General features: G+C 70.2%; 48 protein-coding genes and 1 riboswitch (1 of these 49 running past the window's edge). Of the genes, 21 read left to right on the top strand and 27 right to left on the bottom strand.

The genetic code is table 11. The annotated features are described in order from the left end of the window. On the bottom strand, window positions 1–28 hold the beginning of the coding sequence (locus tag AB0M70_RS27840) for a hypothetical protein (RefSeq protein WP_365823908.1). 128 nt of this gene lie to the left of the window's left edge; only the first 28 of its 156 coding nucleotides appear in the window; its start codon is at window positions 26–28; its stop codon lies beyond the left edge, outside the window. 129 nt (window positions 29–157) lie between these two features. Between AB0M70_RS27840 and AB0M70_RS27835 the strand changes: the two genes are divergently transcribed. Next, window positions 158–796 carry a TetR family transcriptional regulator gene (locus AB0M70_RS27835; protein WP_365823906.1) on the top strand — a complete coding sequence of 213 codons (639 nt, stop codon included), beginning with the start codon at window positions 158–160 and terminating at the stop codon, window positions 794–796. A 97-nt stretch (window positions 797–893) separates the two neighbouring features. Continuing rightward, on the top strand, window positions 894–1,736 hold the full coding sequence (locus AB0M70_RS27830) for an alpha/beta hydrolase (RefSeq protein ID WP_365823904.1): 843 nt from the start codon (window positions 894–896) through the stop codon (window positions 1,734–1,736). Here AB0M70_RS27830 and AB0M70_RS27825 read toward each other — a convergent pair. Then, window positions 1,696–2,685, bottom strand: coding sequence for a YafY family protein (locus AB0M70_RS27825; RefSeq protein ID WP_365823902.1), 990 nt, complete (start codon window positions 2,683–2,685; stop codon window positions 1,696–1,698). The two genes, AB0M70_RS27830 and AB0M70_RS27825, sit on opposite strands and share 41 nt — an antisense overlap. A gap of 52 nt (window positions 2,686–2,737) precedes the next feature. Between AB0M70_RS27825 and AB0M70_RS27820 the strand changes: the two genes are divergently transcribed. The 3 genes from AB0M70_RS27820 to AB0M70_RS27810 all read left to right on the top strand — a co-directional run bounded on the left by AB0M70_RS27820 (window position 2,738) and on the right by AB0M70_RS27810 (window position 5,372). Continuing rightward, a complete protein-coding gene (locus AB0M70_RS27820) occupies window positions 2,738–3,643 on the top strand; it encodes a LysR substrate-binding domain-containing protein (protein WP_365823900.1) in 906 nt (301 codons plus the stop codon). Window positions 3,644–3,759: 116 nt separating this feature from the next. Next, window positions 3,760–4,329 (top strand): cysteine dioxygenase family protein, encoded by a 570-nt coding sequence (locus AB0M70_RS27815; protein WP_365823898.1) that lies wholly within the window; start codon window positions 3,760–3,762, stop codon window positions 4,327–4,329. Next, the gene (locus AB0M70_RS27810) at window positions 4,329–5,372 is read left to right on the top strand and encodes a putative sulfate exporter family transporter (protein ID WP_365823896.1); all 1,044 of its coding nucleotides are present in this window, start codon (window positions 4,329–4,331) and stop codon (window positions 5,370–5,372) included. The genes AB0M70_RS27815 and AB0M70_RS27810 overlap by 1 nt, the downstream gene beginning before the upstream one ends. Before the next feature lie 232 nt (window positions 5,373–5,604). Here AB0M70_RS27810 and AB0M70_RS27805 read toward each other — a convergent pair whose 3' ends face one another. The 11 genes from AB0M70_RS27805 to AB0M70_RS27755 form a co-directional block, all read right to left on the bottom strand. After that, window positions 5,605–6,474 (bottom strand): thioesterase family protein, encoded by an 870-nt coding sequence (locus tag AB0M70_RS27805; RefSeq protein WP_365823894.1) that lies wholly within the window; start codon window positions 6,472–6,474, stop codon window positions 5,605–5,607. Window positions 6,475–6,569: 95 nt separating this feature from the next. After that, window positions 6,570–7,238: a trimeric intracellular cation channel family protein gene (locus AB0M70_RS27800; protein WP_365823892.1), complete on the bottom strand. Its 669-nt coding sequence runs from the start codon at window positions 7,236–7,238 to the stop codon at window positions 6,570–6,572. 41 nt (window positions 7,239–7,279) lie between these two features. After that, entirely contained in the window at window positions 7,280–8,671 is a 1,392-nt protein-coding gene (locus tag AB0M70_RS27795) for a M1 family metallopeptidase (RefSeq protein ID WP_365823890.1), read from the bottom strand. Between the two features lie 108 nt (window positions 8,672–8,779). Continuing rightward, the gene (locus tag AB0M70_RS27790) at window positions 8,780–10,012 is read right to left on the bottom strand and encodes a dipeptide ABC transporter ATP-binding protein (RefSeq protein ID WP_365824267.1); all 1,233 of its coding nucleotides are present in this window, start codon (window positions 10,010–10,012) and stop codon (window positions 8,780–8,782) included. A 35-nt stretch (window positions 10,013–10,047) separates the two neighbouring features. Continuing rightward, on the bottom strand, window positions 10,048–11,145 hold the full coding sequence (locus tag AB0M70_RS27785; protein ID WP_365823888.1) for an ABC transporter ATP-binding protein: 1,098 nt from the start codon (window positions 11,143–11,145) through the stop codon (window positions 10,048–10,050). Continuing rightward, window positions 11,142–12,143, bottom strand: coding sequence for an ABC transporter permease (locus AB0M70_RS27780; RefSeq protein ID WP_363212659.1), 1,002 nt, complete (start codon window positions 12,141–12,143; stop codon window positions 11,142–11,144). Before AB0M70_RS27780 ends, AB0M70_RS27785 begins: the two co-directional genes overlap by 4 nt. 122 nt (window positions 12,144–12,265) lie before the next feature. Continuing rightward, on the bottom strand, window positions 12,266–14,035 hold the full coding sequence (locus AB0M70_RS27775) for an ABC transporter substrate-binding protein (protein ID WP_365823886.1): 1,770 nt from the start codon (window positions 14,033–14,035) through the stop codon (window positions 12,266–12,268). Window positions 14,036–14,136: 101 nt separating this feature from the next. After that, on the bottom strand, window positions 14,137–15,141 hold the full coding sequence (locus AB0M70_RS27770; protein WP_365823884.1) for an ABC transporter permease: 1,005 nt from the start codon (window positions 15,139–15,141) through the stop codon (window positions 14,137–14,139). Window positions 15,142–15,494: 353 nt separating this feature from the next. After that, a complete protein-coding gene (locus tag AB0M70_RS27765; protein ID WP_363212416.1) occupies window positions 15,495–16,268 on the bottom strand; it encodes an enhanced serine sensitivity protein SseB C-terminal domain-containing protein in 774 nt (257 codons plus the stop codon). Between the two features lie 125 nt (window positions 16,269–16,393). Further along, complete coding sequence (locus tag AB0M70_RS27760) at window positions 16,394–17,197, bottom strand: enhanced serine sensitivity protein SseB (protein ID WP_365823882.1); 804 nt, start codon at window positions 17,195–17,197, stop codon at window positions 16,394–16,396. Window positions 17,198–17,282: 85 nt separating this feature from the next. Continuing rightward, the gene (locus tag AB0M70_RS27755; RefSeq protein WP_365824264.1) at window positions 17,283–17,957 is read right to left on the bottom strand and encodes an AAA family ATPase; all 675 of its coding nucleotides are present in this window, start codon (window positions 17,955–17,957) and stop codon (window positions 17,283–17,285) included. A gap of 153 nt (window positions 17,958–18,110) precedes the next feature. Further along, window positions 18,111–18,216, top strand: a riboswitch (glycine riboswitch). A 147-nt stretch (window positions 18,217–18,363) separates the two neighbouring features. Here AB0M70_RS27755 and gcvT point away from each other — a divergent pair. The 5 genes from gcvT to AB0M70_RS27730 all read left to right on the top strand — a co-directional run bounded on the left by gcvT (window position 18,364) and on the right by AB0M70_RS27730 (window position 23,051). Continuing rightward, window positions 18,364–19,497 (top strand): glycine cleavage system aminomethyltransferase GcvT, encoded by a 1,134-nt coding sequence (gene gcvT, locus AB0M70_RS27750; RefSeq protein ID WP_365823880.1) that lies wholly within the window; start codon window positions 18,364–18,366, stop codon window positions 19,495–19,497. 58 nt (window positions 19,498–19,555) lie between these two features. Next, the gene (gene gcvH / locus AB0M70_RS27745) at window positions 19,556–19,933 is read left to right on the top strand and encodes a glycine cleavage system protein GcvH (protein ID WP_363212412.1); all 378 of its coding nucleotides are present in this window, start codon (window positions 19,556–19,558) and stop codon (window positions 19,931–19,933) included. Window positions 19,934–19,963: 30 nt separating this feature from the next. Further along, window positions 19,964–21,223, top strand: a complete 1,260-nt coding sequence (glyA, locus tag AB0M70_RS27740) for a serine hydroxymethyltransferase (protein ID WP_363212411.1) — start codon at window positions 19,964–19,966, stop codon at window positions 21,221–21,223. Window positions 21,224–21,372: 149 nt separating this feature from the next. Then, window positions 21,373–22,743 carry an L-serine ammonia-lyase gene (locus tag AB0M70_RS27735; protein ID WP_365824262.1) on the top strand — a complete coding sequence of 457 codons (1,371 nt, stop codon included), beginning with the start codon at window positions 21,373–21,375 and terminating at the stop codon, window positions 22,741–22,743. Window positions 22,744–22,835: 92 nt separating this feature from the next. Continuing rightward, window positions 22,836–23,051 carry an EF-hand domain-containing protein gene (locus tag AB0M70_RS27730; RefSeq protein WP_365823877.1) on the top strand — a complete coding sequence of 72 codons (216 nt, stop codon included), beginning with the start codon at window positions 22,836–22,838 and terminating at the stop codon, window positions 23,049–23,051. A 123-nt stretch (window positions 23,052–23,174) separates the two neighbouring features. On the opposite strand, the gene AB0M70_RS27725 is transcribed toward AB0M70_RS27730, so the two are convergent. Both AB0M70_RS27725 and AB0M70_RS27720 read right to left on the bottom strand, forming a co-directional pair. Further along, the gene (locus tag AB0M70_RS27725) at window positions 23,175–24,335 is read right to left on the bottom strand and encodes a CU044_5270 family protein (RefSeq protein WP_365823875.1); all 1,161 of its coding nucleotides are present in this window, start codon (window positions 24,333–24,335) and stop codon (window positions 23,175–23,177) included. Continuing rightward, window positions 24,332–24,973: an RNA polymerase sigma factor gene (locus tag AB0M70_RS27720; protein WP_365824260.1), complete on the bottom strand. Its 642-nt coding sequence runs from the start codon at window positions 24,971–24,973 to the stop codon at window positions 24,332–24,334. The genes AB0M70_RS27725 and AB0M70_RS27720 overlap by 4 nt, the downstream gene beginning before the upstream one ends. 222 nt (window positions 24,974–25,195) lie before the next feature. On the opposite strand from AB0M70_RS27720, the gene AB0M70_RS27715 reads away from it, so the two are divergent. Continuing rightward, window positions 25,196–25,855 carry an NAD(P)-binding domain-containing protein gene (locus AB0M70_RS27715; protein WP_365823873.1) on the top strand — a complete coding sequence of 220 codons (660 nt, stop codon included), beginning with the start codon at window positions 25,196–25,198 and terminating at the stop codon, window positions 25,853–25,855. 27 nt (window positions 25,856–25,882) lie between these two features. Here the strand turns inward: AB0M70_RS27715 and AB0M70_RS27710 are convergent, their stop codons facing one another. The 7 genes from AB0M70_RS27710 to AB0M70_RS27680 all read right to left on the bottom strand — a co-directional run bounded on the left by AB0M70_RS27710 (window position 25,883) and on the right by AB0M70_RS27680 (window position 33,132). Then, on the bottom strand, window positions 25,883–26,434 hold the full coding sequence (locus tag AB0M70_RS27710) for a glycoside hydrolase family 25 protein (protein WP_365823871.1): 552 nt from the start codon (window positions 26,432–26,434) through the stop codon (window positions 25,883–25,885). 99 nt (window positions 26,435–26,533) lie between these two features. Further along, window positions 26,534–27,727, bottom strand: coding sequence for a hypothetical protein (locus AB0M70_RS27705; protein ID WP_365823869.1), 1,194 nt, complete (start codon window positions 27,725–27,727; stop codon window positions 26,534–26,536). After that, a complete protein-coding gene (locus tag AB0M70_RS27700; protein WP_365823867.1) occupies window positions 27,727–28,524 on the bottom strand; it encodes a polysaccharide deacetylase family protein in 798 nt (265 codons plus the stop codon). Before AB0M70_RS27700 ends, AB0M70_RS27705 begins: the two co-directional genes overlap by 1 nt. A gap of 393 nt (window positions 28,525–28,917) precedes the next feature. Further along, window positions 28,918–29,421, bottom strand: a complete 504-nt coding sequence (locus AB0M70_RS27695) for an ATP-binding protein (protein WP_365823865.1) — start codon at window positions 29,419–29,421, stop codon at window positions 28,918–28,920. Window positions 29,422–29,717: 296 nt separating this feature from the next. Next, window positions 29,718–30,488, bottom strand: a complete 771-nt coding sequence (locus tag AB0M70_RS27690) for an enoyl-CoA hydratase-related protein (protein WP_365823863.1) — start codon at window positions 30,486–30,488, stop codon at window positions 29,718–29,720. 42 nt (window positions 30,489–30,530) lie between these two features. Then, window positions 30,531–31,775, bottom strand: a complete 1,245-nt coding sequence (locus tag AB0M70_RS27685; RefSeq protein WP_365823861.1) for an Ig-like domain-containing protein — start codon at window positions 31,773–31,775, stop codon at window positions 30,531–30,533. 157 nt (window positions 31,776–31,932) lie between these two features. Continuing rightward, window positions 31,933–33,132, bottom strand: a complete 1,200-nt coding sequence (locus AB0M70_RS27680; RefSeq protein ID WP_365824258.1) for an Ig-like domain-containing protein — start codon at window positions 33,130–33,132, stop codon at window positions 31,933–31,935. 221 nt (window positions 33,133–33,353) lie between these two features. Here AB0M70_RS27680 and glgX point away from each other — a divergent pair, with 221 nt between their 5' ends. The 3 genes from glgX to AB0M70_RS27665 all read left to right on the top strand — a co-directional run bounded on the left by glgX (window position 33,354) and on the right by AB0M70_RS27665 (window position 38,168). Further along, entirely contained in the window at window positions 33,354–35,690 is a 2,337-nt protein-coding gene (gene glgX, locus AB0M70_RS27675; protein WP_365823859.1) for a glycogen debranching protein GlgX, read from the top strand. 68 nt (window positions 35,691–35,758) lie between these two features. Further along, window positions 35,759–36,724 carry a LysR family transcriptional regulator gene (locus tag AB0M70_RS27670; protein WP_365823857.1) on the top strand — a complete coding sequence of 322 codons (966 nt, stop codon included), beginning with the start codon at window positions 35,759–35,761 and terminating at the stop codon, window positions 36,722–36,724. 73 nt (window positions 36,725–36,797) lie between these two features. Continuing rightward, on the top strand, window positions 36,798–38,168 hold the full coding sequence (locus AB0M70_RS27665) for a carbohydrate-binding protein (RefSeq protein ID WP_365823855.1): 1,371 nt from the start codon (window positions 36,798–36,800) through the stop codon (window positions 38,166–38,168). Window positions 38,169–38,177: 9 nt separating this feature from the next. Here AB0M70_RS27665 and AB0M70_RS27660 read toward each other — a convergent pair whose 3' ends face one another. Genes AB0M70_RS27660 through AB0M70_RS27645 form a run of 4 tightly spaced genes read right to left on the bottom strand, consistent with a single transcriptional unit; the run spans window position 38,178 to window position 41,785 of the window. After that, window positions 38,178–38,807, bottom strand: coding sequence for a response regulator transcription factor (locus AB0M70_RS27660; protein ID WP_365823853.1), 630 nt, complete (start codon window positions 38,805–38,807; stop codon window positions 38,178–38,180). Then, entirely contained in the window at window positions 38,800–40,065 is a 1,266-nt protein-coding gene (locus AB0M70_RS27655) for a sensor histidine kinase (protein ID WP_365823851.1), read from the bottom strand. The genes AB0M70_RS27660 and AB0M70_RS27655 overlap by 8 nt, the downstream gene beginning before the upstream one ends. 26 nt (window positions 40,066–40,091) lie before the next feature. Further along, window positions 40,092–40,886, bottom strand: a complete 795-nt coding sequence (locus AB0M70_RS27650) for an ABC transporter permease (RefSeq protein WP_365823849.1) — start codon at window positions 40,884–40,886, stop codon at window positions 40,092–40,094. Further along, window positions 40,883–41,785, bottom strand: a complete 903-nt coding sequence (locus AB0M70_RS27645) for an ABC transporter ATP-binding protein (protein ID WP_365823847.1) — start codon at window positions 41,783–41,785, stop codon at window positions 40,883–40,885. The genes AB0M70_RS27650 and AB0M70_RS27645 overlap by 4 nt, the downstream gene beginning before the upstream one ends. 228 nt (window positions 41,786–42,013) lie before the next feature. On the opposite strand from AB0M70_RS27645, the gene AB0M70_RS27640 reads away from it, so the two are divergent. The 4 genes from AB0M70_RS27640 (at window position 42,014) to AB0M70_RS27625 (ending at window position 50,268) form a co-directional block, all read left to right on the top strand. Further along, on the top strand, window positions 42,014–44,017 hold the full coding sequence (locus AB0M70_RS27640) for an ABC transporter ATP-binding protein (RefSeq protein ID WP_365823845.1): 2,004 nt from the start codon (window positions 42,014–42,016) through the stop codon (window positions 44,015–44,017). Beyond that, a complete protein-coding gene (locus tag AB0M70_RS27635; protein WP_365823843.1) occupies window positions 44,014–45,918 on the top strand; it encodes an ABC transporter ATP-binding protein in 1,905 nt (634 codons plus the stop codon). The genes AB0M70_RS27640 and AB0M70_RS27635 overlap by 4 nt, the downstream gene beginning before the upstream one ends. Window positions 45,919–46,280: 362 nt before the next feature. Continuing rightward, window positions 46,281–48,335: a M4 family metallopeptidase gene (locus AB0M70_RS27630; RefSeq protein ID WP_365823841.1), complete on the top strand. Its 2,055-nt coding sequence runs from the start codon at window positions 46,281–46,283 to the stop codon at window positions 48,333–48,335. 298 nt (window positions 48,336–48,633) lie between these two features. After that, a complete protein-coding gene (locus tag AB0M70_RS27625) occupies window positions 48,634–50,268 on the top strand; it encodes a M4 family metallopeptidase (RefSeq protein WP_365823839.1) in 1,635 nt (544 codons plus the stop codon). A gap of 54 nt (window positions 50,269–50,322) precedes the next feature. On the opposite strand, the gene glgP is transcribed toward AB0M70_RS27625, so the two are convergent. After that, the gene (glgP, locus tag AB0M70_RS27620; RefSeq protein WP_365823837.1) at window positions 50,323–52,953 is read right to left on the bottom strand and encodes an alpha-glucan family phosphorylase; all 2,631 of its coding nucleotides are present in this window, start codon (window positions 52,951–52,953) and stop codon (window positions 50,323–50,325) included. A gap of 348 nt (window positions 52,954–53,301) precedes the next feature. Here glgP and AB0M70_RS27615 point away from each other — a divergent pair, with 348 nt between their 5' ends. The 3 genes from AB0M70_RS27615 to AB0M70_RS27605 form a co-directional block, all read left to right on the top strand. Then, window positions 53,302–54,516, top strand: coding sequence for a S8 family peptidase (locus AB0M70_RS27615; protein ID WP_365823835.1), 1,215 nt, complete (start codon window positions 53,302–53,304; stop codon window positions 54,514–54,516). 415 nt (window positions 54,517–54,931) lie between these two features. Then, window positions 54,932–57,064: an alpha-1,4-glucan--maltose-1-phosphate maltosyltransferase gene (locus AB0M70_RS27610; protein ID WP_365823833.1), complete on the top strand. Its 2,133-nt coding sequence runs from the start codon at window positions 54,932–54,934 to the stop codon at window positions 57,062–57,064. After that, window positions 57,061–57,671: alpha-amylase family glycosyl hydrolase (locus AB0M70_RS27605; protein ID WP_365823831.1), on the top strand; the 611-nt coding region annotated here is incomplete at its 3' end. The genes AB0M70_RS27610 and AB0M70_RS27605, both read left to right, overlap by 4 nt.

Below are 57,671 nucleotides of genomic sequence, written 5' to 3'. Positions count from 1 at the left end.
GCAGGAGGGCGGCTACGAGGAACAGCATGGGATGCCTCTCGTGTGAGGTATCGGCTGGAGCTTTCGGTGAACGGTTGTGGTGACAACTGTTCACTGAGTTAGAGAGTACCTCGCCTCCGGCTTTCCAATCCCGGAGAACAGTTGTTAACTGCATGGCATGAGTCACACTCTCGGCATCCGGCAGGCCCAGAAGCAGAAAACCCGGCAGGCACTCCTCGACGCGGCGCTCCAGCTGCTCGAGGAGCAGAGCCTGAGCAGCCTGGGACTGCGCGAGGTCACCCGTGCCGTGGGCGTGGCGCCCACCGCCTTCTACCGGCACTTCCGCGACATGGCCGACCTGGGCGTGGCACTGGTCGAGGAGGCGCTGAGCAGCCTGCACACCACGCTCGTCTCGCTCCTCGCGGCGACCGGCGACAGCGCGGACAGCGACGGCGAGGAACGCATCGCGGCCACGGTCGAGTTGATCGTCGCCTATGTGCGCACGCACCCCGCGCACGTGCGCTTCATCGCGCGCGAGCAGCACGGCGGCGTGCAGGCCGTGCGGTCCGCGATAGGTGATCAACTCACCCTGTTCGCCCAGGAGGTGAAGGCCCAGTTCGCCCGGGAGCCCGAGTCCGCGGGCTGGGACGACGACGACCTCCTGATGCTCGCCAGAATGTACGTCGACCACATGGTGATGACCGCGTCCGCACTCCTGGAGGCGGCGCCGGACGCCGAGGAACGAGTGGCGGCCAGTGCGCGCCGACAGCTGCGTCTGGTGTCGCTCGGGCGGCGCCACTGGCTGGACGGGCAGTGACCTGAGCACCCGACACGGCCGTCGGCCGGGGGCCTCGACACCATGCCTCGACACCTATGTCTCGACACCTATGTAAGGAGCTACTAGCCTTACGGTCATGACGACCGATCGCGACTGGACACTCGACCAGACCTTCGCGGGACCGACCGGCGCCGTCCGCTGGACCGCCATCGGCCCCGCGGACGCACCGCCCGTCGTCCTGGTCCACGGCACCCCTTTCTCCTCGTACGTCTGGCGGGGCGTGGCCCGCGCACTCTCCCGCGAGCACCGCGTGTACGCAGGGGACCTGCCGGGCTACGGCGCCTCCGAGATGCGCTTCGGACAGGACGTGTCCCTGGCCGCGCAGGCCCGCGTCCTCACCGAGCTCCTCGCCCACTGGGGCCTGGACGAACCGGCGGTCGTGGCCCACGACTTCGGCGGCTGCGTCGCCCTGCGCGCCCACCTCCTGCACGGCGCCCGCTACGCACGTCTCGCGGTCGTCGACCCGGTGGCCCTCGCCCCCTGGGGCTCCCCCACCTACCGCCTGCTCGGTGCGCACGCCGACGTCTTCGCCCAGCTGCCGCCCGCCCTGCACGAGGCACTCGTGCGCGAGTACGTCGGTTCGGCGAGCCACCGCGGCCTGCACCCCGCGGTGCTCGACCGCCTGGTCGAGCCCTGGTGCACCGAGGAGGGCAGGCCCGCGTTCTACCGGCAGATCGAGCAGAACGACCAGCGGTACACCGATGAGATCCAGGACCGCTACGGGGAGTTGGACCTGCCCGTCCTCATCTGCTGGGGCACGGACGACACCTGGATCCCGGTGGAGCGCGGCCACGAACTCGCCAAGCTGATCCCCGGCGCCGAGCTGCGGCTCATCGAGGGCGCGGGACATCTCGTGCAGGAGGACGCGCCCGCCGAGCTCACCGGCGAGCTCGGCCGGTTTCTGCGTACAGGCCGCTGACGGCGGCGGCGGCGCCCGCAAGCTCGGCGCGGACCTCGGGCGGCGAAAGGACCTCCACACTGGCGGCGAACGGCAGCAGCGTGCGGGCGTCGCCGACGTCGCCGAACCCCAGCCGGACGGTGATCCACTCGCTCTCCCCGTCGTCCTCCGGTGGCGCGCTCAGGAACTGCCCCTTGAGGCGCACGAACTGGGCGTAGCGGTCCCGCGCGACGCGTGCCGTCACGTCGACGCCGACCGGCCGGTCCTCGACCTGGCGCTTCAACACCGCCCAGACATCGGCGAGTTCCACGCCTGGTCTGCGCTGCACGGGCTGGTCCGTGAGGGTCGCCGCCTGCACGCGGTCGGCACGGAAGAGCCGCGGGGAGCCGCGCCGGTCAGCGACCAGATACCAGACACCCGCCTTGGAGACGAGGCCGTACGGATCCACCGTGTAGGCGCTCGGCCCCGCGTCGCCGCTGTGCCGGTAGCGCAGCCGCAGCCGCCGGTCACTGAAGACGGCGTCCTGCAGTACGTCGAGATCGACGGCGACCGGATCCGATCCGCGGGGCCCCGGCATCCAGCGTGCCGAGTCGACGAGGATGCGCCGGCTCGTCAGCTCGGCGGCGGGGCGGTGCGATGCGGGCAGCGCCGCCATGACCTTGCGCAGCGCCGAGCCGAGCGCCTCGTCGAGCCCGAGCGCGGCGTGCGCGCCCTGCGCGGCCAGGATGAACAGCGCGCGTGACTCGTCCGCCGTGAGCCCCGTGACGTCCGTACGGAAGCCGGGCAGGAGCGCGATGCCGCCGTGCCGCCCGCGCTCCGCGTAGACCGGGACGCCCGAGGCGGAAAGCGCCTCGATGTCGCGGTAGATGGTGCGTACGGAGACTTCGAGGCGGTCGGCGAGTTCATGGGCGGGGACCTGCCCGCGGGTCTGGAGCAGCAGCAGGATCGAGAGCAGCCGGTCGGATTTCACGCGGTCAAGGATGGCCTGTCGGCCCTCCGCCGATCATGCTTATGATGCAGGCGTGTTCGATTCCCGGCACATCAGGTCATTCCATGAAGTGGTCCGGACCGGCTCCTACTCCGCCGCCGCCCGCTCGCTCGGCTATACGCAGCCCGCGATCACCCAGCAGATGAAGGCGCTCGAACGGTCCGTCGGCACGGTCCTGTTCACCCGCGTCGGCCGCAGGATGCGGCTGACCGAGGCGGGCGAGGCACTGTCCCGGCACGCGGGGATCATCCTCGGCAACATCAATGCCGCCCAGCAGCAGATGAACGCCATCACGGGCCTGCGCACCGGCCGCGTCCGCATCTGCGCCTTCCCCAGCGCCAACGCCACCCTCCTCCCCGAGGCGCTGTCCCGGCTCGCGGTGAGCCACCCCGGCGTGCGCGTCGAACTCCAGGAGAACGAGCCGCCCGAGTCCCTCCAGCGCCTGGTGGACGGCGACTGCGACATCACCCTGGCCTTCCACTACCCCGGCCTGCACGAGGACGTGCCGGACGAGGTGATGGAGATCCCGCTGATGGAGGACCAGTTGACGGTCCTCATGCCCTCCCGGCACCCGCTGGCCAGGCGCCGTTCCGTCCGGCTCGTCGACCTGGCCGGCGAGCGCTGGATCGCGGGCTGCCTGCGCTGCCGCGCCAACTTCCTGCACGAGTGCGCCGAGCAGGGCTTCACGCCCGACATCGCCTTCACCACGGACGACAACCTCGTCATCCAGAGCCTGGTCGCCGAGGGACTGGGCATCGCGATGATGCCGGGGCTGGTCCTCGACTTCCTGCGCCACCGTCAGGTGACGGGCCGGGCCCTCGACCCGGCGTCACGGCGGCAGGTCGCCGCGTACGCGCTGCGGGAGCATCTGCGGATTCCGGCGACGGCGCTGGTGCTCGACGAACTGAAGGCGGTCGCGGCGAACCGCGTGGGCTGCTGAGGCGACGTACCCCTCCGCCCCTTCCTGCTCCCCCCTCTCCATCCATAAGCAGAAGTTGGGAAGTGGCTTAGAAACTGTCGTTGGACGTGATGGAAGGACGGCAGGACGCTGCCCCTATGAGTGCCTCCACCACCGCGTACCGAGCGGCCCGCACCACCGGGCGTCTTGACGCCCTCGTCTCCGGCATACGTAAGGCCGTCGGCCGGGGGCTTCCGCCGGATCTGACGGCGTACCTGGTCGAAGAACTGCTCGCGCCTCATCTGGGCGCCGCCGAACTGCTCACCGACGAGCAACTCTCCGGTGACCCCGAGCGCTACCGGCAGCATCTGCTGCACGCCGAGCACGACGGCAGCTTCTCGGTCGTCGGCATCGTCTGGCTGCCGGGTCAGCGCACGCCGGTCCACGACCACGTCTCGTGGTGCGTCTCCGGCGTCCACGAGGGTGCGGAACACGAGCGTCGCTACCGCCTCGTCCCGGCGTCGGCCGACACCCCTGCTCGGCTCGTCGCCACCGAGGACCTGGTCAACCGGCAGGGCACGGTGTGCGGTTTCGCGCCGCCCGGTGACATCCACCGGGTCTGGAACGGCGGCACGGAGCGGGCGGTCTCGCTCCACGTGTACGGCGCGGACATCTCCCGCCTGGGCACCAGCGTGCGCCGGGTGTACGACCTGCCGGCCGACCGCTGATGGCGCTCCTGGGGCAGCGTCAGCAGATCTCCGCGGTCGCGCCTCCCGGGCGGCCCCGTCCGCTGCCGGGGCTCGCCCTCGCCGCGCTCGGCGTGACGGTGGCCTCGGTGACGCATGCCCTGATCCCGGCCGTGCCGATGCTGACGGCGGCGGTGGTGCTCGGCCTCGTGGCAGCACATGTGCCGGGTGTGCGCGCGGTCGTACGAGGCCCCGGCAAGGCGGGGCTCTCCCTCGCGGGCAAGCGGCTGATGCGGCTCGGCATCGTGCTGCTCGGCCTGAAACTGAGTTTGGACGATGTCCTCGGCCTCGGCTGGGCGACGGTGCTGATGGTGCTCGGGGTGGTGGCGGCGACGTTCTTCGGGACGTGGTGGCTCGGCCGGCGGATGGGGCTGCCCGGCGACCAGCCGCTCCTGATCGCCACCGGGTACGCGATCTGCGGGGCGTCCGCTATCGGCGCGGTCAGCGAGGCGACCGAGAGCGAGGAGCGGGACGCGGCGGTCTCCGTGGCGCTCGTGACGCTGTGCGGGACGCTGGCCATCGCCGTACTGCCGCTGATGCAGGGGCCGTTGGGGCTGAGCGACGCGGAGTTCGGCCGGTGGGTCGGGGCCGGTGTGCACGACGTGGGCCAGGTGGTGGCCACGGCGCAGACCGCTGGGCCTGGTGCGCTGGGGGACGCGGTTCTGGTGAAGCTGATGCGGGTGGCGATGCTTGCGCCGCTGGTGGCGGGGGTTGCGTTCGCCTTGCGGGCGCGGGCCGCTGCTCCGGGCGGGGCGGCCGGCCGTCGTCCGCCTCTGCTGCCGCTGTTCGTGGCGGGGTTCGTGGGGATGGTGGCGGTGCGGAGTACGGGGTGGGTGCCGGGGTCCGTACTGGACCTGGCGGGCCACGCCCAGGAACTCCTGCTGGCGGCCGCCTTGTTCGGCCTCGGCTCGGTGGTGGACCTGCCGTCGCTGATCCGAACGGGCGGGCGGGTGGCGGCGCTTGGGGTGTGTGCGTGGGTGGTGGTGGCGGGGGTTTCGTATGGGGGCGTGCGGCTGGTGGGGTAGGGATTTTCCCCAACCCCACCCCTTCCCGAAAACTCGCTCGGCGCGAGGGCCTGCGTTCCTTCATCACCGGCTCCGCCGAGTTCGTCCTCAAACGCCGGACGGGCTGAAAGATTCCCGCCGGTCCGGACATAGTTTTCAGCCCCTCCGGCGTTTGAGGAGCGGGGTCTGGGGCGGAGCCCCAGGTTCGGGAAGGGGTGGGATTGGGGAAAGCCCCGCAGGGACCGCTCCGGCCTCAGCCCAACCGCACCCGCGCCAGCTGTCGCGACTGGGCCACCAGGCGGTCCGCCGCGTCCCAGACCTCCGCGTCCTCCTCCAGGAAGCCCCCGGCAAGGTTGCGCGTGGTGATCGAGACCCGGAGAGGACCCGGCGCCGGCCTCGCGCGGACGTGGACCGTCAGTTCCACCGTCGGCACCCAGCCGGAGATGCCCAGCTCGAAGGCGGTCGGCGGCAACGCGTCCACCGCGAGCAGCAGCGACAGCGGATCCGCGTCTCGCCCGTCCGCGAGGCCGAACCAGGCGCGCATCTCCCCCTTGCCGGAGGGCTGGCCGAGGGCCCACCCCAGGGTGGAGGGGTCCAGCTTCAGGAACAGCCGGTCACTGATCGCGGAGCTGCCGGGCACCGGCCGGTGGTCCGGGGCGTCCTGGGGGCCGAAGCACTGCTCGAGCGGCGGCAGCTCCGGCGGCTTGGCCGTCGTACGGACGTCGTCGGGAAGGCCCGCCAGGTCTCCGTACGAGGCGAGGACACGGATTCGTTCGACCTCGCGCCCCTCCTCGTCGTACTGGAAGAGCGAGGCCTGTCCGGTCGACAGGGTCCGCCCGGCCCGCGCCGTGTCCGTGCGGATCACGGCGGGCCCGGGGTGGGACGCCGTCAGGTAGTGCGCGGAGACGGTGAAGGGGTCCGAGTGCGGCAGGGCGTCGGCCAGCGCGCGGCCGAGGACCGCGAGGAGATAGCCGCCGTTGACGGCGTTGATGATCGTCCAGCCCGCGGAGAGATCGATGTCGTAGACCCCGGGCTCCCGCCGGGTGACCGCGGTGTCGCGGTCGAACTCGCTGTCGCCGATGCTCGCGGGCACCGCTGCCGGTATGGATGCTGCCTCTGCCATGGCAGCAACGTACAACATCTCATTACTGAGCGGTAGCTTTTTGTGCCGGGCCGCTCCCCTCACTACCCCGCTCCCCGCACTGCCCCGCTCCCCCGCTAGCCCGCTTCCTCCACCTCGACCGCGGTGGACCGCCGGTGCCACGCCCGGGGCGCCCGCCAGTGGTAGCGCAGCGCGAGCAGCCGCAGGACGAAGGTCGTGATCACGGCGAGGGTGCTGGTGAAGGCGTTCACCATGTCGTAGTTGATGCAGAGCGCGACCGTCGCGGATCCGACGATGGCGGGCACGGCGTACAGGTCACGGTCCCAGCGCACCAGGGACGGCACCTCGTTGGCGATGATGTCGCGCAGCACGCCGCCGCCCACCGCGGTGGCGAGCCCCAGGGCCGCCGAGGCGGTGAGGCCGAGGCCGTAGTCGTACGCCTTGGTCGTGCCGGTGACACAGAAGAGGCCCAGGCCCGCCGCGTCGAAGACGTTCACCGCGAGCTGGGTGCGCTCCACCTCCGGGTGGAGGAAGAACACCAGGGCGGCCGCGAACAGCGGCGTGATGAAGTAGCCGAGGTCGACGAAGGCGGCGGGTGGCACCGCCCCGATGACCACGTCACGGAAGATCCCTCCGCCCAGGGCGGTGACCTCGGCGAGCACGACGATCCCGAAGACGTCGAAGTTCTTGCGTACGGCGAGCAGCGCGCCGGAGATCGCGAAGACGAAGATTCCGACGATGTCGAGCGCGTGCTGGACGGAGGGACTGAACAGATCCTGGATCACGCGACATTCTTACCTGCCCACCGCCCAGCCCCACGCACCCCCTACAGGGCGGGCTTGCCCTTCGTGAACAGCCACGTCTCGAAGAGTGAGTCGAGCTGCTTGCCCGAGATCTTCTCGGCGAGCCGGATGAACTCGGCGGTCGTGGCGTTGCTGTAGCGCTGCTGCGCGGCCCAGGCCGGGAGCAGCTTGAAGAACGCCTTGTCGCCGATGCGCTCACGCAGGACCTGGAGCGTCATGGCGCCGCGCTGGTAGACGGCGGAGGCGAACATCGTGTCGCGCTGCGGGTCACCGACGACTGTCTGCCAGAAGGGCGCGTCGGCGGGGCGTGCGTTGTAGCCGGCGAGGAAGGCCTCGCGGGCGGTCTGGGTGCCCTTGTGCTCGCTCCACAGCCACTGGGAGTAGGTCGCGAAGCCTTCGTTGAGCCAGATGTCGTTCCACTTCTCGGGGGTGACGGAGTCGCCGAACCACTGGTGGGCGAGTTCGTGGGCGATGGTCGACTCGCTGCGGATCGCGGAGTAGACCGGCTTGGTCTGCGTCTCCAGGGAGAAGCCCGCCTGCGGCATGTCGTCGACGATCGCGCCGGTCTCCTCGAAGGGGTAGGGGCCGAAGACCTTCGACCAGTAGTCGGTGACCTCGGCGGTGACGCCGTACACGTCGACGTTGTTGCTGTTCTCCAGGACGGGGTCGATGGCCACGTAGATCGGGGTGCCGCCCGGGGTCCTGCCCTGCTTCACGTCGAACTTGCCGATGGTGGCGGTCGCGAGATACGTCGCCATGGGCTTGGTCTCGCGCCAGTGGGCGACGGTCTGCCCGCCCTTGGTGTACGTGTCGACGAGCCGGCCGTTGGAGACGCCGGTCAGGCCCTTGGGGGCCTTGATGCGGATGTCGAAGGCGGCCTTGTCCGAGGGGTGGTCGCTGGACGGGAACCAGGTCGAGGCGGCATTGGGCTCGCAGGCGACGAAGACGCCGTCGGTGGTCTTCATCCAGCCGTAGTCGGAGCCGAAGACGATGGGACCGCTCAGCGGCTCGGGCACGCCGCCGTAGCTGACGGTCACGGTGAACGACTTGTTCTTGCGCAGGTGGTCGCGGGGGCTGATGCGGATCTCGTCGCCGTCGCGGGTGAACTTCGCGCGTCTGCCGTCCACCTCGATCTTCGTCACCTCCAGCTTCTGGAGGTCGAGGTCGAAGGAGGAGAGGTTCTGGGTGGCGCGCGCGGTGATCGTGGTGCGGCCGTCGAGGCGGTCGGTGTCGGGGTTGTACGCCAGGTCGAGGCCGTAGTGGCGTACGTCGAACCCGCCGTTGCCGAGCAGCGGGAAGTACGGGTCGCCGACGCCGGGCGAGCCGGGGTGCGGTGCGGGTGCGGCGGCGATCAAGCAGAAGGAGGCGGCGGCGGTGGCCAGTGCCCCCAGACGTGCCGAACGGGAGAGTGCCATGAGTCATCCCTTCGCGCGTGTTCCGGTGAGACGGACACGCAGACTCTGCACTCTCCCGTATGGGCGTGTACATGACCTGGTGACTGATTTTTACCAAGTCATCAGGCGCTACTTGTCAGTTGACCCCTGACCCTTGGACTCCGCTTCCGGGGCGTCCTTCGCGACGGCCGCGGCGGTGTCCTCCGGGGCGGTCACGGCGGTGTCCTGCGTGACGGTCTTCTTCGGGGCCGCGGCCTCCTCGGCCGTCTCCTCCGCCTTGCTCACCACCGACACCACCTCGATCGCCTCCGTGGCGACCTGCAGCAGCTTGGTGTCGCCCGGCTGCTGGTCCTCGGCGTTCTCCGGGTGGTGGCACGCCACCTGGTGACCGGAGGCGAGGGGGATCAGCGGCGGCTCGGTCTTCGCGCAGATCTCCGTGGCCTTCCAGCAGCGCGTGTGGAAACGGCAGCCGGTGGGCGGGTCGATCGGCGAGGGGACGTCACCGCGCAGCAGGATGCGCTCGCTCTTGACGCCGCGCCGCTTGGGGTCGGGCACGGGCACCGCGGAGAGCAGCGCCTTGGTGTACGGGTGCATCGGCGTGGAGTAGAGGTCCTTGCGGTCCGCCAGCTCCACGATCTTGCCGAGGTACATCACCGCGATGCGGTCCGAGACGTGCCGGATGACCGAGAGGTCGTGCGCGATGATCACGTACGTGAGACCGAGCTCGTCCTGGAGGTCGTCCAGGAGGTTGACCACCTGCGCCTGGATGGAGACGTCCAGGGCGGAGACGGGCTCGTCGGCCACGACCAGCTTCGGCCGCAGGGCGAGCGCACGCGCGATGCCGATGCGCTGGCGCTGGCCGCCGGAGAACTCGTGCGGGTAGCGGTTGTAGTGCTCGGGGCTGAGCCCCACCCGCTCCAGCATCTCCTGCACGTGCTTCTTCAGGCCGCCCTCGGGCTTGACGCCCTGCAGCTTGAACGGCGCACCGACGATCGTGCCGATGGTGTGCCGCGGGTTCAGCGACGAGTACGGGTCCTGGAAGATCATCTGCACGTCGCGGCGCAGCGGCCGCATCTTGCCGGTGCCCAGGTGCGTGATGTCCACGCCCTCGAACTCCACGCGGCCCGCGGTCGGTTCGAGCAGACGGGTGATCAGGCGGCCCATCGTCGACTTGCCGCAGCCCGACTCGCCCACGACGCCGAGCGTCTCACCGGGACGCACGTCGAAGCTGAGCCCGTCGACGGCCTGGACGGCCGCCACCTGGCGCTTCAGCAGCCCCTTCTTGATGGGGAAGTGCTTCACCAGGCCGTCGACCTTGAGCAGCGGCTCGACCGAGCTCTTCGCCTGCGCCGGGATCGTCATCTCCTGGCCCTTCGCCTGGTCTTTCGTGTCGTCTTTCACAGCTTCGGCGCAATCTCTTCGGTCCAGATCCGGGTGCGCTCGTCCTGCGACATGTGGCACGCGGTGAAGTGTCCGGGCGCGACCTCACGCAGGTCGGGGCGCTCACGGCGGGTGATCTGGTCCTTGGGGATGTCTGCGTACGGGCAGCGCGGGTTGAAGGCGCAGCCCGTAGGCAGGTTGATCAGGCTGGGCGGGGAGCCCTTGACCGGCACGAGACGGTCCATCTCCTCGCGGTCGATGCGCGGCATCGACCCCAACAGGCCCCAGGTGTAGGGGTGCTGGGGCTCGTAGAAGACCTTCTCCGCGGTGCCGCGTTCGACGCAGCGCCCGCCGTACATCACGAGCAGCTCGTCCGCCATCTCGGCGACCACGCCCAGGTCGTGCGTGATCATGATGACCGCGGAGCCGAACTCCTTCTGCAGGTCGCGGATGAGGTCGAGGATCTGCGCCTGGACGGTGACGTCGAGGGCGGTCGTCGGCTCGTCCGCGATGAGCAGCTCGGGGTTGTTCACCAGGGCCATCGCGATCATGGCGCGCTGGCGCATGCCGCCGGAGAACTCGTGCGGGTAGCTGTCGACCCGCTTGTCCGGCTGGGGGATGCCCACCCGGTCGAGCATCTCGATGGCGCGCTTGCGGGCGACCTTCTTGTCCACCTTGTGGTGGACGCGGTACGCCTCGGTGATCTGCTGCCCGATGGAGTAGTACGGGTGCAGCGCGGACAGCGGATCCTGGAAGATCATCGCCATCTCGCGGCCACGCAGCTTGCGCACCTCGTTCGGGTCCGCGCCGAGCAGCTCCGTGCCGTTCAGCCAGATCTCGCCGGACAGCTGCGGCTTGCGGCTGCCGTACTGGCCCGCGGTGTGCAGGCCGAGGATGCCCAGCGAGGTGACCGACTTGCCGGATCCTGACTCGCCGACGATGCCGAGGGTCTTGCCCTTCTCCAGCTTGAAGCTGAGCCCGTCGACGGACTTGACCAGGCCGTCGTCGGTCGGGAAGTGCACCTTGAGGTCGCGCACCTCGAGGAAGGCGGTGGGAGCGACCGAATCGGCGACGGGTTCTCCGACCGCCGCTCCGGTCTTGTGCAGTTCGGTCATCCCAGCCTCACTCGCGGGTCGATGACGGCGTACAGAAGGTCGACGACGAGGTTGGCGAGGGCGATCGCGAGCGATGCGCACAAGGTGACGCCGAGGATCACCGGCAGGTCCTTGTTGCTGATGGCCTTGACCGCCTCGAGGCCGAGCCCCGGCAGGTTGAAGGTGGACTCGGTGAGTACGGCGCCGCCGAGGAGCACACCGAGGTCGAGGCCGAAGACGGTGAGGATCGGCGTCATGGCGGAGCGCAGCGCGTGCCGCCTGATGACGACGGACTCGCCGAGCCCCTTGGCGCGCGCGGTGCGGATGTAGTCCTCACCGAGCACTTCCAGCATGGTGGCGCGGGTGAGTCGCGCGTACATGGCGGCGTTCAGGAACGCGAGCACGATCCACGGAAGGATCAGCGTCTCAAACCAGATGTTGATCGGGTCTTCCGTGGTGAGGGTGTCCTCGATCTCCACCCAGCCGAGGGTGTGGACGAAGAGCCCCATCGCGATCATGCCGGTGAAGAAGATCGGCAGCGAGACGCCGGCGAGGGCGGTGATCATCGCCGTGCGGTCCCAGATGGTGCCGCGCTTGAGCGCGGAGAGCACACCGGTGGCGACACCGGCGACCAGCCACAGCACACACGCGCCGGCGGCGAGCGCGGCGGTGACGGGCAGGGCGTCCTTGAGGGTCTCCCAGACGGGCGCCTCGGTACGGAAGGAGTACCCGAAGCAGGGGGCGGGACAGTGCGTCACGTCGGCCCCGTTGGCGTAGTCACGCCCCATCGGGATGCCCTTGACGAAGTCCCAGAACTGGACGAGCAGAGGGTCGTCGAGACCCAGTTTGATCCGGATGCCCGCGAGCTGCTCGGCACCGGACGACTTCCCGGCGAAGAGGACGGCGATGTCCTGTCCCGCCCACTTGGGCAGCATGAAGAAGACGGTGAAGGTCGCGAGCAGTACGACCAGCACCATGACGACGACGGCGATCAGGCGCCGGATGAGATAAGCAAGCACTGTGCGCGGCCCGGCGGTGGCCGGGGCCCCCTTGTGAGGGGCCCCGGCCACCGCCCGAGGCCATCACCTGCCCTTCGGACTGGCGGGATTCGGCGGTGGGTCTGCCTTGTTGCGGGCGGGGACTACTTCTTGTCGTTCACACCGATCGACACGTAGTCGTAGCGACCGCTGTACGCGGCGGACGAGTAGACGTTGGTCGCCCGCGAGGAACGCCAGCTGATGTTCTTCTCGTAGATGAAGGGCATCCAGTAGGCCTTGTCGACGATCTCGTGGGCCAGGTCGGTGTAGATCTGACCGGCCTTGTCGGGGTCGACGGTGCCGATCGCGTCGTCGAAGAACTTGTCGATCTTCGGCTCGTCGATCTGCGACTCGTTGTAGTTGCCGTTCTCGTTGATGAAACGGCTGTCGAACAGCGGCTGGGCGTAGCCCTGGCCGGTCGGGAAGTCAGGACCCCAGCCCGCCATCGTCATGCCGATGCCGCGCTTCTTCACGACCGAGGGGGAACCGGTGATGCTGGAGGAGTCGGCGCCGTCGATCTGGTCGACATCGGCGTTGATGTTGACCTTCTTCAGCTGCTCCTGGAGCGCCGTGGCGGCGTCCACCTCACCCGGCTGGTTGGTGCGGGCCGAGATCTTGGTCGAGAAGCCGTTCGGCTTGCCGCACTCCTTGAGCTGCGCCTTCGCCTTGGTGACGTCCGGCTTGCCCTTGCGCTCCTTGATGCCGTACGGGTCGTAGTCGTCGTGACCCTTGATCGACTTCGGGAAGACGCTGGTGGCGATCTCACCGGCGGCGATCGGGCCACCACGGGTCTTCTGCAGGCTCGCGAAGTCCGTGGCGTAGAAGACGGCCTTGCGGCAGGCCTCGTTGTCGAACGGCTTCGTCTTGGTCACCAGGGCGACGTAACGGACGAAGTCCGTCTGCATGTTGTCGACGTTGCCCTTGTGGTCCTGCATGGCGGTGGTACGACCCGACTGGGTCATGCCGGTGCCATTCATGTCGATGTCGTAGTCGCCTTCCATCAGGCGCTTGTCGTTCTCTTCGAGGTTCGCCGAGATGGTGACCTGGATCTTGTCCGGCAGCGCGGGACGGACCGGGTCGGACGACTTCTTCCAGTTCTTGTTGCGGACGAGCGTGATGCTCTTGCCCGCGCTGTAGTTCTGGAACTTGTACGGGCCGGAGGAGAACGGGCGCTGGGTGTACTTGGCGCCGGTGTCCTCGGACTGCTTCACCGGGGTGCCCGACGGCATCGCGAGCATCTGCTCGAAGTCGCCGTTCTTCTTGGGCAGCTTGAAGATGATGGTGTTGTCGTCCGGCGTCTCGATCGCCTTCAGACCGAGCTTGTCCTTCGACTTGTCCTCGTAGGGGCCCTTGTACTCGCCCTTGGGGTCAAGCGTGGACTTCAGGTAACCGGGGCCACCGGTGATGACCTTGGTGGCCCAGATGCGCTCGATGCCGTACTTGATGTCCTTGGAGGTCAGCTTCGAGCCGTCCTCCCAGGTGAGGCCGTCACGCAGCTTGTACGTGTAGGTCTTGCCGTCGTCGCTGATCTTCGCCGTGTCCTCGGCGAGGTCGGGGACGAGCTTGTTGGACGCGGCACCCGGCTTGGTGTCGTACGTGATCAGCGTGCGGGTGTAGAACCGCATGAAGTCCCACGTCATGCCGTAGTAGGCACGCTGCGGGTCGGCCGAGTCCAGGTCCTGCTTGGCGATGAACTTGAGCGTTCCGCCCTTCTTCGCCGACGCGTTCGCGACCTTGCCGATCGCCGCGTTGTAGCCGGCGCCCTTGCTGTCGTCGTCGTCGCTGCCGCCGCCGCACGCCGTGGTGGTCACCAGCGCCGCCACGACGAGGGCCGCGCCTGCGGTCAACCGTCGTTTAGAGGAACCTGTGGGCATTTCTCGCATCCTCCGAGATTCGCGGTCCTTGGCTTTGACTGCCTTGGAACCATGGGAAGAGCCACCTGACGCTGCGGCAGGGGCAAGCCATTTGGAGCTGTTCAACGAGTTCCCTTGGGGTCCAGGGCGTCGCGCAGCCCGTCACCGAAGAGGTTGAAGGCAAGCACGGTCACGAAGATCGCCAGGCCGGGGAAGACCATGAACATCGGATCGTGCTCGTACGTCGCCAGGGCGTCCCGGAGCATGCCGCCCCAGGAGGCGGTCGGCGGACGCACACCTGCGCCGAGGAAGCTGAGGGCCGCTTCGGTGAGGATGTTGGTGGGGATCATGAGCGTCGCGTACACGGTGATCGGCGCGATCAGGTTCGGCAGCAACTCACGGAAGAGGATGTGCCGTTGGCCGCCGCCGAGGCTGCGGGCCGCTTCCACGTACTCGCGTTCGCGCAGGCTGAGGGTCTGCCCTCGGACGATGCGCCCGACGTAGGGCCAGCCGAAGAAGCCGATCACCAGGATCAGCACGGCGATGCGGACACCGCTGCCGGTGAGACCGAGCAGGTCGTCGGGGAGGACCGAGACCAGGGAGATCACGAAGAGCAGCTGCGGGAAGGCGAGCAGCACGTCCATGACCCGGCTGATCAGCGCGTCGACCCAGCCGCCGAAGTAACCGGCGATGATGCCGAAGAAGGTGCCGAGCACCACGGCCACCACGGCGGCGAGGAAGGCCACCAGGAGCGAGATGCGGGCTCCGTAGACGATGCGGCTGAAGACGTCGCGGCCCTTGTTGGGCTCCACCCCGAAGAGGAAGTCCCAACTCATGCCGCCGAACGCGCCCTTGGGCAGGTTCGTCAGGTCTTCCAGCTCTTCCTGATGGAACTCGTTGGGCGGGTGGCCCAGCAGGGAGACGATCAGGGGGGCGAAGACGGCGACAACGACCAGGACGAGCACGGTGATGCCGCCGGCCAGAGCGACCCTGTCCCGCTTGAGGCGGTTCCAGGCGATCTGCTTGAGGGACCGCCCCTCGACCTTCCTCACCCCTGCATCAGCTGCGGGAGCGACGTCCGCTGTCGGGTCCGCGTCCGCAGGTGTGTCATGCAATGGTGCCGTCATCGTGGCAGGGACCCCTCTCAACCGGTGGTGACCGGCCCGCACTTGCCGCTGTAGCGACGTGATCAGTCCGTCGTACACAGGGGCGAAGCGCCCCACTTGCGGGAGTCTTCATCGGGGTTGCGATCTGTTACCAGCCTTGACGGGGAAAGGATGCTCAACCGTGATGCTGTTCGAGGTGTTCCGTTATCCGGACGCACGTGAACGAGGGGCGAACACGGGGCAGTTGGGTCGCAAGGCGCCACGGGGGCCCATAGACCCCCTCCGCCATCAGAACGGACATCCTGACGGTCGAGGCAGGTATACGAGCCGCGGTGGCCGGTTCCCGGCCCCCACCGGAGGGGCTCGGTGAGGCTTCAGTACTGCGCGGGGTAGCCGTAACCGCCCGCGGGCGCCGGTGCCGGCTGGGCCTCGCGGTCGTAGAACGGGCGGGCGTTGGCGCGCAGCCACATGGCCACCGGGTCGTATCCGTCGGACATCGCGACCGTCGACACGGGCAGGCCGTCGGGGACCGCGGCGATCGACTGCTGCATCATCGTGCGCACCCCGTCGACCGACGCCGGCGCGGTGTCGTACACATCGAGGCCGATGGCCAGGTACGGGGCGCCGAGCGCGGGCTGCACCCAGGCGCGGCGCAGCGAGCGGACCGCGGGGGTGCGGTGGGCGTTCTGCGTGAGCAGGGCGTAGAACTGGGGGATCTCGATGGCCGGCTCGGTGAGCCTGAGCGGGCCCGCGGGCAGCAGGTCGAGGCCCGACGCGATGCGCCGCAGGTCGAGCCAGGGGATGCCGACGCCGCCGCCGGGCGCGTGCGGGTTGAGCCAGAGGCCGTAGTGGTCGGGGAAGAGGGTGCGGGAGATGTCGAGACCGCCGACCACCTCGTACGAGCGGTTCCAGCCACTGGCGGAGAGCTCCTGGGCCGAGGTCACGCACGGCGCGTAACCGAGGCCCTCGACCTCCATGTTCCCGTACTGCGCGTCGGGGGATCCGGCCTGGCCGTGCCAGAGCAGCATCCACACCTGGTCGGCGGCGAGCGCCCGCAGGAGCGCCTCGTAGGCGTCATAGCGCCCCGGCGTCACCTGGCGCAGCATGTGCTCGACCTGCCCGGCCGCAGCCGTGCCCGACGCACTCACCCTTAACCGCCCCTTCGCGATGACCCGCTGACCCGGTGGAACTCCGGGTCATGAAACCAGCTTAAGCGGCGATCCTGACACCGACTTGACGTACGGCACCCTCACACACGTACCTGCACATGTCCTTACACATGTCCGTGCTCGTGTCCCGGAGTGCGACCGAAGAAGGTCCTGACCCGCTCGCGCATCCAGTCGGCGACCGGGTCCTGGGCCACGTCGAGCAGCACCAGGTTCACCGGCCAGGCCACCGGGGCCTGCCCCAGGGCCCGGCCCAGGGCCTCCATCGGGAGCTCGCGCGCGTTGCCCTCCCAGGAGGTCAGTTCGACGCCGACGAACAGCGAGGGGTCCTCGCCCTCGACGCTGGCCAGGCAGCGGCGGGCGCTCAGGACGACACCGGTGGCCTCGAACTCGCGGGCGGCGGCGGACAGGAAGTCCACCGGGTCCTCCTGCCAGTCCGGTTCGAAGAGGCGTACGCGGCCGCCGGTCGCGGGGCCGTCCAGCGGGGTGCGCCCGGCCCGGCAGAGCTCGGCGACGGCGGGCGGCGGCAGCGGCACACCGACCGTGCCGTCCGGGTTGACCGCGATGCCCAGCTGCGGGGGCAGGCCGCGGGCGAACTCCACGGCGGGCGCCACGGTGCAGCCCATGCGGCCGCCGGTGGCCTGCCGGAACTGCTGCTCGGAGCTGAAGACGGGGACATAGGCCTGGCCGTCGATCTCCAGCGTGGGCAGGTCGAGGGTGCCGCTGTCCGGGGCCCCGCCGTTCGGCAGCGGGACCCAGACGTGGCTGCGGCCGAGCACCTCGACGATGCGGGCCCCCGCGGACGCCCGGGGCGCGCCGGGGGTGCCCAGGGATGCCGCGAGCACCTCTTCGAGTTCGTTGCCCGGCCATCCTCCGTAGGGATGGGCGTGCGCCTGCGCCGGAAAGTCCATCTCTTCTCACCCCTGCTCGGTCCCGCTCTGCCTGCGGCACGACCCTAACGCGGCGGGCGGCTCGGTTTCCGAAGCGGCGGGCGGCTCAGTCCCCGAAGCCGATCCCCCGCAGCACCCCGGCCGCCGTCCGGTCCAGGAGCACCGCCGAGCCGCAGCCGCGCGGCAGGTCGCCGCGCTCGGCGGCGCCGACGAGCCGGCCGACCGTCCTGCGGTGGCGCGCGAAGGCGTACCGCGACACGCCGCGCCCGCGCGCGAGCTGCCCCTCTATGGCGGTGTCCGGCGGCACGTCGAGCAGCAGCAGGTGCAGCGTCGTGCCGCGCCGCGCGGCCTCGCGGGCCAGCCAGCGGCGCACCCAGGCCTGGGTGCCGCAGTCGTGCACCACGACGCCCTCGCCGGAGCGCAGGGCTCTGCGCAGGCCCGCGTAGTGCGCGATGCGGACCAGCGGGCGGTACACCGCGTACGGCAGGAGGTCCGGCATGCGCCGGGCCCAGCGGTCGCGGGTGTCCTGCGAGTCGATGCGCGGGCCCGCGACGGCCCTGCGCATCAGCGTGGACTTGCCGCTGCCCGGCAACCCGGAGACGACGATGAGGTCGCCCTCGCCGAACGTGAGCCGGTGCGGGCTGTGTCCTGTCCGCTGCCGCAGGTCGCGGACGACGGCCGCCGGCAGGGGGCCGCAGCTCTCCCTGGTCGGGGCGGCGGCCTGTTTGGGCAGGGCCACCCCTGTGTTGGTCGCGTAGACGCTCGTCCTGCGCACCGTGATCGGCCTCCCCTTAGCGGTCACGTACCTGCTTCCCGCAGCTTCCCCGGCAAGTGTAAAGAGAAGGTAATGCGGCACAACAGCATTACTGGACTGGCACTGCCCTGTGACGCAGGCGCGTGCAATGATGTGCGCGCAAACTCCATACAGGCCGTTTGAATCCGCGCGGGAGAGTTCCCGGTGGCCGTCACAGGACGCACCGGGGCGCCGAAGGAGCAAGTCCCTCCCTTGAATCTCTCAGGCCCCGTACCGCGCGGGCGAGGCACATCTGAAAAGCGGGCCGCCTGCGCGGCTCCACCCAAGGTGCAAGTCATGACCCCCCTGCGTACGGGTCGTGGTGAACCTCTCAGGTTCCGATGACAGATGGGGAGGATCGACCTCGCCCGTCATGCCCCTGGGAGTTCCACGAATGAGTAATGCCCCCCGTCTGACCGCACTCGATGCCGTGCATCGTGCGCTCGGCGCGACCATGACCGACTTCGCGGGCTGGGACATGCCGCTGCGGTACGCGAGCGAGCGCGACGAGCACAACGCCGTGCGCACCAAGGCCGGTCTCTTCGACCTCTCCCACATGGGCGAGATCACGGTCTCCGGGCCCGAGGCCGTGGACCTCCTGAACTTCGCGCTCGTCGGCAACATCGGCTCCATCGGTGTCGGCCGCGCCCGCTACACGATGATCTGTGCCGAGGACGGCGGCATCCTGGACGACCTGATCGTCTACCGGCTCGGCGAGCCCGAGACCCCCGAGTACATGGTGGTCGCCAACGCCTCGAACGCACAGGTCGTGCTCGACGCGCTGACCGCCCGCGCCGACGGATTCGACGCCGAGGTCCGCGACGACCGCGACGCGTACGCGCTGCTCGCCGTCCAGGGCCCCGAGTCCCCCGGCATCCTGAAGTCAGTCACGGACGCCGACCTGGACGGCCTGAAGTACTACGCGGGCCTCCCGGGCACGGTGGCGGGCGTCCCCGCGCTGATCGCCCGCACGGGCTACACCGGCGAGGACGGCTTCGAGCTCTTCGTCGCGCCCGGCGACGCCGAGAAGCTGTGGAACGCGCTCATGGAGGCCGGCGAGCCCGCGGGCCTGGTCCCCGCCGGGCTCTCCTGCCGCGACACGCTGCGCCTGGAGGCGGGCATGCCGCTGTACGGGCATGAGCTGACCGCGGAGCTGACGCCCTTCGACGCGGGCCTCGGCCGGGTCGTCAAGTTCGAGAAGACCTCGCAGTCCGACACCTTCGTGGGGCGCGCGGCGCTCGCGGCCGCCGCCGAGCGCGCCGAAGCCGCTCCCCCGCGCAAGCTGGTCGGTCTGGTCGCCGCAGGCCGCCGCGTCCCGCGCGCGGGCTTCTCGGTGGTCGCCGACGGCAAGGTCATCGGCGAGGTCACCTCGGGCGCCCCGTCCCCGACCCTTGGCAAGCCGATCGCCATCGCGTACGTCGACGCGGCGCACGCCACCCCCGGCAGCGAGGGTGTCGGCGTGGACATCCGGGGCACGCACGAGCCGTACGAGGTCGTGGCGCTGCCGTTCTACAAGCGCCAGAAGTGACACCCCGCACAACAGCCTCGTCCATCAGCACTCCCCCGCGTACAGGAGAATTCAGGTCATGAGCAACCCCCAGCAGCTGCGTTACAGCAAGGAGCACGAGTGGCTCTCGGCCCCCGTGGACGGTGTGGCGACGGTCGGCATCACCGAGCACGCGGCCAACGCGCTCGGTGACGTCGTCTACGCCGACCTGCCCGAGGCCGGTGCCGCGGTGACCGCGGGCGAGACGTGCGGCGAGCTCGAGTCGACCAAGTCGGTCAGCGACCTGTACTCGCCGGTGACCGGCGAGGTCGTCGAGTCGAACCAGGACGTCGTGGATGACCCGTCGCTGGTCAACTCCGCCCCGTTCGAGGGTGGTTGGCTCTTCAAGGTACGGATCACGGAGGAGCCGAAGGACCTGCTCTCCGCGGACGAGTACACCGAGTTCTCCGGCAGCTGAAGCCCCCCGAAGACCCTTAGGGACCACCTGATGTCGCTTCTCAACACCCCTCTCCACGAGCTGGACCCGGACGTCGCCGCCGCCGTCGACGCCGAGCTCCACCGTCAGCAGTCCACCCTGGAAATGATCGCCTCGGAGAACTTCGCTCCGGTCGCCGTCATGGAGGCCCAGGGCACGGTCCTCACCAACAAGTACGCCGAGGGCTACCCCGGCCGCCGCTACTACGGCGGCTGCGAGCACGTCGACGTCACCGAGCAGATCGCGATCGACCGGATCAAGGACCTGTTCGGCGCCGAGTACGCCAACGTCCAGCCGCACTCCGGCGCCTCCGCCAACCAGGCCGCCCTCTTCGCGATCGCCAAGCCCGGCGACACGATCCTCGGCCTGGACCTGGCGCACGGCGGCCACCTCACCCACGGCATGCGCCTGAACTTCTCCGGCAAGCAGTTCAACGTGGTCGCGTACCACGTGGACGAGGCCGGTCTGGTCGACATGGCCGAGGTCGAGCGCCTGGCCAAGGAGAACAGCCCCAAGGTGATCATCGCGGGCTGGTCCGCCTACCCGCGTCAGCTGGACTTCGCGGAGTTCCGCCGCATCGCCGACGAGGTCGGCGCGAAGCTGTGGGTCGACATGGCGCACTTCGCCGGGCTCGTCGCCGCCGGTCTGCACCCGAACCCGGTGCCGTACGCGGACGTGGTCACCTCCACCACGCACAAGACCCTCGGCGGCCCGCGTGGCGGCGTCATCCTGGCGCGCGACAAGGAGTTCGCGAAGAAGCTGAACTCCGCGGTCTTCCCCGGTTTCCAGGGCGGCCCCCTCGAGCACGTGATCGCGGCCAAGGCCGTCTCCTTCAAGGTCGCGGCCTCCGAGGAGTTCAAGGAGCGCCAGCAGCGCACCCTGGACGGCGCCCGCATCCTGGCCGAGCGCCTGGTGCAGGACGACGCGAAGGCCGTCGGCGTCGACGTCCTGTCCGGCGGCACGGACGTGCACCTGGTCCTGGTGGACCTGCGCAACTCCGAGCTCGACGGCCAGCAGGCCGAGGACCGCCTCCACGAGGTCGGCATCACGGTCAACCGCAACGCGATCCCGAACGACCCGCGCCCCCCGATGGTCACCTCGGGCCTGCGGATCGGTACGCCCGCGCTCGCGACCCGTGGCTTCCAGGAGGACGACTTCCGTGAGGTCGCCGACATCATCGCCGAGGCGCTGAAGCCGGGCTTCGACGCGGAATCCCTGAAGGCCCGCGTCTCCGCCTTGGCGGAAAAGCACCCGCTGTACCCCAACCTGTAGCATTTTCGTACGCTTTCTTTCGTACGGACCTTCGGGGCACCGCGCACACTGGACAGTGAGGACAGTGAGTGCGGTGCCCCGGTCCATGCCCCGCTTTCTGCACCACCCCGGCAGACAACGGCGTCTACCAACCACCATTGGAGTTTCTCGTGGCCCTCTCGGTCTTCGACCTGTTCTCGATCGGCATCGGCCCGTCCAGCTCCCACACGGTCGGTCCCATGCGCGCCGCCCGCATCTTCGCGAGCCGCCTCAAGAACGAGGGCCTGATGGCCCACACCACCGCCATACGGGCCGAGCTCTACGGCTCGCTCGGCGCGACGGGCCACGGCCACGGCACCCCGAAGGCGGTGCTGCTCGGCCTGGAGGGCGAGTCGCCGCGCTCGGTGGACGTGGAGTCGGCGGACGACCGCGTCGAGCAGATCAAGGCGAGCGGCCGCATCAACGTCCTCGGCATGCACGAGATCGACTTCGACTTCGACGAGGACCTGGTCCTGCACCGCCGCAAGGCCCTGCCGTACCACGCCAACGGCATGACGATCTTCGCGTACGACCGTGACGGCGGGCTCGTCCTGGAGAAGACGTACTACTCCGTGGGCGGCGGCTTCGTGGTCGACGACGACGCGGTGGCCGGCGAGAACCCGATCGTGCCGGACGACACGGTCCTCAAGCACCCCTTCCGCACCGGCGACGAGCTGCTCCGCCTCGCCAAGGAGACCGGCCTGTCCATCTCCGCGCTGATGCTGGAGAACGAGAAGGCCTGGCGCACGGAGGAGGAGATCCGCTCGGGTCTGCTCGACATCTGGGGCGTCATGCAGTCCTGCGTCTCGCGCGGCATGTCCCGCGAGGGCATCCTGCCGGGCGGCCTCAAGGTCCGCCGCCGCGCCGCCAACTCGGCACGCCAGCTCCGGGCCGAGGGCGACCCGCAGGCCCGCGCCATGGAGTGGATCACCCTCTACGCGATGGCCGTGAACGAGGAGAACGCCGCGGGCGGCCGCGTCGTGACCGCCCCGACGAACGGCGCCGCGGGCATCATCCCGGCCGTCCTGCACTACTACATGAACTTCATCCCCGGCGCCGACGAGGACGGCGTGGTCCGCTTCCTCCTCGCGGCCGGCGCGATCGGCATGCTCTTCAAGGAGAACGCCTCGATCTCCGGCGCCGAGGTCGGCTGCCAGGGCGAGGTCGGCTCCGCCTGCTCGATGGCGGCGGGCGCCCTCGCCGAGGTGCTCGGCGGCAGCCCCGAGAAGGTCGAGAACGCCGCGGAGATCGGCATGGAGCACAACCTCGGCCTGACCTGCGACCCGGTCGGCGGCCTCGTCCAGATCCCGTGCATCGAGCGCAACGGCATGGCGGCGGTGAAGGCCGTGACCGCGGCGAAGATGGCGATGCGTGGCGACGGCAGCCACAAGGTGTCCCTCGACAAGGTCATCAAGACCATGAAGGACACGGGCGCCGACATGAGCGTCAAGTACAAGGAGACGGCGCGCGGCGGCCTCGCGGTGAACATCATCGAGTGCTGACCTGATGGAGGGCTGAGCCCGCGTCCCGGGCGTCACCCGGACGGCGGATACCCTGAGCACCGTCAGCAGTGCACGAAGAAGGGGTGGATCCGGTGGCGGACATCGAGGAAGCGCGTAAGACGTTCGAGCAGTTCGACGCGGACGGCGACGGCTTCATCACAGCGGCGGAGTGGAAGTCGGCCATGGCCAAGATGGGGGACTTCTACGTCACCGAGACGGTGGCCGAGGCCGTGATCGGCACGAAGGACACCGACAAGGACAAGCGCCTCTCCTTCGACGAGTTCTGGGCAAGCCTGAACAAGAAGTAGCGGCCGTACGCGGGAGGGGCCCGGCACGCGAGAGCGCCGGGCCCCTCCGGTGTGTTCAGCGGGCGCGCCGCGCAGCCCGCAGGGAGCTCCTGGTCACCTGGCAGGCGCTGCACGGCCGGCCGCTCAGCCGCGGCCGCTGGAGGAGCCGGAGGACTCGGTCGGCTTCATGCCGCGTTGATCGACCACCGCTCGCTCCAGGATCGCGTCGCTGCCGTACAGGACCTCCGGGTTCCCGGTCTTGCCCGGCTTGCCGCCCGGCTTGTGGTTCTTCGTCATGTAGCCGCGTGAACCGAGGTAGGCGAAGGTCTTCTTGTCGAAGATCCATTCCGAGCGCGTCGCGAACGCCGACTCCTCGATGGTGATGCCTATCCCGTGGCGGCCCGCCGCGTCCACCGCGTCCGGCACCTGCACCACGCCGGGGAGCTTGGCGACCGCCTTGTAGAGGGCGGCGGAGTTCTCCGGCGGCATGACCGTCCCGCCGACCAGTTCGCCGATCCGGTCGAAGACGGCCTGCGCCTTCGTCTCCCGCTCGCCGGTCACCTTCGTCTCGGCGTACAGCTTCTTCAGGAGGGCGTCGGGATCGGTGGGCAGCGAGGCCAGCCAGTCGTACGTCGGGCGGTCGGGCCCCTCCGGTATGGCACCGGAGTCATCGGAGCCGTCCACGGCGGACGCCTCGATGGGCACGTCCTGACCGGCCATCGGAGCGCCCTTCCCGGTCACACGGCTCATGCCGATGTCCGTGACGGGGGCCGGGTTCTGGTTCAGCCAGATCTCCTCCGTGTACGGGTCGCCGAGCTTCACCGGGCCGTCGAGCTCGCCGTCGTTGCTCTGGACGAGGCTGCGGGTGTAGACGAACTGGCTGTCCTTCACCGATGGCGTCCCGGACTTGAGGGAGGCGCTCGCGATCCGGTCGAGCGTGACCGTTGCGCCGGGCGTTGCACCCCGGCCGGCGCCCATGTCGCGTACGCCGTCGGCGCCGCCGCCGCCGGAGGAGAGCGTGCCGGTCAGAATCCCGGCCACCGCAAGCGCGGCCGCGGCGGGCATCAGCACCCCGGGCCGCAGCAGGCGGCGGCGGAGAGCGGCGGGGCCGGACTCCCCGCGGTCCACGTCAGTCGCGCCGGCCGTGTCGGCGGCTTTGTCGCGGTCGATCTGCTGCATCAGGACGTCCTTGTGGTGGAGGTGACGCCCCGGCGGAAGATCCCATTCGTCCTCGCCCGACTCCGGGAGCAGGCGGGCCAGTTCGGCGGCCTCGTCCTCTCCACGGGACGGGGTGGCGGCGTTCATCGGAATTCCTCCCGCAGGGGCAGGGCCGCGAACGCGGCCTCACTCTCTACCTCTCCGCGACCACGAAGAGGTTCCGTCACGTTCTCCACTTTCGGCACAACAGTCACATCCGCCCCGTCCTCGCTCAGCCGCCGCAGCCGCGCGCGGGCCCGCGAGAGCCGCGAGCGCACCGTGCCGACCGGAACGCCGAGCGCCTCCGCCGCCTGCGCGTAGTCAAGGCCGGACCACACGCACAGCACGAGCACCTCCCGCTCCGGGCGACGCAGCCCGCGCAGCGCTCCGTGCACCGCCGCGAGCCGCCGCGCGTCGTCCATCCGGCCCGCCGACTCCTCAGCGAAGTCCGCCACTTCGGGCGGCGGGGGCTGACGGGACAGAAAGGCGAGCCGTCTGCGCAGGCCGCGGTTGGCGTTCTGCGCCTTGTGCGTCGCGATGCCGAGCAGCCACGGCTTGAGCGAACCGCCGTCCGGCTCAAGGCGGTCGCGGGTGCGCCAGGCCGCGAGGAAGGTCTCGGACATGACCTCCTCGGCGGTCGACCAGTCGCCGGTCAGCCGCAGGGCGTGGTTGTAGACCGCCCGCGCGTACGCCTCGTACAACTCACCGAACGCCTCCCGCTCCCCCGCCCGGATGCGCGCATGGATGCCGTCTCCTGGTTCTTCCGGTTCAGTACGCCTCACACCACGTACCTCTCCGCACCCTCCGCGGGGTTCCTGTGCCGCTCGTCACACCGTCCCCTGGAGTTCCCCCACGACCTTGCCGAAGTAAGTGTCGGACGCCGCCTCCCGGCAGGAATACATCCCCCGTTCCGGAGGTTGGCTCCGTTACGTTACGACACCGGCGAACCACCCCCGGAAGGGTCAGTCATGAAGATCGGCATCATCGGCGCGGGCAACATCGGCGGCAACCTCACCCGTCGCCTCACGGCCCTCGGCCACGACGTGTCCGTCGCGAACTCCCGTGGCCCGCACACCCTCACCGACCTCGCCAAGGAGACCGGCGCCACGGCCGTTCCGGTCGAGGAAGCCGCGCGCGGCGCCCAGGTCGTCGTCGTGACGATCCCCCTGAAGGCCGTCCCGAACCTGCCGTCCGGCTTCCTCGACGGCGCCGCCGAGAACGTCGCCGTCATCGACACCGGCAACTACTACCCCCAGCAGCGTGACGGGAAGATCGCCGAGATCGAGGAGGGCCTGACCGAGAGCCGCTGGACCGAGCGCCAGATCGGCCACCCGGTCATCAAGGCCTTCAACGGCACGTACGCCCAGGACATCCTCGACAAGCCCCAGCCCAAGGGCACCCCCGGCCGCGTAGCCCTCCCAGTCTCCGGCGACGACGAGGCGGCAAAGAAGGTCGTACGCGACCTCATCGACGAGATCGGCTTCGACACCGTCGACAACGGCGGCCAGGACAACTCCTGGCGCCAACAGCCCGGCACCCCGGTCTACGGCCTGGCCAAGGACGCGGAAGCAATCACCAAGGCCCTGTCCGAGGCTTCCCCGGAGCGCACGGCGGAGTGGCGCGCCTGACGGCCACCGGTCGCGCTGCGGGAGCGGCTACGGCTTGGCCCACTCCCGCAGCGCGTCCTCGCTCGCGAAGTCCGCGACGTTCTTGTCCAGGGGCGTCGACGTGTACTGGTGGATGCGCCACTTCGCCTTGATGCGCGGCTTGCCCGCTGACACGTAGTCGGCGATCCAGAGGGCGTCGCCCGCGTACGACGTGCTGTCGTGGTTGAGCCAGAAATCCCGATTGCAATACAAGATGACCCGGTGATGGGGCCTGAGCTCCTTCACCTCGCGAATGAACCGGTCCTTCTCCGCATTGCTCGCCCGGGTGTGTTCTCCCGTCCATTCCCAGTCCACCGCCAGCAAGTCCCCTGCCTTTTCCGGGGCCTTGCTGACGAAATACTCCGCCTGGGCCTTGATGTTCCCCGGCCACAGGAAGTGGTAGAAGCCGACCACGCAGCCGCCGTCCCTCGCCCGCTTCGTCTGCGCCGTCAGGCGTGGGTTCACGTACGAGCGGCCTTCCGTCGCTTTTATGATGACGAAGGAGATGCCGTCCGTGTCGAACGTGGACTGGTACGAGCTGACGTCGATGCCTTTGAGCACGGGCAGCCTCCTGGCAGGCAGAGGGGAGGTCGGCTGGATCTACCCTTGTGGTGCCCGGTGGCCGTGATGGTCAACCGTTGTAATATTCAGGTGTATTGCTCAGCGGAAGATCCCCGTATGTCCGAGCGAGTAGCGGCCCGGTTGCGGATAGACCGCGAGGCCGTGCGGGCCGCCGCCCACCGGGATGCGGGCGGTCTGGACTCCTGTGCGGGTGTCGATGGCGTAGACCTCGGAGTCGTAACGGCCCGACAACCAGAGGGTGTTGCCGTCCGCCGAGACGCCGCCCATGTCGGGGCTGCCGCCCTGGGGCAGCTTCCACTTCTTGGTGAGCTTGTTCTTGGGGAAGTCGAAGACGGAGACAGTGCCCTCGCCGCGGTTGGACACGTACATCTCGCGTGAGTCCCGGCTGACGTACAGGCCGTGGGTGCCCTTGCCGGTCGGCAGCAGCTTCGGCCTGTCGAACTTGTCGCCGCTCAGGACCCACATGCCGTCGGCCATCATGTCGGCCACGTAAAAGGTCTTGCCGTCGGGCGAGATCTTCACGTCCTGCGGCATGGCGCCCTTGAAGGGCAGCTTCTGCTGGCCGATCACCTTCATCTTCTCCGTGTCGACCTTCAGGAGTTCGCCCGAGAACTCGCAGGAGACGATGAAGTAGCGGCCGTCGGCGGAGAAGTCGGCGTGGTTGACGCCGTAGCAGCTGACCGGTTCGGTCTTGACCTTCTTCATGGTGTGCGGGTCACGGAAGACGAGCTCCCGGTCCATGGAGGCCATCACGATGGCGTGCTTGCCGTTGGGCGTGAAGTAGAGGTTGTACGGGTCGTGCACGTCGACGGGCTTTCCCGCCTTGCCGGTCTTGGGGTCGATGGGCGTGAGCGTGTGGCCGCGGTTGTTGTTGACCCAGAGCGTCTTCATGTCCCAGGAGGGGACGACGTGCTGGGGCTGGACCCCGACGTCGATCGTGTCGATCACTTCGTACGACTTGGGGTCGATGACCGAGACGGTGTTGGAGTTGGTGTTGGGGACGTAGATCCGGGAGGGGAAGTCCTTGACGACCGGGGAGAGTTTGTTCGGGCGGTCCGCCGCGTAGACGTCCTTCGGGTCGAGGACGGGCGGCATCCCCGGAAGGCCCGGCGCGGCCTTGGGTCTGGGTGTGGCGGTCTTCGGGATGCCCTTGGTGCCGAGGGCTTCGTCCTCGCGGGGCTCGCCGCCGCATCCGGCGAGTGCCGCGGCGACGACGGCACCGGCGGCGATGACCGCTCCGGTGCGCCGGGTGAGGTTCAGGTGCAGGGTCATCAGGTCAGCAACTCCGTGGTCGTCACCGCGCGCAGGTTGCGGCGGTCCAGTTCTTCCAGGACGGCGGGGAGCGCGGCGACCGTGTCCGCGTACCCGAAGTGCAGGCTCACGACGGAGCCCGCGCGTACCTCCGAGGTGATCTTGCGGGTGACGGCCCCGGCTCCCGGCGAGGTGAAGTCGAGGGAGTCGACGTCGTACGAGAGGACGTGCGGGTAACCGGCGCGGCGGGCGAGACGGGCGACGAGGGGGGTCGCCCTGTCGGCGCGTGAGGGACGGAACCACGTGCCGATGGAGCCGGTGAGGCGGCGCAGGCGGTCGGCGCAGCCGGTGATCTCCGCGTAGGCGTCGGCCTCGGGCAGCTCGTTGATCGTGACGTGGTGGTGGGTGTGGTTGCCCAGGTCGTGGCCGCCGTCGAGGATGCGGCGGGCGAGGTCGGGGTGTTCGTCGAGCCAGCTGCCGACGGCGAGGACGGTGATCCTGGCGTCCGCCTTCTCGGCGATGGCGAGGATGGACCGTGCGGTGGCCTGGTCGCCCTGGCCGTGGAAGGTGAGGGCGACCTGGGGCCGGCCGCGGGGGCTGTGCGCGATCTGGTCGGGGAGGCCGGGGACGTGTCGGGGTGCGGGGGCGGCGCGGGGTGTTCTGGCGGCGGGGTGCCGGGTGGCGGGCGCGGCCCGGTGGTCGGCGGGGGCGGCCTTGAGGGCGGAGCAGCCTGCGGTGAGGGTGCCCGTGGTGAGCGCGCCCGCGACGGCAAGGCCGGCGCCCGCGCGCAGGGCTCCACGGCGGTCGGTCTCGGTCACCCGACCATTTAATGGGTAAAGAGGGCAAAAGACGCTTATTGCCCGTGCGTGAGAGCCGCGGGTCGGGCGCGGGAGGCGGGCGGCCGTCTCGACACACCTTGCGGAACACCTGTCACAGCCGGAACTTAACCAGCGTTTACCAGGCAGGTGTCCCAGCTCACCAAGGATTCACCTTTGAAGTGTCCGGATTTCCCACTCTTTGCCCGGAATGGAGCTTTTGGATCGTCGGCCCCCGTCTGCCATAGTCGGGAGCACGACCCCCATTGACCCGGGCTCAGGTCGTCATCGGCGTCCGTGGACCACACCCCTTTGTCCGCGGCGCCCCGCGTAGCCCCCGCAACGCCACAACCGGCGACCGGGGGCTTCCGCGTATCAGCGACAGGGGCGGACGCCTCAGCGGTCGGCGACCCGCATCTCGAACCACGTCGTCTTGCCGCGCGGCAGCAGATCCACGCCCCAGCGGTCGGAGAGCTTGTCGACCAGGAAGAGGCCGCGGCCACTGAGGTCCATTTCCTGGACGGGCATCAGGCAGGGCAGTCCGCGCGAGGGGTCACGCACCTCGACCCGGATCCAGCCGCGCCGCCGCATCATCCGCAGCCCGAAGACGCGGGCGCCGGTGTGCCGCACGGCGTTGCCGACGAGCTCGGAGGTGAGGAGCACCGCGTCCTCGGTGAGCTTCGGGGAGAGTCCCCAGTGCCGGAGCACCACGACCTGGGCGAGCCGGCGCGCGATGGCGGCGGACTCCGGGCGCGACGGCAGCGGAACCTCCGCGTCCGTCGGATTGCCGAACAACTCGAGCGCCTTGAGCGCGTGTTCGTCCTCGACCGCCGGCGACCAGCGCGCCGCGGTCGCACTCCCGTGTCGCCGCGGCTGTTCGATACCCTCCAGCCCCGCCATGCCCCCCATCATGGCCGCACACAGCGCGTTCCGGGGCCGTTCCGACGGAATAAGCCCCCCGGAACCATCCATTCCGGGGGGCTGGGTAGGCATATGCCACTGGCAGTCAGAGCCCTACGACACCCCCACTGACCTGCGGTGACTACCTGCTTACGTATGATCACTTACGGCCTCGGAGCACCCAGGCTTAAGGTTCTCTTAAGCCGCGCATAATCCGCTCCTTCGGGGGACACTTTGGCTGACGCGGCCTCAACTGATCGCGTCCAGGCGGAAATTCAGAGGATCACAGAGGAAGTTCAGAGGAACTTCGCCTTGCCGGGACCCTCCTCGACGAAGCTGCGCATGCCACGCTCACGGTCCTCGGTGGCGAACAGTCCGGCGAACCAGGTGCGTTCAATCGCGAGCCCGGTGTCGATGTCCGTCTCCAGACCCGCGTCCACGGCCTCCTTGGCGGCACGCAGCGCGAGCGCGGGCCCCTGCGCGAGCCGTGCGGCCCACTGGTGTGCCTGCTCGTACACCTCGGCGGCGGGCACGACCCGGTCCACCAGACCCATGGTGAGCGCCTCGTCGGCCTTGACCATGCGGCCGGTGAAGATGAGGTCCTTGGCCTTGGACGGGCCGACCAGGCGGGACAGCCGCTGGGTGCCGCCCGCGCCGGGGATCAGGCCGAGCAGGATCTCCGGCTGGCCGAGCTTGGCGTTGTCGGCGGCGATGCGGAAGTCGGCGCAGAGGGCCAGCTCGCAGCCGCCGCCGAGCGCGTAGCCGGTGACGGCGGCGACGACGGGCTTGGGGATGCGGGCGACCGCGGTGAAGGAGTCCTGCAGCGCCTTGGACCGCACGACCATCGCCGTGTGGTCCATGGCCTGCATCTCCTTGATGTCCGCGCCCGCCGCGAACACCTTCTCGCCGCCGTAGATGATCACGGCGCGTACGTCGTCGCGCCGGGTCGCCTCTTCGGCCAGCTCCTTGAGCCGGTCCTGCAGGGCGATGTCGAGCGCGTTCATCGGGGGGCGGTCGAGGCGGATCGTGCCGACGCCTTCGGCGACTTCGAGATGCACAGATGTCATGCGGGGCACGTTAGCCGTGCCCCGCACGGGAGTGGCGACCGGTCAGGCCTTCCACTTCTCCCAGGACATGTTCCAGCCGTTGTAGCCGTTCTCGGGCTGGATGGTCTTGTCCGCGGAGTTCTTCACGACCACGACGTCCCCGATGAGGGAGTTGGCGAAGAACCATCCGGCGGGCGTCTTCTTGCTGTAGCCGCCGCGCACGTCGCTCAGGCCGATGCAGCCGTGGCTGGCGTTGGTGTTGCCGAAGGCGCCGCCCGACCAGTAGTTGCCGTGGATGAACGTGCCCGAGGTGGACAGGCGCATCGCGTGCGGGACGTCCTTGATGTCGTACTCGCCGCCGAAGCCGACCGTCTCGCCGTTCATACGCGTGACCGCGAGCTTCTCGCTGATGACCATCTGGCCGTTGTACGTCGTCGTGCCGGGGGCGCCCGCGGTGATCGGGATCTTCTTGATCTGCTTGCCGTCCCGGACGACCTTCATCTGGTGCGACTTGGCGTCGACGGTGGAGACCTGGCTGCGGCCGATGGTGAACTTCAGGGTCTTGGCCTGCTCGCCGTAGACCCCGGGCCGGCCCTCGACACCGTCGAGGTTGAGGTTGACGGTGACCTTCGTCCCCGCCTTCCAGTACTTCTCGGGGCGGAAGTCGATGCGGTCGTTGCCGAACCAGTGGGGCTCGACGTCCACGGCCGGCTCGGTCTTGATCTGGATGGCCTTCTCGACGTCCTCGGGCTCGGTGATGCCCCGGTTGAAGTGGACGGAGAACGGCATTCCCACGCCGACCTTCGAGCCGTCCTCCGGCGTGAACTGGCCGATGAAGGTGTTCTTCGGCGTCAGCGTCGTAAACGACGTGTCCTTGGCCGATTCACGTCCCTCGGAGTCCTTGGCTATCGCGTGGACCTTGTACTTCGTGGAGGCGGCCAGGTGATGCGCCGGGGTCCAGGTGGCGCCGCCCGAGGTGATCTTGCCCGGGACCGGATTGCCCTTGCTGTCCTCGACCTTGACCTGCGAGAGCTTGCCCTTGTCGGCGGCTATCTTCAGTGCCCCGCTGGTGGCCACCGATTCGGCGCCGTCCTTCGGGGCTATGGTCACCACCGCCGTCGACGGAGCGTTCCTGTCCGCCGCCTTGTCCTTGCCGTCGCCGCCCGCGTCCGAGCCGCCGCCCCCGCCGCACGCCGTGACCAACAGCAGCGTCACACCCGATGCCACCGCAAAGAGGCCCTTGGTCCCCCGTCGTCGTGCACGCCCCCGCGCACCAACCGACGTCCCCGATATCGGTCGCCCGTTCAAGATGTGTCTCCCCTCGCACGGCCTGGTCAGGCCCGCACCCCAGTGCCTCAGCGCGCACAGACACGCGCCTGCGCTAGATAACCACACGGCCCTGACCGATGACTCCCCGCCAATGTCACTGTTCAGTCCCAACTGCGCATGGGGTGCGGGTCCTGCCTCAGCGCCGGTCCGTGGGCCCGGCCTTCGGCTCCGGTCCGGGCTGCGCCGTCCAGTCCTTCCACTCCATGTTCCAGCCACCGAGGCCGTTGTCAGGAGCGACTTTCTTGTCATCGCTGTTGACGACTTCCACCACATCACCGATCAGGGTGCGGTCGAAGAACCACCCCGCCGGGGTCCGTGAGCTGCCGCCCTTCACGTCGCGCAGGCCGACGCAGCCGTGGCTGACATTCGTGTTGCCGGGGGCGTCCGGCGCCCAGTAGTTGCCGTGCAGGAAGGTGCCGGACGTCGTCAGACGGATCGCGTGCGGGACGTCGGGGATGTTGTACTCGCCGCCGAAGCCGACGGTGCGGCTGTTCATCCGCGTCACCTCCAGCATCTCCGTGACCACCATTTTCCCGTTGTACGTCGTGGTCTTGGGGGCGCCCGCGGTGATCGGGACGGTGGAGAGGAGCTCGCCGTCGCGGCGTACCTCCATGGTGTGCTCGGCGGCGTCGACCAGGGAGGTCTGGCTGCGGCCGACCGTGAACGAGAAGCTCTTGTCCTGGAGGCCGTAGACGCCGGGGGCGGCCTCGACGTCACGCAGGCGCAGGCCGACGGTGACCTTCGTGCCGGGCTTCCAGTACTTCTCGGGGCGGAAGTCCACGCGAGTCTTGCCGAACCAGTGCGGCCGTACGTCCACGGCGGGCTTCGCGGTGACGCTGATGGCGCGCTGGACGGCCTCCAGGTTCTCGATCTCCTCGTTGAACTCCAGGGAGACGATCATGCCAGTGCCGACGGTGGAACGGTCCTCCGGCGAGACGTAGGCGATGAAGCGCTCGTCGGGAACGGCGGTCGTGAACGTCGTGTGCCGGGCCGAGCGGCGGCCGTGGCCGTCGAGGGCGACGGCGTCCACCGAGTACTTCGCGGCGAGCGCGAGGCCGCTCTCGTCCAGCGGCCGCCAGGTCATGCCGTCCTCGTCGATGCGGCCGGGCACGGGCTGCTCCCGCGCGTCCTGCACCCGGACGACCTTCACCGATTCGAGGCGCCCGTCGGGGACCTCGACCTGGAGCCTCTCGTCTCCCTTGACCCCCTTGCTGCCGTCGTCGGGCGTCACCCGGATCGCGTCGGCGGGCGACCGTGGCTTGCCCATCAGCCTGTCGATGCCGTCGCCGTCGCCGCTGCATCCCGCGGCCCCGGCCAGCAGTCCTGCCCATGTCACCACGGCGGCCAGCGCGGCCCCTGCGCGCCGAGCGCGCCTCGCTACCTGTCTCACGTCCGTCCCAACGACCGTCCCCCTCCTGGGGAAACGTGAGTGCGACGCACACGCTGGGCAGAACAGTGGGGAGGACGGCACGGATCCGCGGGTCCGCACGTGCCGTCCGGTCGGGTACGCCACCGCCGCCGGGACGCGGCAGGGGTCGAGCCGCAGGAGGCGAACGGGTGTCCAGCGCAGCCGAACAGGAAGCACTCCGGGGTGGGCGGCGCGGGACCGGCGCGGCCGCCGTGAACGGGGAGGCCGTTGTCGTGAACGGGGCGCCCACGCAGTCGCGCGCCGCGCCACGGGCCGCCTCGGTCGTGCCCGCGGTGCCCGTGTGGCCGGGGGCGCCGACGCCGCTCGGGGCGCGGTTCAGAGTGGGGCCCGACGGTGTCGCGGGGACCAACTTCGCGCTGTGGGCGGGGGGCGCCGAAGCCGTCGAGCTCTGCCTCTTCGACGACCGGGGCGTCGAGACCCGCGCGCCGCTGACCGAATTGACGCACGAGATATGGCACGGCTTCGTGCCGGGCGTCCGGCCGGGCCGGCGCTACGGCTACCGCGTGCACGGCCGCTGGGACCCGTGGACGGGCGCGCGCTGGAACCCGGCGAAGCTGCTCCTGGACCCGTACGCGCGCGCGGTGGACGGCGACTTCGCGACGCACGGGCTGCCGCCCGAGGTGTACGGGCATGTGCGGGACTGGCCGCAGCAGCACGTGGCCGACACCGTGCGGGACGACCGGGACTCGGCGCCGTACGTCCCCAAGGGCGTGGTGGTGCACGACGACGCGCCGGACGACGAGTGGGCGGACGACCGGCGCCCGAAGACGCCGTGGGCGGACTCGGTCATCTACGAGGTCCACGTACGGGGCTTCACCAAGCTGCACCCGGGGATTCCGGAGGAACTGCGGGGGACGTACGCGGGGCTCGCGCATCCGGCGGCGATCGACCATCTGGTGCGGCTCGGCGTGACGGCGGTGGAGCTGCTGCCCGTCCACCAGTTCGCCCATGAGGACCATCTCCTGCAGCGGGGCCTGCGCAACTACTGGGGCTACAACTCGATCGGCTACTTCGCCCCGCACGCGGCGTACGCGGCGTCGGGGACCAGGGGTGAGCAGGTCGGGGAGTTCCGGCGGATGGTGCGGGCGCTGCACGAGGCCGGGATCGAGGTGATCCTTGACGTGGTCTACAACCACACGGCGGAGGCGGGCGAGCTGGGCCCGATGTTCTCGCTCAAGGGCATCGACAACCGCGGCTACTACCGGCTGCAGTCGAGCGACGCGCGTCGTTACGCCGACTACACGGGCTGCGGGAACACGCTCCAGGTGGTGCAGCCGCACGTCCTTCGCCTGATCACGGACTCCTTGCGCTACTGGGTGACCGAGATGGGGGTGGACGGTTTCCGCTTCGATCTCGCGGCGGCCCTCGCGCGCTCGTTCCACGACGTCGACATGCTGTCGCCCTTCCTCGCGGTGATCGCGCAGGACCCGGTGCTCCGGCGGGTGAAGCTGATCGCCGAGCCGTGGGACGTGGGTTCCGGCGGCTATCAGGTGGGGGCCTTCCCTCCGCTGTGGACGGAGTGGAACGACCGCTACCGGGGTGCGGTGCGGGACTTCTGGCGGGGTGCGCTGCCCGATGTACGGGATCTGGGCTACCGGCTCTCCGGGTCGAGCGATCTGTACGCGTGGGGCGGGCGCCGTCCGTACGCGTCGGTGAACTTCGTGACGGCGCACGACGGGTTCACGCTGCGGGACCTGGTGTCGTACGAACGCAAACACAACGAGGCGAACGGGGAGGGGAACAGGGACGGGTCGGACGACAACCGGTCCTGGAACTGCGGCGCCGAGGGCGAGAGCGCGGACGAGCGGGTGGCGGAGCTGCGGCGGCGCCAGCTGCGCAATCTCCTGACGACGCTGCTGCTCTCCACGGGGGTGCCGATGCTCGTCGCCGGGGACGAGATGGGGCGTACGCAGGGGGGCAGCAACAACGCGTACTGCCAGGACAACGAGGTCAGCTGGGTGGACTGGGGGCTCCTCGACGAGCCGGGGTGGGCGGCGCTCTTCGACCTGACGTCCCGGTTGATCTCCCTGCGGCACCGGCATCCCGTGCTGCGGCGGCGCGCCTTCTTCTCCGGGCGTGCGCATTCGGCGGACGGGCTGCGCGATTTGGCGTGGTTCACGGCGCGCGGGACGGAGATGACGGAGGGCGACTGGTACGCGCCGACCGCGACGCTCGGCATGTATCTGTCCGGCCGGGACATCCCGGGGCGCGACTCCCGGGGCGAGCCGGTCGTCGACGACAGCTTCCTCGCGATCCTGCACGCGGCGGACCGTGCCGGGAGTTTCGTGCTGCCGGGGGCGCCGTGGGCACAGGCGTACGAGGTGGTGGTGGACACGTCCCTGGAGGAGCAGGGGGCGGCGCCCGGCACCCTCCTGCACGCCGACACGGCGGTCACGGTGGCCGGGCGGTCGGTGCTGTTGCTGCGGGTGCGGGAGGGGGCCGCGGAGGCGAGTGCGGGCGGCTGACGTCGGGCGAGGGCATTGGTCCGTACCTGCCCATTGCCGCGGTCAGGCGCACCGGTCAAGCTCGGCGCATGGACCTGGAGTTGCGGCACCTGAAGACGATCCGGGCGATCGCCGACGCGGGCAGCCTCACCAAGGCCGCCACCGTGCTGGGGCTGGCGCAGCCCGCCCTGAGCGCGCAGCTGAAGCGGATCGAGCGCGCCTTGGGAGGGGAGCTCTTCGAGCGGGGGCGGCACGGGGTGCGGGCCACCGCGCTCGGGGAGTTCGTGCTGGCCCGCGCCCGAGTGGTGCTGCCCGCGGTGAGCGGACTGCGGGAGGAGGCGCTGCGGTTCGCCACGGCCTGGGACGGCGGCACGGGGTTCCGGCTCGGCGCGACGCACGGGCCGTTGCTGGGCGCCCTGGTGGACCGGCTCGCCGCCGCGCACCCGGGGGTGCCGGTGACGACCCACATCTCCTGGTCGGAGCGGGAGATCGCCTCCCGTACGGCCGACGGGCGCCTCGACTTCGCACTGGTGGGAGCGTGCGGGGCGAGCGCGCCGCCCCGGAGCGAGCTCCTGGTGTGGCGGGAGGTGGCCCGTGACCCGGTCTTCGTCATGCTGCCCACGGACCACCCGCTGGCCGGCCGCCGGGAGATCGACCTGGCGCTGCTCGCCGACGAGGCGTGGACGGACGTGCCGGGCGACGGCTGCTTCGCGGACTGCTTCACGGCGGCGTGCGCCCGCGCGGGTTTCACGCCGTCCTCCGTGTACGAGACGGACGTGGCGTCCTGCGTCCACCTGGTCCAGGTCGGGCGGGCGGTGGGGCTCTGCCGCGCGACGTTCCCGCCGACGCCGGGCGTGGTGACCCGGCCCCTCTCGGGATCGCCGCTGTACTGGCGCCACCTCCTGGGCTGGCACCCGGCGACCGGCGCCGACGCCACGGCCCCCACCGTGTACGCCCACACCCGCGCGGCCCACGCGGAGGCGACGGCCCGCAGCGAGAGCTACACGGCCTGGCTGGCGGCGCCTTCCATAACGTCGGGGCCAGGGGTCAGCTGACAGCTATTGGCGGGCAGTTGAGGCTTCTACGGTGTGGGCGATCCGCTCGCCCTCGACACCGAGGAGATCCCCCGTGCTCCCCATCCATCGCAGACGTGCCGCGGCCGCGGCGCTCGCCGCCGCCGGTGCCCTGGTCCTGGCCGGACTGCCCGGCACCGCGCACGCCCAGGCCGATCCCGGCACGTCCTCTTCGCCCTCCCCCGCCGAGACCGCCGCCGTCGACAGGACATCGCCCGAGGTCCTGCAGGCCATGCGGCGGGATCTCGGCCTCACGTCGGCGCAGGCCGAGGCCCGTCTGGTCAACGAGGCCGAGGCCGGCGCCGTCGCGGGAGCCCTGCGGGCCGCGCTCGGCCGTGACTTCGCGGGCGCCTGGGTGCACGGAGCGACCTCGGCGCGGCTCACCGTGGCCACCACCGACGCCTCCGACGTCCCCGCGATCGAGGCCCGCGGCGCACGGGCCGAGGTCGTGCCGCACTCCGTCGGCCAACTGGACGCCGCCAAGGCCAAGTTGGACCGGGCCGCCAAAAAGGCGGCCACGCGCGACGCTCCCGTCTGGTACGTCGACGTACGGTCCAACGCGGTCGTGGTGCGTGCCGTGCACGCCCCCGCCGCGAGGTCCCTCGTCGCCGCCGCGGGGGTCGACTCCTCCCTCGTGCGCGTCGAGAAGGCCAAGGAACGGCCGCGTCCGCTGTACGACCTCGTGGGCGGGGAGGCGTACTACATGGGCGGCCGGTGTTCCATCGGCTTCCCGATCACCAAGGGCACGCAGCAGGGCTTCGCCACGGCGGGTCACTGCGGGCGGGCCGGCACCGCGACCAGCGGCTACAACCAGGTGGCGCAGGGCACGTTCCAGGCGTCCGTCTTCCCCGGCAGGGACATGGCCTGGGTCGCCACCAACTCCCAGTGGACCGCCACCCCGTACGTGAAGGGCCAGGGCGGGCAACGGGTCGGCGTCGGGGGCTCCACGCAGTCCCCGGTGGGTGCGTCGATCTGCCGTTCCGGCTCCACTACGGGGTGGCACTGCGGCACGATCCAGCAGCACAACACCAGCGTCACCTACCCCGAGGGCACCATCAGCGGCGTGACGCGCACGACGGTCTGCGCGGAGCCCGGCGACTCCGGCGGCTCCTACATATCCGGCAGCCAGGCGCAGGGCGTCACCTCGGGCGGCTCGGGAGACTGCCGCAGCGGCGGCACCACCTTCCATCAGCCGATCAACCCGCTGCTCCAGCAGTTCGGCCTGACGCTGAAGACCACGGGCGGCGGCGACCCGGGCCCCGGCCCCGGTGACCCCGAGCCCGGCGGCACGTGGGCCGCGGGCAAGGTCTACGCGGCCGGTGACACCGTCACGTACGGCGGTGCGACCTACCGCTGCCTCCAGGGCCACCAGGCGCAGACCGGCTGGGAGCCGCCGAACACTCCGGCGCTCTGGCAGCGGGCCTGACCTGCGGGGTCAGCTCAGAATGCCGCGGCCGTACGCCGTCGCGACGGCCGCGGCCCGGTCGTTGACGCCCAACTTGCCGTAGATGTGCGTGAGATGCGTCTTGACCGTGGCCTCACTGATGAAGAGTTCCGCGGCGATCGCACGGTTCGACGTGCCCTTGGCGACGAGCGCGAGCACCTCCCGTTCCCGGGTGCTCAGCGCTTCGTTGCCGGGGGCACGCACGCGGGAGACGAGCCGGGAGGCGACCGCGGGCGACAGGACGGTGCGGCCCTGCGCCGCCGCGCGGACCGCGGTGAACAGGTCGTCGCGGGGCGCGTCCTTGAGGAGGTAGCCCGTCGCGCCCGCCTCGATCGCGGGCAGGGTGTCCGAGTCCGTGTCGTACGTGGTGAGGACCAGGACCCGCGCGCGGGAACCGCGCCGCTGGAGCTCGGTGATCGCGTCGACGCCGTTGCCGCCGGGCATGCGCAGGTCCATCAGGACGACGTCCGGGTCCAGGCGCTCCGCCAGGGCGACGGCCTCGACACCGTCGGCGGCCTCGCCGAGCACCTCGAAGCAGGGGTCCGAGCGGAACATGCCGCGCAGACCGTCCCGTACGACGGGATGGTCGTCGACGATGAGCAGAGTGATCGGGTCAGCCATGGCGGACCAACGGTACGCGAGCCGACAGCGCGGTCCCGTGCCCCGGCTCCGATTCGACGGTGAACGAGCCCGCGACCCTTTCGGCGCGCACCCGCATGCCGTCGAGGCCGAAGCCGCCGGAACCGGTGCGCTGGACCAGGGCGAGCGGGTCGAAGCCGCGGCCGTCGTCCCGTACGTCCAGGGCGACTTCGTCGTCCATGTACGAGAGGGTGACGCCAAGGCGGGTGGCCGCCGCGTGCCGGGATGCGTTGGACAGGGCCTCCTGGACGATCCGCAGGAGCGTCGCCTCGATCTCCTCGTGCAACGGCTCCGCGGTGCCGGTGACCGTGAGCTCGGCCCGGACGCCGGTACGTTCGGACCACTCCACGACCGTCTTCTTCAGCGCCTCGGGGAGCACGTCGTGCTCCAGGGCCGTCGGGGAGAGGTTGTGGACGGAGCGGCGGGCCTCGCCGAGGCTGTGCCGGGCCAACTGCGCCGCACGGTCCAGGTGTTCGCGGGCCAGGGCCTCGTCGGACGCGGTCGCGACGACCTGGAGCTGGGCGATGATGCCGGTCAGTCCCTGCGCGATGGTGTCGTGGATCTCCGCGGCGAGCCTGCGCCGCTCGTCCGCGACGCCTGCTTCCCGCGCCTGGACCAGGAGTTGGGCGTGCAGGGCGGCGTTCTCGTCCATGGCCTGCTGGAGAGCGTTGTTGGTGTGTTCCAGTTCGTCGATGGTGGCGGCCGCGTCGCGGGCCCGCTGGTCCTCCTGCGTCGCGAAGTGGGCGAAGACGGCGAGCAGCGCGACGTTCACCGCGAGCAGCCCGCCGAAGACGCCCCAGCCGAGCTCGCCGTCCGGCGGGAGGCCACCGGACTGGGAGCCCGACATGGTGACGGCGGTGAGGAACAGGCCGGGCTTGACCAGGCGCGCGGGGAGCAGCCGCTCGGAGTCGAAGTACGCGACGACGGCGTAGAACGCGAAGAACGGGTTGATCCAGGTGAGGACGAAGGCGATCGCCCAGCGCAGGGCGTAGTAGCCGATGCCCGCGGGTGAGGGGCCGGGGCGGGCGGCGGCCAGCGCGCCCCATCCGAGCTGGAGCGCGAGGCCGGCGCCGACCAGGGCCCCGGCCGTGTACCAGTCGCCGCGCGTCATGCCGACGACGCCGCTCGTGCAGAGGGACATGACCACGCCGAAGCCCAACAGGGCATAGGGGCCCCAGCGGTGGAACAAGCCCCACCGCTGCTCGATCCTCCGCGTGGCGTCCGCCGTGCTCGTGCTCACCGCCCCAGTGTCCTCGACAACTCCCCTCACTCCCACCGGAACCAGCGTGAGGCACCGGCCGTCAGGGCCACCGTCCACAGCGCGAGGACGCCCAGGTGGACCCAGCCGGGCCAGTCGCCAGCGGCGGCCTCGCCGAGCGCCTGGGATGCGGCGCCGAGCGGGGTGATCTCCACGATGCGGGCGAGCGCGTCCGGCATGGCCTGCACCGGCAGCCAGACGCCCGCGCTGAACATCATCGGGAAGAAGACGGCGGAGCCGATCGCGGTCGCCGCCTTCGTCGTACGGGAGATCGCGGAGACCATGGCGCCGAGCGCGAGCCCGCACAGGACGGCGAGGAGCAGCGCGACCACGTAACCGAAGGCCTGGCCCGGCAGGGCCACGTCGAAGGCCAGGCGGCCCACGGCCAGGGAGAGCAGGGCCGAGACGAGCGCGGCGGCACCGTGGATGCCCATCTGCGCGCCGAGCACGGCGGAAGGGCGGACCGGCGTCGCCGACATGCGGCGCAGGATGCCGCGTTCGCGGTAGCCGGTGAGGAGCGGCGGCATGGCCTGCAGGCCCGCCATGATCAGCGAGAGCAGCACCGTCACGGGGACGTACACGTCGATCGTCCGGAGCCCGCCGAGGGAGTCCGTCGCTTCCCGGAAGGAGGGGATCGAGCCGAGGATCAGCAGGAGGACCGTGGGGAAGGCCATGATCCAGAAGAGGGAGCCGGGCTCGCGGCGGAAGATCCTGAACTCGGCCTTGAGCACGGCGGCCGAAGCCCTGTTCTTGTCCGTGCCCCGGTTCGCGGGGGCCCGGGGTGCGGTGACGGCGGTGCTCATGCCGATGCTCCCGTGAGGTCGAGGAACGCGTCATCCAATGTGGCGTCGGCGACCCGGAGTTGGTGGGCGGTGATGTGGTGCCTGGCGAGCAGCGTGATGGCGGCGTCGACGGTCGCGTCGGTGCCGTTGAGGGTGTAGCGGCCGTCGCGCTGGCCGACGGAGACCACCTGGGGCAGCGCGGCGAGCTCCCGCTCGTCGAGCGGCGCGGACGGCGTGAAGGACATGACGGTGGACCCCGCGGCCCGGCTGATGAGGCCCGCGGGGCTGTCGAGCGCGGCGATCCGCCCCTGGTCGATGACCGCGATGCGGTCGCAGAGGCGCTGGGCCTCCTCCATGAAGTGGGTGACGAGCAGGACGGTGACACCGCTGTCGCGCACCTCCTCGATGAGCTGCCAGGTGTCGCGGCGGGCACGCGGATCGAGGCCGGTGGTCAGCTCGTCGAGCACGACGACCCTCGGGTTCCCGATCAGGGCGAGCGCGATGAACAGGCGCTGCTTCTGGCCGCCGGAGAGCTTGCCGAAGCGGCTGTCCAGCTTGTCGGTCAGGCGCAGGCGTTCGGCGAGGGGGCGCCAGTCGGCGGGGTCCGGGTAGAACGCCGCGTACAGTTCGAGCGCCTCGCGCACGGTGAGCTTCGCCTGCAGCTCGCTCTCCTGGAGCTGGGCGCCGAGGATCTGCGTGACGCGGTCGTGGTCGGCGACAGGGTCGAGTCCGGCGACGCGGACGGTTCCGGTGTCGGGTACGCGCAGCCCCTCGACGCATTCCACGGTGGTGGTCTTGCCGGCGCCGTTGGGTCCGAGGACGCCGAAGATCTCGCCCTCCTCGACGGCGAAGGAGACGCCGTCGACGACGGGGCGTCCGCCGTAGGCCTTGCGCAGGTCGTGCACTTCGATGATGGGCATGGGTCGAGCCTCGCCGGTGGGCGGGGCGGGGGCATCGCCCATCGCGCTCGAAGGGGCATCAGCCGATCGGTTGACGGAGGGCTACGACTCCGCTGGCGCGGCCCGGTCTCGAGGCGGGCGCGGCCCGAACACGATGCGGGCGCGGCCCGGTCCTAGGACCAGCGGATGACCATGGACGGGCCAAAACTCGGTGGGCTCTGTCAGTGGCCATCCGTAGGCTCGCTCCTGATGCCGAAACCAGATGCACCGACCAAGGACTCAGCCGATCCAGCGGGCAAAAAGTCCGCCGTACGGACGCTGCTGCGCCTGTGGCCTTACGTCCGCCCGGTCCGAACCCGCCTGTTCGGCGCGGCACTTGTCGCCGTCGTCGCGTCCTGTACGGGGCTGGTCTTCCCCCTCGTCCTGAAGTGGCTCGTGGACGGCCCGGTCGCGGACCGGGACCTCGCCGGGGTGTGGCTCGGGGCGCTGCTCCTGCTGCTGCTCGGTGTCGCGGAGGCGCTGCTCTTCGGTCTGCGGCGGTGGCTGGTGGCGCGGCCGCTCGCCTCGGTGGAGGCGTCGATGCGGGCGGATCTCTACCGCCATCTGCAGCGGCTCCCGGTGGCGTTCCACGACCGCTGGGCCTCGGGCCAGTTGCTGTCGCGCGGCACCACGGACCTGATGCTCCTTCGGATGTTCCTGGCCTTCCCACTGACGTTCCTGGTCGTGAACGGGGCGACGATCGTGGTCGGCATGGCGATCCTGCTGGCGCAGGACTGGGCGCTCGGCCTCGTGCTGCTGACCCCGCTGGTGCCGCTGATGATCGTCGGCGCGTACTTCGAGAGCCGGTACATGGCCGTGGCCCGGCGGGCGCAGGACCAGGTCGGCGATCTGACCACGGTCGTCGAGGAGAGCGTGCTCGGCATCCGCATCATCAAGGGCTTCGGCCGCCACCGCAGTCAGGCGCGGGCGTTCCACGAGCTGTCACACACGCTGCGGGGCACGGAACTCGGCAAGGCGCGGCTGATGGCCGCGATCAACGCGGTGATCGTGACGCTGCCGGAGATCGCGATCGGTGCGGCGCTCGTCCTGGGGACGGTGCAGGTGGCGGACGGCGGCCTGTCCACGGGCACGCTGGTCGCGTTCCTCTCGACGGCGCTCGCGCTGCGGTGGCCGGTGGAGTCGATCGGGTTCCTGCTCGCGATGAGCCAGGAGTCGGCGACGGCCACGGAGCGGTACTTCGAGGTGATGGACGCGGAGCCGGAGTCCTCCACGGAGGCAGGCCACCCTGCCGCGGGTGGCTCCGCCGCGAGCGGACTGCGTTTCCACGGCGTGGAGTTCCGTTACCCGGACGCGCCTGCCGGGGCGCCGCCCGCGCTCGACCGGATCGACCTGCACGTGCGCCCCGGCGAGACGCTCGCGCTCGTCGGGGCGACGGGCAGCGGCAAGACGACGCTGACGGCGCTGGTGCCGCGGCTGCACGAGGTGAGCGGGGGCCGCATCACGCTGGACGGCGAGGACATCGCGGAGATGGACCGCGAGCGGCTGCGCACGCTGGTGGCCGTCGCCTTCGAGGAGCCGACGCTGTTCTCCGCGACGGTGGGCGAGAACGTCCTGATGGGGGCCGCGGAGGGGGCGGGCGACGCGGAGTTGCACCGCGCCCTCGACGTCGCCCAGGCCGACTTCGCCCACGCCCTGCCGCAGGGCACCGCCACTCAGGTCGGCGAGCAGGGCCTGAGCCTCTCCGGCGGTCAGCGCCAACGCCTGGCCCTGGCCCGCGCGGTGGTGGGCCGCCCCCGCTTCCTGGTCCTTGACGACCCGCTCTCGGCTCTGGACGTCCACACGGAAGCCCTGGTGGAAGCGGCCCTGCGCCGCGTCCTGCGCGACACGACGGCCCTGGTGGTGGCCCACCGCCCCTCCACGGTGCTCCTGGCCGACCGGGTAGCCCTGCTCTCCGCAGGCAGGATCACCGCGGTGGGCACCCACCAGGAACTCCTCCGCGGCAACGCGGAGTACGCGTGGCTGATGTCGGGGGCGGGTGGCGCTCCCGCGACGGGGGAAGCGGAGCCGACGCCTGCGGGCGCGAAGGCCGGGACAGACGCGGGACGCGCGTCCGCGGCCGCCGGCGACCCGACAGCGTCCGGCGCCGCGCCCGCAGCTGCCGACGGCCGGGCAGAGGCGGACTCCTCGTCCGCGACCCCGGGTGTCCGGGCAGAGGCGGACCCCGCGTCCGCGGAAGGTGAGGTCGCACGATGACCGCTTCGACACCGGCCTCACGGACGGCGGCCCCGGGCCAGACCCCCGACCTTGACCCCGGCGAGCAGGTGACCGAGCAGGCTGCCGCAGGTGGCGGAGCCGTCGATGACTTCGATCGGGACGCTCTTCCCGCGCCGGCGGGTGCCACCTCCGCCCTGTTGCGGTCCCTGCTCTCGCGCCTTCGGTGGCGCGTCGTCCTCGCGGCCGTGCTGCTGCTCCTCCAGCAGGCCGCCGTGCAGGGCGGGCCGCTGCTCGTCGCGTACGCCATCGACAGCGGCGTACCGGCAGTCCGTGCGGACGACTACGGGCCCCTCGTCGCCATCGGCATCGGATATCTGCTGTGCGCGGCCGCCTCCGGCGGCTTCCAGTACGCGTTCATCGTCGCCTCCGCCCGCGTCAACCAGGACGTGCTGCTCGACCTGCGCGGACGCATCTTCCGGCACGCGCAGGCCCTCAGCGTGGACTTCCACGAGCGGTACACCTCGGGGCGGCTCATCTCCCGGTCCACCACCGACGTGGAATCCCTGCGGGAACTCCTCAGCGAAGGGCTGCAGGAGCTGATCACCGTCATCCTGTCCTTCGTCTACATCTCGGCGATGCTGCTCTGGCTCGACCTGAGCCTCGGCGCCATGGCCGTGGCGTCCTTCGTGCCGCTCTACCTCCTCGTACGCCGCTATCAGCGCCGCGCGGGCCCCCTCTTCGGGGAGCGGTCCACGGCGATCGCCTCCGTCATCGTGAAGTTCGCCGAGACGATGAACGGCATCCGCCCGGTCCGCGCGTTCCGCCGCGAGCGCGCCAACGAGGCGGAGTTCGGTGTGCTGAACCGGCACCACGAGCGGGCCAACGGCGACGCCATGCTGGAGATGGCCCGCTATGTGGTCGGCTCCCGGCTCGTCGCCAACACCGCCGTCGCCGGCATCGTCCTGTGGGGCGCCTACCGCGTCACCGACGGCACCCTCGCGCTCGGCGTCCTCGCCGCCGCCGTGCTGTACCTGCGGCGCCTGTACGACCCGATCGACCGGCTCGGGATGTTCCTGAACTCCTACCAGTCGGCCGCCGCGTCCCTCGAGAAGGTCGCCGGGCTGCTCGCCCAGACCCCGTCCGTGCCCGAGCCGCACCCGGACCACGCCCGTCCACTGCCCGCCCTCGCCTCCGAACACCCGGGCCGCGAGGTCGACTTCGACGGCGTACGGTTCGCCTACCGGACCGGCGGCGAGGTCCTGCCCCGCTTCGACCTGACGCTGCCCGCCGGGCAGACCGTCGCCGTCGTCGGCTCCACCGGCGCGGGCAAGTCGACGCTCGCCAAGCTGCTCGCCCGCTTCTACGACCCGACGGACGGCCGGGTCCTGCTCGACGGCGTCGACCTGCGCGACCTCGCCAACGCCGAGCTGCGGCGCGGCGTGGTGATGGTGACGCAGGAGGCCTTCCTCTTCTCCGGAACCGTCGCCGAGAACATCGCCATCGGCCGCCCCGACGCCACCCGCGAGGAGATCGAGCAGGCGGCGAAGGCCATCGGCGCGCACGACTTCATCGCGTCCCTGCCCGACGGCTACGACACCGACGTACGCAAGAGGGGTGGCCGTATCTCCGCGGGTCAGCGCCAGTTGGTGGCCTTCGCGCGGGCGCTGCTCGCCGACCCGGCGGTGCTGATCCTGGACGAGGCGACCAGCTCGCTCGACATCCCGGGCGAGCGGGCCGTGCAGCGCGCCATGCACACGGTGCTTCGCGGGCGGACCGCCGTGGTGATCGCCCACCGGCTCTCCACGGTGGAGATCGCCGACCGGGTGCTCGTGATGGAGCACGGGCGCATCGTGGAGGACGGCACCCCGGCCGAGCTCATCGAGGGCAGCGGCTCGTTCGCGGATCTGCACCGGGCGTGGCGGGACAGCGTGGTGGGGTAGCCGAACAGTTCAGGCCGACTCCGGCGCCTCGCAGGGGGGTGCGGAATCAGCCACGCCGCTCCGGCCCGGTGGTGCGGGGCTCTCGTCGAACAATCGGGAGCCCCTCACCTCGGGCGGCCCCTCCGTATATCGAACGTGAGCCACCGGGCAGCGGACCAGTTCCGGCCAACTCTTGACGCACCCCTGACAAACAATGCGCGCCAGTGCCACTCTTCCCCTCGATTCCCAGCGACACCTCGCTCCACCCCGCTCGACCCCTGAATTCCCAGCTCCACGTTCTGCCTTGTTCTGCCCGGACGGCACGACCGCGCCGCCCGGTCCCCCTGGCCGCGTATCCCGCGGCCACGCAGAAGGAGTCCGTGTTGAGAAGCACCTCTCACAGACCTGCCTCCCACAGACGCGCCACCGCCGCGGGCGCCCTGACCGCCGTCGCCGCACTCGTCGCGGTGGCCTTCCAGACGGGCCCGGCATCCGCCGACGACCCCGCGATATCCCAGTCCAAAGCCCCGGCCGCCGCGAAGATAGGCAAGGCCGACCCCGGTTCCCTGCCCGTGAAGCTCACTCCCGCCCAGCGTGCGGCGCTCCTCAAGGACGCCAACGCCACCAAGGCGGAGACGGCCAAGGACCTGGGGCTCGGCGCCAAGGAGAAGCTCGTCGTACGTGACGTCACCAAGGACGGCGACGGCACGACGCACACCCGCTACGAGCGCACGTACGACGGTCTGCCCGTCCTCGGCGGCGACCTGGTGGTCGACGAGGCGAAGTCGGGGAAGACCGAGGGCGTCACCAAGGCCGCGAAGGCGCAGCTCAAGGGCGTCGACACCAGCGCCGAGGTGAAGGCCGCGACCGCCGAGAAGCAGGCGCTCGGCGCGGCGAAGGCCGAGGGGTCGAAGAAGACCGACGCGGACCGCGAGCCGCGCAAGGTCGTCTGGATGGCCGAGGGCGCGCCGACCCTGGCGTACGAGACGGTGGTCGGCGGGCTGCAGCACGACGGCACCCCGAACGAGCTGCACGTCATCACGGACGCCGCCACCGGCAAGAAGCTCTTCCAGTGGCAGGGCATCGAGAACGGCACGGGCAACACCCAGTACAGCGGTCAAGTCACGCTGGGAACGGCGCAGTCGGGGTCCAACTACACCCTGACCGACACCGGTCGCGGCAACCACAAGACGTACAACCTGAACCGCGGCACGTCCGGCACCGGCACGCTCTTCTCGGGCGCCGACGACGTGTGGGGCAACGGCCAGGCGTCCAACCTGGAGACGGCCGGCGCGGACGCCCACTACGGTGCGGCGCTGACCTGGGACTACTACAAGAACGTGCACGGCCGCTCCGGCATCCGGGGTGACGGCGTCGGCGCGTACTCACGGGTCCACTACGGCAACAACTACGTCAACGCGTTCTGGTCCGACGCCTGCTTCTGCATGACGTACGGCGACGGCGCGGGCAACGCCAAGCCCCTGACGTCCATCGACGTGGCGGCCCACGAGATGACGCACGGCGTCACGGCGGCCACCGGCAACATGACGTACAGCGGTGAGTCCGGTGGCCTGAACGAGGCGACGTCCGACATCTTCGCGGCGGCCGTGGAGTTCCACGCCAACAACGCGCAGGACAAGGGCGACTACTACGTCGGCGAGAAGATCGACATCAACGGCGACGGCACGCCGCTGCGCTACATGGACAAGCCCTCCAAGGACGGCGGGTCCAAGGACTCCTGGTACTCGGGCATCGGCAACATCGACGTCCACTACTCGTCCGGTGTCGCCAACCACTTCTACTACCTCCTGAGCGAGGGCAGCGGCGCCAAGGTGATCAACGGCGTCTCGTACGACTCGCCCACCTCCGACGGCCTGCCCGTGACCGGAATTGGTCGTGACAAGGCGTCGCTCATCTGGTTCAAGGCGCTGACGACGAAGTTCACCACGACCACCAACTACGCGGCGGCCCGCACCGGGACCCTCGCGGTGGCCGGTGAGCTGTACGGCACCAGCAGCGCCGAGTACGCGGCGGTGGCCCACGCGTGGGCCGGCGTCAACGTCGGCGCGCGTCCCGGCGGCGGCGGTGGCACCGACTTCGAGAACACCACCGACGTCGCCATTCCGGACCGCGGCGCGGCCGTCACCTCGTCCATCAACGTCACCGGCCGCACGGGCAACGCTCCCGCCGCCCTCAAGGTCGGCGTCGACATCGTGCACACCTGGCGCGGTGACCTGGTCGTCGACCTGGTGGCCCCGGACGGCTCGACGTACCGCCTGAAGAACTCGAGTTCGTCGGACTCCGCCGACAACATCCAGGAGACCTACACGGTCAACGCCTCGTCCGAGGTGGCCAACGGCACCTGGAAGCTGAAGGTCCAGGACGTGGCCGCGCAGGACGTCGGCCGCATCAACAGCTGGAAGCTGACGTTCCCGTAAACCGGTAGGTACACACACCGACGTGCGCCGCTCCGGGTGGACCGACTCCCCGGAGCGGCGCAGCCATGTGTACCGGCGTGTGCGGGCCACCCGCGCAACTCGCCGTTCGCATTGCGTACATGGACCATCGCTCAACGGACGATTTCCGGCCAACCTGCGGTCAGGTACCTGACATGCACCTGGCCCAACTGACACTCTTCCCTCGCACGACACAACAGAACATCTGTACACCCGCACCGCATCTTTCAGCCCGGCCGGCTCCCCAACGCCGTCCGGGCCCCCCACAGAAGGAGCATGCGTGACCCCCCACATATCCCGGAAGCGCTCCACGCTGGCCATCGCCACCGCCGTGGCCGCCGGAGCACTCCTCGCCGGCGGTCTGACCACCGGAGCCTCCGCGCAGCCCGACCGGGCCGCGGCCTCTTCTGGCGCGCCCGTCGCGCTCTCCTCCACCGCCCGCGCCGGCCTGCTGCAGGACGCGAACGCGGACAAGGCGGCCACCGCCGAGAAGATCGGCCTGGGCGCCAAGGAGAAGCTCGTCGTCAGAGATGTCGTCAAGGACCGTGACGGCACCACGCACACCCGTTACGAGCGCACCTACGACGGTCTGCCCGTCCTCGGCGGCGACCTGGTCGTCCACACCGCCAAGAGCGGCTCGGTCAAGAGCGTGACCAAGGCGGCCAAGGCCACCATCAAGGTCGCGTCCACCTCCGCGAAGGTCGGCGCCAAGTCGGCGGCGAAGTCCGCCGAGTCGACCGCGGCGAAGTCGGGCGACACCAAGAAGGCCGACGCGCAGGCCCCGCGCAAGGTCGTCTGGTCCGCGTCCGGCAAGCCGGTCCTCGCCCACGAGACGGTCGTCACCGGCGTCCAGAAGGACGGCACGCCCAGCAAGCTGCACGTCATCACCGACGCGGCCACGGGCAAGAAGCTCTTCCAGTACCAGGCCATCGAGAACGGCGCGGGCCACAGCCAGTACAGCGGCGACGTCGAGGTCGGCTCCAAGAAGGGTTCGAGCGGCTTCGACCTGATCGACGAGGCGCGCGGCGGCCACGCGACGTACGACCTGGCCCACGGCCAGAGCGGCGAGGGCAAGCTCGTCACGGACGACGACGACACCTGGGGCACCGGAAAGCCGGACGACGCCCAGACCGCCGCCGTCGACGCCGCCTACGGGGCCCAGTTGACCTGGGACTACTACAAGGGCGTGCACGGCCGTGAGGGCATCAAGGGCGACGGCAAGGGCGCGACCTCGCGTGTCCACTACGGCAACGCGTACGTCAACGCGTTCTGGGACGACAGCTGCTTCTGCATGACGTACGGCGACGGCGAGGGCGACAAGAAGCCGCTCACGTCGATGGACGTCGCGGCGCACGAGATGACGCACGGCGTCACGGCGGCGACCGCCAACATGGAGTACAGCGGTGAGTCGGGCGGCCTGAACGAGGCCACCTCCGACATCTTCGCGGCCGCGGTCGAGTTCAACGCCAAGAACGCCGAGGACGTGCCCGACTACATGGTCGGCGAGAAGATCGACATCAACGGCGACGGATCGCCGCTCCGCTACATGGACAAGCCCTCCAAGGACGGCAGCTCCCTGGACAACTGGAGCGCGGACGCGGGCAACGTGGACGTCCACTACTCCTCGGGCATCGCCAACCACTTCTTCTACCTGCTGTCCGAGGGCAGCGGCGCGAAGGAGATCAACGGCGTCAAGTACGACTCCCCGACGGCCGACGGCTCCAAGGTCGAGGGCATCGGGCGCGACAAGGCCGAGAAGATCTGGTTCAAGGCCCTGACGACGTACTTCACGACGACGACGGACTACAAGGCGGCCCGCGAGGGCACCTTGAAGGCGGCGACGGACCTGTACGGCGCCGACTCCGCCGAGGCCAAGGGCGTGGCGGCGGCCTGGACGGGCGTGAACGTCAAGTAGCACCCCTGGCGCCGGGCGGGCTGATTTGTCAGCCCGCCCGGCGTTTGGGCCGCCCTACCGCAGCAGCACCCCCGCGGCCTCCCCCGTCCCCTCCGAGGGCACCGCGACAAGACCCAACTCGGCGCCGCTCGCAAGGAGTCGGTGGGCCGGAAGGATCCGCACCGTGTAGCCGAACGGCCCCGTGCGGTCCAGGGACAGCGGGCCCTCGTAGAGGCGGCGGCCCTCCGCGTCGGGCCCGCCCACCGGCTTCAGCGGAACCGGGCTCGCCTCGGCGATGACGTCCTCGGGATCGACGCGGCCCGCGATCGTCTGCACCTCCACGTCGTCCGGGGTCAGATCGCCCAGATGCACGCGGACCCGCAACGAGAGCGTGGCCCCCAGCTCGGCGGTGGCCCCCGTCGCCGAGGCCTCGACGTGATCGACGACGACCCGCGGCCAGGCGGCACGCACCCGCGCCTTCCAGTCGGCGAGATCCGCCGCCGCGTCCGCGCCCAGCGTGCGATGCGCCCGCGCGGCGGGGACGTACAGCAGCTCCACGTAGTCCCGCACCATCCGCCCGGCGAGCACCTTCGGCCCGAGCCGGGTCAGCGTCCGGCGCACCATCTCGATCCACCGGTCCGGCAGGCCACCGGGCCCCTGCTCGTAGAAGCGGGGCGTGATCCTGCGCTCCAGGAGGTCGTACAGCGCCGCGGCCTCCAGATCGTCCCGCCGATCGTCGTCCGTCGCCGCCCCGTCCGCCGTGGGGATCGCCCAGCCGAAGTCCGGCTCGAACCACTCGTCCCACCAGCCGTCGAGGACCGACAGGTTGAGGCAGCCGTTCAGGGCGGCCTTCATCCCGCTGGTCCCGCACGCCTCAAGGGGACGGAGGGGGTTGTTCAGCCAGACGTCGCACCCCGGATACAGCTTCTGCGCCATCGCCATGCCGTAGTCGGGCAGGAACACGATCCGCTGGCGGACCCGCGGGTCGTCCGTGAAGCGCACCAGCTCCTGGATGAGCCGCTTGCCCCCGTCGTCCGCCGGGTGCGCCTTGCCCGCCACCACGATCTGGATCGGCCGTTCCGGATGGGTGAGCAGCTCCATCAGCCGGTCGCGGTCCCGCAGCATCAGCGTCAGGCGTTTGTACGAGGGGACGCGGCGCGCGAAGCCGATGGTCAGGACGTCCGGGTCGAGCACGTCGTCGATCCACCCCAACTCCGCGCTAGCCGCGCCCCGTTGACGCCAGGACGCGTAGAGCCGCTGCCTGACCTCGGTGACCAGCTGGCCGCGCAGCTCGCGCCGCAGCTCCCAGATGTCCGCGTCCTGGATCTCGGCGACCGCGTCCCACCGGTCGGAGCCGCCCACCGACAGCGCGTCCTCCGTGCGCTGCGCGCCGATCTGCCGGGCGCCGAGGCGGAACACCTCGGGAGCGACCCAGGTCGGGGCGTGCACGCCGTTCGTGACGGAGGCGATCGGCACCTCCTCGGCGTCGAATCCCGGCCACAGGCCCGCGAACATCTCGCGGCTCACCTTGCCGTGCAGGGTGGAGACGCCGTTGGCGCGGCGCCCGAGCCGCAGGCCCATCACCGCCATGTTGAAGAGGTTGGGCTCACCGCCGGGATACGTCTCCATGCCGAGGCGCAGTATCCGCTCGACGTCGATGCGGGGCAGTTCGGCGTCCGGGCCGAAGTGCCGGGCCACCAGCTCACGGTCGAAGCGGTCGATCCCGGCGGGTACGGGCGTGTGGGTGGTGAAGACGGTCCCGGCGCGCACGGCTTCCAGCGACGCGTCGAACTCCACGCCCTCCCGGGCCAGTTCGTGGATGCGCTCGAGTCCGAGGAAGCCCGCGTGGCCCTCGTTCGTGTGGAAGACCTCCGGCTCGGCGTGCCCGCTCAGCCGGCAGTACGTCCTGATGGCGCGCACCCCGCCGATGCCGAGCAGCATCTCCTGGAGCAGCCGGTGCTCGCTGCCGCCGCCGTAAAGGCGGTCGGTCACCTCGCGGGCGCCCGCGTCGTTCTCCTCGACGTCCGAGTCGAGCATGAGGAGCGGTACGCGCCCGACGCTCGCCTGCCATACGTGTGCACGCAGCGAACGCCCGCCGGGTAGGGCGATCGCGACCAGGCTCGGGCTCCCGTCCGCCTCGCGCAGGAGGGTGAGCGGCAGCTCGTTCGGGTCGAGCACCGGGTAGGTCTCCTGCTGCCAGCCGTCGCGGGACAGGGACTGGTGGAAGTAGCCGTGCCGGTAGAGAAGACCGACCCCGATGAGCGGGAGCCCGAGGTCGCTCGCCGCCTTCAGGTGGTCGCCCGCGAGGATGCCGAGCCCTCCGGAGTACTGCGGCAGGGCGGCGGTGATGCCGAACTCGGGCGAGAAGTAGGCGACGGCGCGCGGAAGCTCACCCCCGCGCTCGGCGGCCTGCTCCTGATACCAGCGCGCCCCGGTGACGTACTCCCGAAGCCCCTCCGAGACCTCGGCGAGCCGCCGCAGGAAGGCTTCGTCCCCCGCCAGCTGCGCGAGCCGCGCGGGCGACACGCCGCCGAGCAGACGCACGGGGTCACACCCGGACGCGGCCCACTGCTCGGGGTCTATGGCCTTGAACAGATCACGGGTTCCGGTGTGCCAGGACCAGCGCAGATTGCGCGCAAGCTCCGAGAGCGGGGTGAGGGGTTCGGGAAGGGCGGGACGTACGGTGAATCGACGGATGGCCTTCACAGCGACTCCACCTCTGCGGGGGATGCGTTACCTATCGACCTACGCGTAGACGGTAGCGGTGCCCGCCCCTTCGCAACTACGGCGCACGGACGCGCACGGCAGAAGGGGCCGGTGGTCACCCCGTGGCCCCGCACCTGTCGCAGGCATCCCGAATCCGTCCGGAAATCGGCGCAACCCTCACAGCACTCCCACGGCAGGTATGGCCGATTCCCCCACGCCGTGTGGTCTTGTAGGCCCTCACACCGCACGAGAGGCTGCCAAGTGGCGCTCGTGGAGGATACGGGGAATCCGGCACAGACCGCTCCAACTCCGCGAGTCGCATGTCAAGTTGGGGAGGGAAACCAGCGTATGACTCTGTCGCGAACGAAGCGTCTGCGGTGGGCCGGGGCCGTCACCGCCGCCAGCACGGCGGTGGTACTTTCGGCCATCACGCTGCCCGCACACGCCGATCCCGCCGGTCCCCCGCTCGGGGAGATACTCGGCGCCGGTGAGCCCGGTTCCATCAGCGGGAGTTACATCGTCACGCTCAAGGGCGGGACCACCGCCCCGTCGGAGGCGGGCAAGGACCTAGCCGCGCACTACGGGGCGAAGATACGTCACACCTACGGCACCGCGCTCAACGGCTACGCGGTGCGCGCCGGTTCGGCACAGGCCGAGAAACTCGCGGGTGACCCCAGGGTCGCCTCCGTCTTCCAGGACAGCGTCGTGTCCCTGGACGACACCCAGCAGGACCCGCCTTCGTGGGGCCTGGACCGGATCGACCAGAAGAGTCTGCCACTCGACAAGTCCTACACCTCGCCCGCGTCGTCGGGGCAGGGTGTGACGGCGTACGTCATCGACACCGGCATCCGGGCCTCGCACGAGGACTTCGGCGGCCGTGCGAGCAGCGGCTGGGACTTCATCGACGACGACGCCACGGCACAGGACGGCAACGGCCACGGCACGCATGTGTCGGCGACCGTCGCGGGCGAGAGCCACGGTGTCGCCAAGAAGGCGGACGTCGTGGGCGTCCGGGTGCTCGACGACGCGGGGTCGGGGACGACCGCGCAGGTCATCGCGGGCATCGACTGGGTGACGAAGAACGCGAAGAAGCCCGCGGTCGCCAACCTCAGCCTCGGGGGCACGGCCAACGCCCAGTTGGACGCCGCCGTACGCAACTCCATCGCGTCCGGGGTCACTTACACGGTCGCGGCGGGCAACGACGGGCTTCCCGCGTTCCTGTTCTCGCCCGCCCGCGTGAAGGAGGCGATCACGGTCGGCGCGACCGACGTCAAGGACGCCAAGGCGAGCTTCTCCAACTGGGGCGGCAGCCTGGACCTGTTCGCGCCGGGCGTCGGCATCACCTCCGCCTGGAACACGGACGACAGCGCCACGGACACCATCTCGGGCACGTCCATGGCGTCGCCGCACGCGGCGGGCGCGGCGGCGCTCCACCTCGCCGACCACCCGTCGGCGACCCCGGCCGAGGTGAGCAAGGCATTGACCGACCAGGCGGTGCCGGGCAAGGTGACGGGCGTCGGCCTCGGCTCGCCGAACAAGTTGCTGCAGGTCAACAACTCGTAGAGCACGACGCAGCACCCGACCGGCCCCGCCGCACCCGGCGGGGCCGGTTTCGTGTGTGCGGGTGCGGCCTTGCCTCCTGCGCGATCCCGAAGCACCCTCGATAGGACGCCGGTCTTGTTATGGGGCCTTACGCATCAGTAGGCAACAAAGCGCCGGATTGCCCACCCGAAGTTGGTGGGAAGGCTCCCCCGGTACGCACACGGCTCAGTACGGTCAGTCACGACTCGGTACGGCAGTCATGGCTCGGTACGGCAGTCACGGCTCAAGTACGGCCACAAGCGCGGCACGCAGTCGCTGAACCCCTCCAGAACCCCGTATCCGCCCCACTCATGTAACGCGGACAGGAGCGGTAATGCCCTCAACTCGCCCGTCGGCGACGCCCTCGGGAAAAGCCTCGGGAAAGGCCTCCACAAGAGTGCCCACTCCCCCGGCACCACAGCAGGACACGCGGGATCAGCAGCACCCGCCGGACACACAGGATCCGTCCCCCGCCCGGCCCGGCACGCTCACCGGCCGCATACCCGTCCTCGACATCGCGCCACTCGTCCACGGCGGGCGGCGGCCCGCCAAGGCCGTGGTCGGCGAGACCTTCCAGGTCACCGCCACCGTCTTCCGCGAAGGACACGAGGCGGTCGCCGCCAATGTCGTCCTGCGGGACCCGCGGGGGCGCCCCGGGCCATGGACGCCGATGCGCGAGCTGGCCCCCGGCACCGACCGGTGGGGCGCGGACGTCACCCCGGACGCGGAGGGACACTGGACGTACACCGTCGAGGCGTGGGGTGATCCCCTCACCCAGTGGCGCCACCACGCGCACATCAAGATTCCGGCGGGCATCGACACCGAACTCGTCCTGGAGGAAGGCGCCCGCCTGCACGAACGCGCCGCGGCCGCGGCCCCGGCGAGCAGCCGCGCCGTCCTCGGCACCGCCGTCGAGGCCCTGCGCGACACGGCACGCCCCGCCACGGCCCGTCTCGCCGCCGCCCTCACCCCGGAGGTGGACGCGGTCCTCGCCGAGCATCCGCTGCGTGAACTCGTCACGGAATCGGAGCGATTGCCGCTGCTCGTGGAGCGGGAGCGGGCGTTGTTCGGGTCCTGGTACGAGTTCTTCCCGCGCTCGGAGGGCGCCGTCGTGCGCGAGGGTGAGCCGCCGCGGTCGGGCACCTTCCGTACCGCCGCCGAGCGCCTCCCCGCGATCGCCGCGATGGGCTTCGACGTCGTCTACCTGCCGCCCATCCACCCCATCGGCACCACCTTCCGCAAGGGCCCCAACAACTCGCTGTCCCCCGGCCCCCACGATGTGGGCGTGCCCTGGGCCATCGGCTCCCCCGAAGGCGGCCACGACGCCGTCCACCCCGACCTGGGCACCTTGGAGGACTTCGACGCCTTCGTGCGCCGGGCCCGCGACCTGCACCTGGAAGTCGCCCTGGACTTCGCCCTGCAGTGCTCCCCCGACCACCCCTGGGTCGACAAACACCCCGAGTGGTTCCAGCACCGCGCCGACGGCAGCATCGCCTACGCCGAGAACCCCCCGAAGAAGTACCAGGACATCTACCCCCTGGCCTTCGACCGCGACATGCCAGGGCTGATCACCGAGACCGTACGCCTGCTGCGGTTCTGGATGGACCACGGCGTACGCATCTTCCGCGTCGACAACCCGCACACCAAACCCGTCGCCTTCTGGGAGCAGGTCCTGGGCGACATCAACGCCACCGACCCCGACGTCATCTTCCTGGCCGAGGCCTTCACCCGCCCGGCCATGATGCGCACCCTGGCCGCCATCGGATTCCAGCAGTCCTACACCTACTTCACCTGGCGCAATGCCAAGGATGAACTCACTGACTACGCACGTGAATTGGCGGGCGAGACCGCTCACTACCTCCGGCCGAACTTCTTCGTCAACACCCCGGACATCCTGCACGCCTACCTGCAGAACGGCGGCCGGCCGGCCTTCGAGGCCCGCGCGGTGCTCGCCGCGACCCTCGCGCCGACCTGGGGCGTCTACAGCGGATACGAACTCTGCGAGAACACCCCGGCGCGGGCCGGCAGCGAGGAGTATCTGAACTCGGAGAAGTACCAACTGCGCCCGCGCGACTGGGAATCGGCGGAGCGCACCGGCTCCACCATCGCGCCCCTCATCACCACGCTGAACCGCGTACGGCGCTCCAACCCCGCCCTGCGGCAACTGCGTGGCCTGCACTTCCACCCCACGGACCAGGAAGCGGTGATCGCGTACTCGAAGACGGCCGGAGGCAAGGACGGATCGAACACGGTTCTGGTGGTCGTGAACCTCGACGCCCACCACACCCAGGAGGCCACGGTCTCGTTGGACATGCCGGAACTCGGCCTCCACTGGCACGAGTCCGTGCCGGTGCGCGACGAGCTCACCGGCAACACCTATCACTGGGGCAGGGCCAACTACGTGCGGCTCGGTCCGGGCGGCGCGCATGTGCTGCTCGTCGGCCGGGGGCCCGGGGATTTTCCCCCGGATGAGCACAGCGGGCTTCTGCGACCGTCCTCACCGTTGATCGGAGGGTCACCCACACCATGATCATCAACGAGCCCGTCCAGGACACCTTCGAGGACACGCCCGCCAAGGACCGCGACCCCGAGTGGTTCAAGCGCGCGGTCTTCTACGAGGTCCTGGTCCGCTCCTTCCAGGACAGCAACGGCGACGGCATCGGCGACCTCAAGGGCATCACCGCCAAGCTGGACTATCTGCAGTGGCTGGGCGTGGACTGCCTGTGGCTGCCACCGTTCTTCAAGTCGCCGCTGCGGGACGGCGGTTACGACGTGTCGGACTACACGGCGGTCCTCCCGGAGTTCGGCGATCTCGCCGACTTCGTGGAGTTCGTGGACTCCGCGCATCAGCGGGGTATGCGCGTGATCATCGACTTCGTGATGAACCACACCAGCGACCAGCACCCGTGGTTCCAGCAGTCCCGCAGCGACCCCGAAGGACCCTACGGCGACTACTACGTCTGGGCCGACGACGACAAGCAGTACCAGGACGCCCGCATCATCTTCGTCGACACCGAGGTCTCCAACTGGACCTTCGACCCAGTGCGCAAGCAGTACTTCTGGCACCGCTTCTTCTCCCACCAGCCCGACCTCAACTACGAGAACCCGGCCGTCCAGGAAGAGATCATCTCCGCCCT

The sequence above is a fragment of the Streptomyces sp. NPDC051214 genome, assembly GCF_040682375.1.
Classification (GTDB): domain Bacteria; phylum Actinomycetota; class Actinomycetes; order Streptomycetales; family Streptomycetaceae; genus Streptomyces.
Note: the sequence above shows the minus strand (reverse complement) of the source record. Positions and strands in the feature narration are given on the sequence as shown.

What these genes read in the sequence shown, in the direction of transcription:
- AB0M70_RS27835 (WP_365823906.1), top strand. Translation starts at nt 158, where the DNA reads ATGAGTCACACTCTCGGCATCCGGCAGGCCCAGAAGCAGAAAACCCGG.
- AB0M70_RS27830 (WP_365823904.1), top strand. Translation starts at nt 894, where the DNA reads ATGACGACCGATCGCGACTGGACACTCGACCAGACCTTCGCGGGACCG.
- AB0M70_RS27815 (WP_365823898.1), top strand. Translation starts at nt 3,760, where the DNA reads ATGAGTGCCTCCACCACCGCGTACCGAGCGGCCCGCACCACCGGGCGT.
- AB0M70_RS27810 (WP_365823896.1), top strand. Translation starts at nt 4,329, where the DNA reads ATGGCGCTCCTGGGGCAGCGTCAGCAGATCTCCGCGGTCGCGCCTCCC.
- AB0M70_RS27805 (WP_365823894.1), bottom strand. Translation starts at nt 6,474, where the DNA reads ATGGCAGAGGCAGCATCCATACCGGCAGCGGTGCCCGCGAGCATCGGC.
- AB0M70_RS27795 (WP_365823890.1), bottom strand. Translation starts at nt 8,671, where the DNA reads ATGGCACTCTCCCGTTCGGCACGTCTGGGGGCACTGGCCACCGCCGCC.
- AB0M70_RS27790 (WP_365824267.1), bottom strand. Translation starts at nt 10,012, where the DNA reads ATGACGATCCCGGCGCAGGCGAAGAGCTCGGTCGAGCCGCTGCTCAAG.
- AB0M70_RS27785 (WP_365823888.1), bottom strand. Translation starts at nt 11,145, where the DNA reads ATGACCGAACTGCACAAGACCGGAGCGGCGGTCGGAGAACCCGTCGCC.
- AB0M70_RS27775 (WP_365823886.1), bottom strand. Translation starts at nt 14,035, where the DNA reads ATGCCCACAGGTTCCTCTAAACGACGGTTGACCGCAGGCGCGGCCCTC.
- AB0M70_RS27770 (WP_365823884.1), bottom strand. Translation starts at nt 15,141, where the DNA reads ATGACGGCACCATTGCATGACACACCTGCGGACGCGGACCCGACAGCG.
- AB0M70_RS27760 (WP_365823882.1), bottom strand. Translation starts at nt 17,197, where the DNA reads ATGGACTTTCCGGCGCAGGCGCACGCCCATCCCTACGGAGGATGGCCG.
- gcvT (WP_365823880.1), top strand. Translation starts at nt 18,364, where the DNA reads ATGAGTAATGCCCCCCGTCTGACCGCACTCGATGCCGTGCATCGTGCG.
- gcvH (WP_363212412.1), top strand. Translation starts at nt 19,556, where the DNA reads ATGAGCAACCCCCAGCAGCTGCGTTACAGCAAGGAGCACGAGTGGCTC.
- glyA (WP_363212411.1), top strand. Translation starts at nt 19,964, where the DNA reads ATGTCGCTTCTCAACACCCCTCTCCACGAGCTGGACCCGGACGTCGCC.
- AB0M70_RS27725 (WP_365823875.1), bottom strand. Translation starts at nt 24,335, where the DNA reads ATGAACGCCGCCACCCCGTCCCGTGGAGAGGACGAGGCCGCCGAACTG.
- AB0M70_RS27715 (WP_365823873.1), top strand. Translation starts at nt 25,196, where the DNA reads ATGAAGATCGGCATCATCGGCGCGGGCAACATCGGCGGCAACCTCACC.
- AB0M70_RS27705 (WP_365823869.1), bottom strand. Translation starts at nt 27,727, where the DNA reads ATGACCCTGCACCTGAACCTCACCCGGCGCACCGGAGCGGTCATCGCC.
- AB0M70_RS27695 (WP_365823865.1), bottom strand. Translation starts at nt 29,421, where the DNA reads ATGGCGGGGCTGGAGGGTATCGAACAGCCGCGGCGACACGGGAGTGCG.
- AB0M70_RS27690 (WP_365823863.1), bottom strand. Translation starts at nt 30,488, where the DNA reads ATGACATCTGTGCATCTCGAAGTCGCCGAAGGCGTCGGCACGATCCGC.
- AB0M70_RS27670 (WP_365823857.1), top strand. Translation starts at nt 35,759, where the DNA reads ATGGACCTGGAGTTGCGGCACCTGAAGACGATCCGGGCGATCGCCGAC.
- AB0M70_RS27660 (WP_365823853.1), bottom strand. Translation starts at nt 38,807, where the DNA reads ATGGCTGACCCGATCACTCTGCTCATCGTCGACGACCATCCCGTCGTA.
- AB0M70_RS27650 (WP_365823849.1), bottom strand. Translation starts at nt 40,886, where the DNA reads ATGAGCACCGCCGTCACCGCACCCCGGGCCCCCGCGAACCGGGGCACG.
- AB0M70_RS27645 (WP_365823847.1), bottom strand. Translation starts at nt 41,785, where the DNA reads ATGCCCATCATCGAAGTGCACGACCTGCGCAAGGCCTACGGCGGACGC.
- AB0M70_RS27640 (WP_365823845.1), top strand. Translation starts at nt 42,014, where the DNA reads ATGCCGAAACCAGATGCACCGACCAAGGACTCAGCCGATCCAGCGGGC.
- AB0M70_RS27635 (WP_365823843.1), top strand. Translation starts at nt 44,014, where the DNA reads ATGACCGCTTCGACACCGGCCTCACGGACGGCGGCCCCGGGCCAGACC.
- AB0M70_RS27615 (WP_365823835.1), top strand. Translation starts at nt 53,302, where the DNA reads ATGACTCTGTCGCGAACGAAGCGTCTGCGGTGGGCCGGGGCCGTCACC.